General features: G+C 70.4%; 51 protein-coding genes and 6 pseudogenes (1 of these 57 only partly in view). 20 read left to right on the top strand and 37 right to left on the bottom strand.

Annotation, left to right across the window (positions count from 1 at the left end):
* The 3 genes in view from ACZ7GJ_RS33415 to ACZ7GJ_RS33405 are tightly spaced (at most 53 nt apart) and all read left to right on the top strand, a layout consistent with a single transcriptional unit that may run on beyond the window.
* Window positions 1-1,336, top strand: the 3' portion of a protein-coding gene (locus ACZ7GJ_RS33415) for an LCP family protein (RefSeq protein WP_470757043.1). The gene continues 2 nt to the left of window position 1, outside the view; only the last 1,336 of its 1,338 coding nucleotides appear in the window; its start codon straddles the left edge of the window (only 1 of its three bases is visible, at window position 1); it ends in the stop codon at window positions 1,334-1,336.
* Between the two features lie 13 nt (window positions 1,337-1,349).
* A complete protein-coding gene (locus ACZ7GJ_RS33410) occupies window positions 1,350-1,697 on the top strand; it encodes a hypothetical protein (RefSeq protein WP_470757041.1) in 348 nt (115 codons plus the stop codon).
* Window positions 1,698-1,750: 53 nt separating this feature from the next.
* Entirely contained in the window at window positions 1,751-2,149 is a 399-nt protein-coding gene (locus tag ACZ7GJ_RS33405; protein ID WP_470757039.1) for an IS5 family transposase, read from the top strand.
* Between the two features lie 145 nt (window positions 2,150-2,294).
* On the opposite strand, the pseudogene ACZ7GJ_RS33400 reads toward ACZ7GJ_RS33405, so the two are convergent.
* The 4 genes and pseudogenes from ACZ7GJ_RS33400 to ACZ7GJ_RS33385 form a co-directional block, all read right to left on the bottom strand.
* A pseudogene (locus ACZ7GJ_RS33400) lies at window positions 2,295-2,528 on the bottom strand (MBL fold metallo-hydrolase); the annotation flags it as partial.
* A gap of 93 nt (window positions 2,529-2,621) precedes the next feature.
* Window positions 2,622-4,145 carry a ricin-type beta-trefoil lectin domain protein gene (locus tag ACZ7GJ_RS33395; RefSeq protein WP_470757037.1) on the bottom strand — a complete coding sequence of 508 codons (1,524 nt, stop codon included), beginning with the start codon at window positions 4,143-4,145 and terminating at the stop codon, window positions 2,622-2,624.
* A gap of 1,072 nt (window positions 4,146-5,217) precedes the next feature.
* Window positions 5,218-5,994 carry a winged helix-turn-helix domain-containing protein gene (locus tag ACZ7GJ_RS33390; RefSeq protein WP_470757035.1) on the bottom strand — a complete coding sequence of 259 codons (777 nt, stop codon included), beginning with the start codon at window positions 5,992-5,994 and terminating at the stop codon, window positions 5,218-5,220.
* A gap of 69 nt (window positions 5,995-6,063) precedes the next feature.
* Window positions 6,064-6,480 (bottom strand): DUF3592 domain-containing protein, encoded by a 417-nt coding sequence (locus ACZ7GJ_RS33385; protein WP_470757033.1) that lies wholly within the window; start codon window positions 6,478-6,480, stop codon window positions 6,064-6,066.
* A 138-nt stretch (window positions 6,481-6,618) separates the two neighbouring features.
* Between ACZ7GJ_RS33385 and ACZ7GJ_RS33380 the strand changes: the two genes are divergently transcribed.
* Both ACZ7GJ_RS33380 and ACZ7GJ_RS33375 read left to right on the top strand, forming a co-directional pair.
* Window positions 6,619-7,122 (top strand): GNAT family N-acetyltransferase, encoded by a 504-nt coding sequence (locus ACZ7GJ_RS33380; protein WP_470757031.1) that lies wholly within the window; start codon window positions 6,619-6,621, stop codon window positions 7,120-7,122.
* Window positions 7,123-7,334: 212 nt separating this feature from the next.
* Window positions 7,335-7,451, top strand: a pseudogene (locus tag ACZ7GJ_RS33375) (hypothetical protein); the annotation flags it as partial.
* 329 nt (window positions 7,452-7,780) lie between these two features.
* Here the strand turns inward: ACZ7GJ_RS33375 and ACZ7GJ_RS33370 are convergent.
* The 4 genes from ACZ7GJ_RS33370 to ACZ7GJ_RS33355 form a co-directional block, all read right to left on the bottom strand.
* Complete coding sequence (locus tag ACZ7GJ_RS33370; protein WP_470757029.1) at window positions 7,781-9,010, bottom strand: S1 family peptidase; 1,230 nt, start codon at window positions 9,008-9,010, stop codon at window positions 7,781-7,783.
* Between the two features lie 47 nt (window positions 9,011-9,057).
* Window positions 9,058-9,489 (bottom strand): hypothetical protein, encoded by a 432-nt coding sequence (locus ACZ7GJ_RS33365; RefSeq protein WP_267091717.1) that lies wholly within the window; start codon window positions 9,487-9,489, stop codon window positions 9,058-9,060.
* 3 nt (window positions 9,490-9,492) lie between these two features.
* On the bottom strand, window positions 9,493-9,921 hold the full coding sequence (locus ACZ7GJ_RS33360; protein WP_470757027.1) for a hypothetical protein: 429 nt from the start codon (window positions 9,919-9,921) through the stop codon (window positions 9,493-9,495).
* Between the two features lie 531 nt (window positions 9,922-10,452).
* Window positions 10,453-11,427 carry an aldo/keto reductase gene (locus ACZ7GJ_RS33355; RefSeq protein ID WP_470757025.1) on the bottom strand — a complete coding sequence of 325 codons (975 nt, stop codon included), beginning with the start codon at window positions 11,425-11,427 and terminating at the stop codon, window positions 10,453-10,455.
* Window positions 11,428-11,517: 90 nt separating this feature from the next.
* Here ACZ7GJ_RS33355 and ACZ7GJ_RS33350 point away from each other — a divergent pair, with 90 nt between their 5' ends.
* Complete coding sequence (locus ACZ7GJ_RS33350) at window positions 11,518-12,444, top strand: TauD/TfdA family dioxygenase (protein WP_470757023.1); 927 nt, start codon at window positions 11,518-11,520, stop codon at window positions 12,442-12,444.
* 35 nt (window positions 12,445-12,479) lie between these two features.
* Here the strand turns inward: ACZ7GJ_RS33350 and ACZ7GJ_RS33345 are convergent, their stop codons facing one another.
* A complete protein-coding gene (locus tag ACZ7GJ_RS33345) occupies window positions 12,480-13,634 on the bottom strand; it encodes a CinY protein (RefSeq protein WP_470757021.1) in 1,155 nt (384 codons plus the stop codon).
* Window positions 13,635-14,127: 493 nt separating this feature from the next.
* On the opposite strand from ACZ7GJ_RS33345, the gene ACZ7GJ_RS33340 reads away from it, so the two are divergent.
* Window positions 14,128-15,699, top strand: a complete 1,572-nt coding sequence (locus ACZ7GJ_RS33340; protein WP_470757019.1) for an alpha/beta hydrolase — start codon at window positions 14,128-14,130, stop codon at window positions 15,697-15,699.
* A gap of 652 nt (window positions 15,700-16,351) precedes the next feature.
* Window positions 16,352-17,713 carry an erythromycin esterase family protein gene (locus ACZ7GJ_RS33335; RefSeq protein ID WP_470757017.1) on the top strand — a complete coding sequence of 454 codons (1,362 nt, stop codon included), beginning with the start codon at window positions 16,352-16,354 and terminating at the stop codon, window positions 17,711-17,713.
* A gap of 281 nt (window positions 17,714-17,994) precedes the next feature.
* Here ACZ7GJ_RS33335 and ACZ7GJ_RS33330 read toward each other — a convergent pair whose 3' ends face one another.
* Together ACZ7GJ_RS33330 and ACZ7GJ_RS33325 are read right to left on the bottom strand one after the other, a co-directional pair.
* Window positions 17,995-18,255, bottom strand: a complete 261-nt coding sequence (locus tag ACZ7GJ_RS33330; RefSeq protein WP_470757015.1) for a hypothetical protein — start codon at window positions 18,253-18,255, stop codon at window positions 17,995-17,997.
* The gene (locus ACZ7GJ_RS33325) at window positions 18,252-18,548 is read right to left on the bottom strand and encodes a DUF6247 family protein (RefSeq protein ID WP_470757013.1); all 297 of its coding nucleotides are present in this window, start codon (window positions 18,546-18,548) and stop codon (window positions 18,252-18,254) included. Before ACZ7GJ_RS33325 ends, ACZ7GJ_RS33330 begins: the two co-directional genes overlap by 4 nt.
* A 266-nt stretch (window positions 18,549-18,814) precedes the next feature.
* On the opposite strand from ACZ7GJ_RS33325, the gene ACZ7GJ_RS33320 reads away from it, so the two are divergent.
* A complete protein-coding gene (locus tag ACZ7GJ_RS33320) occupies window positions 18,815-19,615 on the top strand; it encodes an arylamine N-acetyltransferase family protein (protein WP_470757011.1) in 801 nt (266 codons plus the stop codon).
* Window positions 19,616-19,652: 37 nt separating this feature from the next.
* Here the strand turns inward: ACZ7GJ_RS33320 and ACZ7GJ_RS33315 are convergent, their stop codons facing one another.
* Both ACZ7GJ_RS33315 and ACZ7GJ_RS33310 read right to left on the bottom strand, forming a co-directional pair.
* Window positions 19,653-20,150: a hypothetical protein gene (locus tag ACZ7GJ_RS33315; RefSeq protein WP_470757009.1), complete on the bottom strand. Its 498-nt coding sequence runs from the start codon at window positions 20,148-20,150 to the stop codon at window positions 19,653-19,655.
* Window positions 20,151-20,330: 180 nt separating this feature from the next.
* Window positions 20,331-21,104 carry a YqjF family protein gene (locus ACZ7GJ_RS33310; protein ID WP_470757007.1) on the bottom strand — a complete coding sequence of 258 codons (774 nt, stop codon included), beginning with the start codon at window positions 21,102-21,104 and terminating at the stop codon, window positions 20,331-20,333.
* Window positions 21,105-21,583: 479 nt separating this feature from the next.
* Here ACZ7GJ_RS33310 and ACZ7GJ_RS33305 point away from each other — a divergent pair, with 479 nt between their 5' ends.
* Window positions 21,584-21,985, top strand: coding sequence for an SsgA family sporulation/cell division regulator (locus ACZ7GJ_RS33305; RefSeq protein WP_470757005.1), 402 nt, complete (start codon window positions 21,584-21,586; stop codon window positions 21,983-21,985).
* Between the two features lie 128 nt (window positions 21,986-22,113).
* Here the strand turns inward: ACZ7GJ_RS33305 and ACZ7GJ_RS33300 are convergent, their stop codons facing one another.
* The 7 genes from ACZ7GJ_RS33300 to ACZ7GJ_RS33270 form a co-directional block, all read right to left on the bottom strand.
* A complete protein-coding gene (locus tag ACZ7GJ_RS33300; protein ID WP_470757004.1) occupies window positions 22,114-23,106 on the bottom strand; it encodes a zinc-binding dehydrogenase in 993 nt (330 codons plus the stop codon).
* Window positions 23,107-23,142: 36 nt separating this feature from the next.
* Complete coding sequence (locus ACZ7GJ_RS33295; RefSeq protein ID WP_470757002.1) at window positions 23,143-23,493, bottom strand: MerR family transcriptional regulator; 351 nt, start codon at window positions 23,491-23,493, stop codon at window positions 23,143-23,145.
* Window positions 23,494-23,968: 475 nt separating this feature from the next.
* Window positions 23,969-25,972 carry a DUF8189 domain-containing protein gene (locus ACZ7GJ_RS33290; protein ID WP_470757000.1) on the bottom strand — a complete coding sequence of 668 codons (2,004 nt, stop codon included), beginning with the start codon at window positions 25,970-25,972 and terminating at the stop codon, window positions 23,969-23,971.
* Window positions 25,973-26,484: 512 nt separating this feature from the next.
* Window positions 26,485-26,958 carry a hypothetical protein gene (locus tag ACZ7GJ_RS33285; protein WP_470756998.1) on the bottom strand — a complete coding sequence of 158 codons (474 nt, stop codon included), beginning with the start codon at window positions 26,956-26,958 and terminating at the stop codon, window positions 26,485-26,487.
* Between the two features lie 135 nt (window positions 26,959-27,093).
* Complete coding sequence (locus tag ACZ7GJ_RS33280; RefSeq protein WP_470756996.1) at window positions 27,094-27,540, bottom strand: DUF2267 domain-containing protein; 447 nt, start codon at window positions 27,538-27,540, stop codon at window positions 27,094-27,096.
* Between the two features lie 69 nt (window positions 27,541-27,609).
* Window positions 27,610-28,005, bottom strand: coding sequence for a DUF2267 domain-containing protein (locus ACZ7GJ_RS33275; protein ID WP_470756994.1), 396 nt, complete (start codon window positions 28,003-28,005; stop codon window positions 27,610-27,612).
* Window positions 28,006-28,117: 112 nt separating this feature from the next.
* The gene (locus tag ACZ7GJ_RS33270) at window positions 28,118-28,552 is read right to left on the bottom strand and encodes an Hsp20/alpha crystallin family protein (protein ID WP_470756992.1); all 435 of its coding nucleotides are present in this window, start codon (window positions 28,550-28,552) and stop codon (window positions 28,118-28,120) included.
* Between the two features lie 124 nt (window positions 28,553-28,676).
* Here ACZ7GJ_RS33270 and ACZ7GJ_RS33265 point away from each other — a divergent pair, with 124 nt between their 5' ends.
* A complete protein-coding gene (locus tag ACZ7GJ_RS33265; protein ID WP_470756990.1) occupies window positions 28,677-29,345 on the top strand; it encodes an HSP18 transcriptional regulator in 669 nt (222 codons plus the stop codon).
* Between the two features lie 219 nt (window positions 29,346-29,564).
* Here ACZ7GJ_RS33265 and ACZ7GJ_RS33260 read toward each other — a convergent pair.
* Window positions 29,565-29,809: pseudogene (locus ACZ7GJ_RS33260) on the bottom strand (ornithine decarboxylase); the annotation flags it as partial.
* 447 nt (window positions 29,810-30,256) lie between these two features.
* Between ACZ7GJ_RS33260 and ACZ7GJ_RS33255 the strand changes: the two are divergent.
* Window positions 30,257-31,254, top strand: a pseudogene (locus tag ACZ7GJ_RS33255) (PHP domain-containing protein).
* A gap of 68 nt (window positions 31,255-31,322) precedes the next feature.
* On the opposite strand, the gene ACZ7GJ_RS33250 reads toward ACZ7GJ_RS33255, so the two are convergent.
* Window positions 31,323-31,649, bottom strand: a complete 327-nt coding sequence (locus ACZ7GJ_RS33250; protein ID WP_470748641.1) for a nuclear transport factor 2 family protein — start codon at window positions 31,647-31,649, stop codon at window positions 31,323-31,325.
* Between the two features lie 147 nt (window positions 31,650-31,796).
* Window positions 31,797-31,876: pseudogene (locus ACZ7GJ_RS33245) on the bottom strand (BCCT family transporter); the annotation flags it as partial.
* On the opposite strand from ACZ7GJ_RS33245, the pseudogene ACZ7GJ_RS33240 reads away from it, so the two are divergent.
* Window positions 31,857-31,982: pseudogene (locus ACZ7GJ_RS33240) on the top strand (hypothetical protein); the annotation flags it as partial. The pseudogenes ACZ7GJ_RS33245 and ACZ7GJ_RS33240 sit on opposite strands and share 20 nt — an antisense overlap.
* 517 nt (window positions 31,983-32,499) lie before the next feature.
* Window positions 32,500-34,500: a CASTOR/POLLUX-related putative ion channel gene (locus tag ACZ7GJ_RS33235; protein ID WP_470756988.1), complete on the top strand. Its 2,001-nt coding sequence runs from the start codon at window positions 32,500-32,502 to the stop codon at window positions 34,498-34,500.
* Between the two features lie 297 nt (window positions 34,501-34,797).
* Here the strand turns inward: ACZ7GJ_RS33235 and ACZ7GJ_RS33230 are convergent, their stop codons facing one another.
* Together ACZ7GJ_RS33230 and ACZ7GJ_RS33225 are read right to left on the bottom strand one after the other, a co-directional pair.
* Complete coding sequence (locus ACZ7GJ_RS33230) at window positions 34,798-35,319, bottom strand: hypothetical protein (protein WP_470756986.1); 522 nt, start codon at window positions 35,317-35,319, stop codon at window positions 34,798-34,800.
* Window positions 35,316-36,242, bottom strand: a complete 927-nt coding sequence (locus tag ACZ7GJ_RS33225) for a cytochrome P450 family protein (protein ID WP_470756984.1) — start codon at window positions 36,240-36,242, stop codon at window positions 35,316-35,318. The genes ACZ7GJ_RS33230 and ACZ7GJ_RS33225 overlap by 4 nt, the downstream gene beginning before the upstream one ends.
* 339 nt (window positions 36,243-36,581) lie before the next feature.
* On the opposite strand from ACZ7GJ_RS33225, the gene ACZ7GJ_RS33220 reads away from it, so the two are divergent.
* The 4 genes from ACZ7GJ_RS33220 (at window position 36,582) to ACZ7GJ_RS33205 (ending at window position 39,231) form a co-directional block, all read left to right on the top strand.
* A complete protein-coding gene (locus ACZ7GJ_RS33220; protein WP_470756982.1) occupies window positions 36,582-37,103 on the top strand; it encodes a MarR family winged helix-turn-helix transcriptional regulator in 522 nt (173 codons plus the stop codon).
* 119 nt (window positions 37,104-37,222) lie between these two features.
* Window positions 37,223-37,684 carry a hypothetical protein gene (locus ACZ7GJ_RS33215; protein WP_470756980.1) on the top strand — a complete coding sequence of 154 codons (462 nt, stop codon included), beginning with the start codon at window positions 37,223-37,225 and terminating at the stop codon, window positions 37,682-37,684.
* 52 nt (window positions 37,685-37,736) lie between these two features.
* Window positions 37,737-38,603: an NmrA family NAD(P)-binding protein gene (locus ACZ7GJ_RS33210; protein WP_470756978.1), complete on the top strand. Its 867-nt coding sequence runs from the start codon at window positions 37,737-37,739 to the stop codon at window positions 38,601-38,603.
* 160 nt (window positions 38,604-38,763) lie between these two features.
* Window positions 38,764-39,231: a hypothetical protein gene (locus ACZ7GJ_RS33205; RefSeq protein ID WP_470756976.1), complete on the top strand. Its 468-nt coding sequence runs from the start codon at window positions 38,764-38,766 to the stop codon at window positions 39,229-39,231.
* A gap of 77 nt (window positions 39,232-39,308) precedes the next feature.
* Here the strand turns inward: ACZ7GJ_RS33205 and ACZ7GJ_RS33200 are convergent, their stop codons facing one another.
* The 8 genes from ACZ7GJ_RS33200 to ACZ7GJ_RS33165 all read right to left on the bottom strand — a co-directional run bounded on the left by ACZ7GJ_RS33200 (window position 39,309) and on the right by ACZ7GJ_RS33165 (window position 48,366).
* Window positions 39,309-40,160, bottom strand: coding sequence for an ABC transporter ATP-binding protein (locus tag ACZ7GJ_RS33200; protein ID WP_470756974.1), 852 nt, complete (start codon window positions 40,158-40,160; stop codon window positions 39,309-39,311).
* A complete protein-coding gene (locus tag ACZ7GJ_RS33195; RefSeq protein ID WP_470757087.1) occupies window positions 40,160-41,188 on the bottom strand; it encodes a FecCD family ABC transporter permease in 1,029 nt (342 codons plus the stop codon). Before ACZ7GJ_RS33195 ends, ACZ7GJ_RS33200 begins: the two co-directional genes overlap by 1 nt.
* Window positions 41,189-41,269: 81 nt before the next feature.
* On the bottom strand, window positions 41,270-42,271 hold the full coding sequence (locus ACZ7GJ_RS33190) for an ABC transporter substrate-binding protein (RefSeq protein ID WP_470756972.1): 1,002 nt from the start codon (window positions 42,269-42,271) through the stop codon (window positions 41,270-41,272).
* A 111-nt stretch (window positions 42,272-42,382) separates the two neighbouring features.
* Complete coding sequence (locus ACZ7GJ_RS33185) at window positions 42,383-43,366, bottom strand: PLP-dependent cysteine synthase family protein (protein ID WP_470756970.1); 984 nt, start codon at window positions 43,364-43,366, stop codon at window positions 42,383-42,385.
* Window positions 43,363-44,454, bottom strand: coding sequence for a histidinol-phosphate transaminase (gene hisC, locus ACZ7GJ_RS33180; protein ID WP_470756968.1), 1,092 nt, complete (start codon window positions 44,452-44,454; stop codon window positions 43,363-43,365). Before hisC ends, ACZ7GJ_RS33185 begins: the two co-directional genes overlap by 4 nt.
* A gap of 47 nt (window positions 44,455-44,501) precedes the next feature.
* Window positions 44,502-45,944 (bottom strand): MATE family efflux transporter, encoded by a 1,443-nt coding sequence (locus tag ACZ7GJ_RS33175; protein ID WP_470756966.1) that lies wholly within the window; start codon window positions 45,942-45,944, stop codon window positions 44,502-44,504.
* Window positions 45,941-46,921: an ornithine cyclodeaminase gene (locus tag ACZ7GJ_RS33170; RefSeq protein WP_470756965.1), complete on the bottom strand. Its 981-nt coding sequence runs from the start codon at window positions 46,919-46,921 to the stop codon at window positions 45,941-45,943. Before ACZ7GJ_RS33170 ends, ACZ7GJ_RS33175 begins: the two co-directional genes overlap by 4 nt.
* Window positions 46,922-46,968: 47 nt before the next feature.
* Entirely contained in the window at window positions 46,969-48,366 is a 1,398-nt protein-coding gene (locus tag ACZ7GJ_RS33165; RefSeq protein WP_470756964.1) for an alanine racemase, read from the bottom strand.
* Between the two features lie 920 nt (window positions 48,367-49,286).
* Here ACZ7GJ_RS33165 and ACZ7GJ_RS33160 point away from each other — a divergent pair.
* The gene (locus ACZ7GJ_RS33160; RefSeq protein ID WP_470756962.1) at window positions 49,287-49,781 is read left to right on the top strand and encodes a DUF4232 domain-containing protein; all 495 of its coding nucleotides are present in this window, start codon (window positions 49,287-49,289) and stop codon (window positions 49,779-49,781) included.
* A gap of 59 nt (window positions 49,782-49,840) precedes the next feature.
* On the opposite strand, the gene ACZ7GJ_RS33155 is transcribed toward ACZ7GJ_RS33160, so the two are convergent.
* The 4 genes from ACZ7GJ_RS33155 to ACZ7GJ_RS33140 all read right to left on the bottom strand — a co-directional run bounded on the left by ACZ7GJ_RS33155 (window position 49,841) and on the right by ACZ7GJ_RS33140 (window position 54,055).
* Entirely contained in the window at window positions 49,841-50,161 is a 321-nt protein-coding gene (locus ACZ7GJ_RS33155; RefSeq protein ID WP_470756960.1) for an alpha/beta fold hydrolase, read from the bottom strand.
* 227 nt (window positions 50,162-50,388) lie between these two features.
* Window positions 50,389-50,682, bottom strand: coding sequence for a hypothetical protein (locus ACZ7GJ_RS33150; RefSeq protein WP_470756958.1), 294 nt, complete (start codon window positions 50,680-50,682; stop codon window positions 50,389-50,391).
* Window positions 50,683-50,881: 199 nt separating this feature from the next.
* Window positions 50,882-51,283, bottom strand: coding sequence for a hypothetical protein (locus ACZ7GJ_RS33145; RefSeq protein ID WP_470756956.1), 402 nt, complete (start codon window positions 51,281-51,283; stop codon window positions 50,882-50,884).
* A gap of 351 nt (window positions 51,284-51,634) precedes the next feature.
* A complete protein-coding gene (locus ACZ7GJ_RS33140) occupies window positions 51,635-54,055 on the bottom strand; it encodes an ATP-binding protein (protein ID WP_470756954.1) in 2,421 nt (806 codons plus the stop codon).
* A 313-nt stretch (window positions 54,056-54,368) separates the two neighbouring features.
* Here ACZ7GJ_RS33140 and ACZ7GJ_RS33135 point away from each other — a divergent pair, with 313 nt between their 5' ends.
* Entirely contained in the window at window positions 54,369-55,820 is a 1,452-nt protein-coding gene (locus tag ACZ7GJ_RS33135) for a phosphatidylinositol-specific phospholipase C domain-containing protein (protein WP_470756952.1), read from the top strand.
* Window positions 55,821-55,935: the final 115 nt, after the last annotated feature.

Genomic DNA, 55,935 nt, shown 5'->3' with positions numbered 1-55,935 from the left:
GCGTCGAATCACCGTTGCCCTCACTCTGCTGGCCACTCTCCTGCCGGGCTCGTACCTGGGCTCGCACGCCTTTTCGGCCGAGCCACCCGCAGGCGGTAGCCGCGGTACGAACATCCTGATGGTCGGCGTCGACAGCCGCTCTGGTATCTCCAAGGCGGAACAACGCCGGCTCCATGTGGGGGGCGAGGGCTGCAACTGCACCGACGTGATGATGCTCGTGCACCTGTCCGCCGACGAGCGGCGGGCGAGTGTCGTCTCCATTCCCCGCGACTCCTACGTCCAGTACGCGGACAACGCCGTTCCCGCCCGCAGCGGAAAGATCAACGCTGCCTACAAGCTCGGCGGGGCTCCCCTCACGGTGGCCACGGTCGAGAAGGTGACCGGCCTGCACATCGACCACTACCTGGAGACCGGCTTCGTCGGGTTCGAACAGACGGTCAACAACCTCGGCGGTGCGACCGTGTGCACCGACACCCCGCTCCAGGACGAGAATTCGGGGCTCTCCATCAAAGCCGGCCGCCACCACACCGACGGGAACCAGACACTGCGCTACGTGCGGGCCCGGCACGTCAACGTGCGCCCCGGCGACCTCGGACGTGTCCGCCGACAGCAGCGCGTGGTGACCGACCTGCTCGAACGCCTCACCGCCAACGGCGCGTTGAGCAGTCCGGTGAGCACGGCAAAGACCGTCCGCACGCTCCTAAAGACCGTGCGCACGGACGAGGGGACAGGACTGGCGGACCTGGTCCGCATCGGCTGGGCACTGGGGCGCCTGAAGGCGGAGCGCACCGAGTTCGCGACCGTCCCCATCCGGCTCTTCGACCACCGCGTGCCCGGGGTCGGCTCCACCCTCGTGTGGGACGAAGCCCGTTCCGCGGCGCTGTGGGACGCGTTGGGTGCGGACCGCCCGATCCTGGGCGACGCCCGCATCCAGCCCGTCCCGGAGACACCGGCCGTGGCGAATCCGGTCGGCATCGCCGTCCGCGTGGACGACGCCGCCGTCGCCGCAGCGTTGCGTGCCAACGGGTTCGCCGTCACCGACACTTCAAAGTCCGCGCCAGCGGCCCGCCCTGCGGGCCCCCCGGTCATCCGGTACGCGCCCGGCAAGGAAGACGGGGCCGCGACCCTTGCGGCCGCACTGCCCGGCTCCCGTCTGCAGCCCGTCCCCGGCCACGGCCCGGCCTTCGACGTCTCCATCGGCGATCGGCCTGTCACCGTCAAAACCGTCACCTACGACCGCAACGTCGCCGACGGCGCACCAGTCACCGCAGCCCACCTGCGCTGCGCACTCCCCCAGCCGCAACCGAAGACGGTCACCGCGCCCGCCGGCCGTTGAGATAGGGAGTGCCGTGCACCTTCACCCCGTCCTGACCGGCCTCGCGCTCGCCTCGTCGCTGTGGCTGCCTTCACCAGGCGGGCCTGCCGACGAGGCGGTGGGAACCTTTGCCTTCACCTACACCCTGCACGGTCACGGCGACTACACCGGCGCCATCGTCGATCCCCCGACCGGAACGTGCATCGACGTGCTCGCCGCCACCACAGAGCCCGAGATCCGGGACGCCGTGGAGAACGCACACAACCACACCGACACCACTGTCATGCTCTACCGCGATCCCAATTGCGCAGGCGCGCACGTCATGGTCAGCGCCCACACTGCGGACTATGCCTTCTACTTCAGATCGGCAAGGTTCGGCTAGGCCGTGTCCGATGGGTCGAGTAACGATCCCGCTGGGAAGTCGTTCAGTGGGACATGGGGCGGGGGGATCTTTCGGATGAGCAGTGGGCTCGGCTGGAGCCGCACTTGCCGGTGAACCGCGGGCGGGGTGGGCGCTGGCGATGCCACCGTCGTGTGATCAACGGGATTCTGTTCCGACAGCGGACCGGTCTCCCCTGGCGGGACCTGCCTCCCTGCTTCGGTAGCTGGAAGAGGGTCCACAACCGTCATCGACGGTGGTCGGCGGACGGCACGTGGGAGAGAATCCTGCGAGCCGTCCAGGCCGACGCCGATGCCGAGGGCCGGATCGACTGGACCATGGTCAGCGAGACACTTCACCTGACCCATCGGACAGGCCCGTACGGTCCGCCGGTCCTTTCCGGGACGGGCCCGCAGGGGGCGCGGCAGTGTGATCGGCCGGCCCTGGAGGGCTGACTGGTGGAGCGTGCCGATGGCGCCCCAGCGCAGTTGTTCGCTCAGCCGGTCGTGCGCGCCCCAGACGATCGGGGAGCGTACGACGCTCGCTCCCGCACCGGGGTGCCCGTAGGCGTCGACGCTGCTGACGAAGACGAACGGCCCGCGCCGCCAGGCGGATGTCCGCGTCCAGGGCGGCATAGTACGCCGTGGGCAGGTCCGCGCTGTGATCGGCGTGCAGGTGGGAGATCCAGATCGCGTCGAGCTCGTCCAGCCGCACGTGCCGCTGCAGCGGGCCGAGCGTCCCGCTCCCCGCTTCCACCCCGATCCGGGTGTCGCCGCTCGAGACCAGACAGCCCGAGCCTGGCCGGCTTTGACGGGCCTGACGTGGCCCGGACACGACTGAGCCCGCACTCCCGCCCCGAGGAGGGGGGCTGGAGTGCGGGGCAGTTCAGGCAGGGGCGCCGCTGGTGCCGGTTGGGCGGTCAGCTGCTCACAGCACGAGCTGGAACTTCATGTTGTCGGTGCCGTTGCAGTCCCAAAGGATGATCGGGGTGTTGTTGCCCCAGGTGGGTCCCGAGCCGGAGATGTTGAGGCAGCGGCCGCTGGCGGGGTTACGGAGCTGGTTGTCCGCAGTCCACTCGAACTTCATGTTGGCGGCGCCGGGCGCGCAGTCGAAGAGGATGATCGGTGTGCTGTTGGGCCAAGTGGGTCCTGAGCCCGAGACGTTGAGGCAGCGGCCGCTGGCGGGGTTGCGCAGCTGGCCGTCCTCGGTCCACCGGAACTGCATGTTGGCGGCGCCGGGTGCACAGTCGAAGAGGATGATCGGGGTGAGGTTGGGCCAAGTGGGTCCTGAGCCCGAGGCGTTCAGGCAGCGGCCGCTGGCGGGGTTGCGCAGCTGCCCCACCGGGTAAGGGATCTCGCTGTCCGACGCGAGGTGGAACTTCATGTTCGGGGTGCTGGGGGTGCAGTCGAACAGGACGATCGGGGTGCTGTTGGCCCAGGTGGGTCCGCCGCCCGAGACGTTGACGCAACGTCCGCTGCCGGCGTGGTGGAACATGCCGTCCTCACCCAGGAAGAAGTGCGACTTCTGGATGCTGGCGGTGCAGTCGAAGAGGACGACCGGGGTGTTGTTGGGCCAGATGGGCCCCTCGCCGGCGACGCTGAGGCACCGGCCGCTGGCGGGGTTGCGGAGCTTGCCATCCACCCACTGGAATCGCATGTTGGCGGCGCCCGGGGTGCAGTCCCACAGGATGATCGGGGTGTCGTTGGCCCAGGTGGGTCCGCCGCCCGAGACGTTGAGGCAGCGCTCGCTCGCGGGGTTGCGGATCTCGTACGAGCGGCTGGTCTGCGTGCCGATCCAGGAGCCGAGGTCGTCTGCGCGGGTGGAGACGGCCCCGGTGCGGGTCTCTGTCACAGGTGTGCCGAGGCAGCCGCCCTGCCAGGAGCGGGAGCTGACGCCGACGATCTGACCTGCGGCGTTGAGGAGCGGGCCGCCGGTGTCGCCCTTGCAGATCGCGTCCGTTCCCTTGCCGGTCACGGCCAGGGTGGTGGCGGTGGCGGAGCCGACGGTGAAGGTGCCGGTGTGGAGCTCTTCCGGCACCCACTCGCTCTTGGTGCGCCCGAATCCGACTGCGGTCAGGTCCGCTCCAGCGGCGGGCGCGGTGGTCGCGAGGGTGGCGGGCTCGATCTGGGCCGGGGCGGCCAGGCGCACGAGGGCGACGTCGCGGTCGGTACGCGGCACGATCTCGGGGATGGATACGGTCCGCCTGTTGGCGAGGGTGGCGGTGGCCTGGAGCGCGGGCTTGCCCGCAGAGACCGGCGTGCCGGGTGCGGTCGCGAAACAGCTGGCGGCGGTCAGCACCCAGGTCTGGTCGACCAGCGTCCCGGTACAAGCCCGGCTGTTCTCCTCGTCGCCTATGTGGAGCTGCACGGCGTACAAGTGCTGGCCGGAGGCTGCCGTGGGGCCGGCCACCGCGAGGGCGGGGGCGGCAGGGAGCAGGCTCACCGAGATCACGGCGGCCGCGGATAGTAGGCCAGCGATCCGCGCCGGGCGCGGACGGGGTATGGACATGCTTCTTTCCTTCGAGGGCAGGGCGCGGGCACACGGACATGCGGGCATGCAGGCAACTCGCGTGTGCTTGCGCGCGGGTCGGCTCATAAGCCGGGGAGTATGGAGTCGGTGGCGCGTGGGCGCGCTCCCGGCTACTTGGTGGTGCGGACCTCCATGAGCATGAACTCGCCGCCCTGCTCGTCGGCGCTGCCGCCGACGGGGTCCAGGAGCTCTTGTTCACGTCCCACGTCTTCTCCTCCGCGCCGACCTTCATGTCGACCTGGGCGGAGTAGTCGTTTCCCCTGACTGCGCAGACCGAGGGGTCTCCAGGGTCAGGTAGCCGGTGGTTCCGGTGACTCGGAAGCAGATCTTCTCCTTCTCGCGGGACCAGACCTCCAGCAGGTCGGTCGCGCTCGCGCAGTCGGCGAGGAGGATGTGGCCGTCACCGCGCTTGAGTCCTTCATCGCGATGGCGTCCGCGGCGGTTCCGGCCGCGGTCGCGCCGTTGGCGCCCGTGATCGCCAGCCAAGCCAGCGCTCCGGCGACGGTGGCCGCGGCCACCGTCGGACGGCGTCCTTGCGTGCCTTCATCCCTACCCCAAGTCTTCAGTTCCGGTTACTGCCCCGGACAGTTCCATATGGATGCGAAGGCTCATATCCGACCAACAAGAGATGCGCCAAGGACGGGTTCTCTCCTTTGACGCCCCCAACTTCCGACGGGATCTTAACCGCACACCCACGGCGGAAATCAAGTCAGAAAAAAGGAAGGCGATAGTCCGTCTGCCCACCTTCATACATTGACCTCCACGCGCGAACAGCCCGTTCACCAGGCGCCGCACGGCTCCCGTGCACAGCAAACGAATCGGCGGACAGCCAGGTCGAGTGATCTCAGTCACGCGAAGCTCAGGCCTCTGACCAGGGAATATACGCCACTCAGGCATCTTGTATCCGTTTTGGGTGGCGGACTGCCGACTCCGCAGGACCCTCCGGACCGGGGATCCATCAACGGACGTTGATTCTCTATCATCTAGCGACTAGTCAGAGTGGCCTGTTCCGCGTAGGGTCATGCCGCACGCCTCTCGGACCTCGCAATGCGATGCATGGTCCGGCGATTGAAACGCGACTCACACCTTGCCGCCCTGGACCCACCACATTCTTTTCCCGTGCGCCATGCACCGATAGCGAAGGACCGTTTGGGACACCATTTATTGGAGTATTGATCAGAAACTCAAAGGGTTCTCGTCCAGGATGTAGCGGACGTGCGGGACGCCGAAGTGGCCGCCGGGCGAAGTGCCCGACGAGCCGGGCGAGCAAGCGGCACATGACCTTCACGTCGAACGACTCGGTGAAGACCATCAAGTGCATCCGCCCGCGGGTGCAGATCGCGGACACCGCGTACACGGAGAACCGGTTCCCGGTCCGGCGGACGATGGGAGTCGTCCCCGTGGCGCCCCAGGTTCGGCCGGTGACCTGGTCCGAGCGGGCCCCGACCCGGTCAGCGCAGAGGACTTCGCCGTTCTCCGCCCTCGCCTTGGCCCGGATCGCCGGCCAGGCCTCCTCGCGCCAGAGGCGGACCGCCGCGTCCTGCTCGACCGCCTGCTTGTCCGGACGCTGGAAGGTCAGCCCCCAGCGCTTGAGGTACTTGCCCACCCCGGGCTCGGTGAGGCGGACCCCGTACAGCTTGAAGATCAGCCCACCTACTTGCCCCCGTGTCCACAGCTGACCGGAAAGCCCCAGGTTGGACGGGACGTGATCGAGGACAGCCTGCCGGACGGCGGCCTGCTCGGCCTCCAACAGAACCTGGTGCTCACCCACGCGACGGCCTCGCGGGCGGGACCCTGCACTGGTCGCACTGGCGCCGCAGACGACAGCACGAAGCCCGCATCAGTCACCACACCACGACGCGGCCACACAGCACCAGAAGGCAGTGCCCTCGGCCGGGAGTATCCAGCGTGACGGGTCCGCCCGGTCGTACCGGACCTCGACGCGGGCACCGACGGGAAGGGTCCTGTCCTTGGGCCGGGCGATGCTCGTCCTGGCCTCCATCGCGCGGCCGTCGCCCGTGCTCCACGTGATCACCGGGTAGTACACGGTGGTTCCGACGCTCCGGCCGGTGCTGCCGGTGTCCGAGGCCGGCGCGATCCGGGTCTCCTCAAGACGGGTCACCACGCCCCGCGCGGTACTGCCCTCCCTCAGCAGGAACCGGACGCGTCGGATCTTGAGGCAGGCGACGACGCCGATGACCGACCCCGAGGCTGTGAAGACCGATGCGAAGAGCAGGAGTATCTGGGAAGCGGACACGGGGTCGTGGAATCTGTCGATCGGACGGGAGTCCCGATCGGGTGATCGCGGGCCTTGGCCGGCACGAGAGGAGGGCCTGGCCGGATGCAGGGAAAATCCAGGGGGGCGGACGGCCGCGCGCTGCTACGGTCGGGCGCTATGAGCTGGCTTCCCGACGACTTCGTCCACCCCGTCCTGGTACCGCTGCCGGGCGGTGGTCATCACCTGCGGCCGATCCGGGAGGCGGACACCGCGCTCGACTATCCGGCTGTGATGGGTTCGCGCGAGCGGCTGTGGACCATCTTCGGCCCGGCCTGGGGCTGGCCCGCGGCCACCATGACCTACGAGGCCGACCAGGCCGACCTGTTGCGGCACGAGAAGGAGATCGCCGCACACCTGTCCTTCAACTACGCGCTGTTCGACGCGGCGGAGACGGCTCTGCTCGGCTGTGTCTACATCGATCCACCGGAGAGGGCCGGCGCGGACGGCGAGATTTCCTGGTGGGTGGTGGACGAGCTGGTGGGCAGCAAGGTCGAGCAGGCCTTCGACGCGCTGGTGCCGCAGTGGATCGCCGCCGACTGGCCGTTCGAGCAGCCGCGCTTCCTCGGCCGCGAGATCTCCTGGTCGGACTGGCTCGCCCTGCCGGAGCATCCCGACAGGTAACTGGTTGCTGCCTGTACCGATCTCGAAGGCTGTCGGTCGAACGGGAGTCTCGATCGGGTGGCTGCGGCGGCTTCCTCCTTCTGGTATGGGACCGAGCGAGTCGTCTACGGAATCGCCCAAGGACTCTGCACCCTGGACGACGGGGTGGCCTGGTTCACCAGCCTGTCACCACCTCGCCGACGAGAGGTGTCCACGAGGCCGGCCTGTACGCGATGCAGGTACACATCAGAGCCGCGGAGGGCCGGGCAGGCGTAGCACGGTCCGGGGTGAAACCCACCGCCAACCCTGCAGTCATGATCTGCATCGATCCACCCCGCCACGGGTTCTCAGGCCTCCCCGCTGACGAACACATCAAAGGCTTCCGCGTACTCGTCTCCGTGTTCGCGGAAGTACAACGTGTCGTGGCGGACTATCAGGAAGGCCGTGGACTCGGCCTGCCCGGAGCCACGGGAGAAGCTCCCGTCGCCGCGATCAACCTCGCCCGCATCGACGCCCACCTCACCCAGACACCCCGCACCCGCACCCGCACCCGCTACTTCGCAGCACTTCGCCCCGCCTCGCTGGAACACCAGCTCGGCGGGGCAAGATGACCAGGATCCCACTTAGCCAACAGTGTCTGCGGGTGTGCGCGAGGGGCCGTCCCGGTCGGGGGTGATCGTCACGTGCGCCAGTCGACGGGGGTCATGGCCCCGTCGAAGTCCTGGACGATCCTGGAGATCGGCTGGACCGTCGACATCTGCTCCCCGTTGACGATTGCCGAGCCGATCAGGGTACCGGCGGCCTTGGTTCCGTACAGGACGGCTCCCCCGCTGTCGCCGCCCTGCGTGGCGACGTTCCTGACGACGACGACGCCGGACGTGATCGTGCCGTCCCGGTTGCTGAAGCTCCACCCCGACGCGTAGTACGTGCCGCATTGCCAGCCGCCGGCCGCGCCGGAAATGCAGGTGTACAAACTGCCCACCATGTCCGTCGCCGGGTTCGCGACGTAGCCGCTGTAGATGTTGAACCACGACGCCTCGGACTTGGCCTGCCCTCCCGACGGGCTCCAGTCCCGAGGGTGGTCCACCTTGATCAGTGCGTAGTCCGAGGTGGGGTACTGCTTGACGGCCACCCTGCCGATGAGGCCGTTGCCGTTCCTGTCCGTGGTGCCGTCGTTCCGCCGGATCTCGTTGCCCATGTCGACGCAGTGGGCGGCCGTCGCCAGGTAGGTGTCGCCACCCTTCTGGAGCATGATCCCGGCCGAGCAGAGGCCCCTGCCCGGAATCGACAGACCGTCACCGCCGACGAGTCCGGTCTGGTGGTTGGCGGTCCCCTGATGCGTGGAGACCGCGACCTTTCCGCGCTCCTCCGCGGTCACACCGGCCTCGCGCAGCAGCGCCTCGCCGTCCGCGGAGGCCGGAAGCTCCAACCTGACGCGGTTCGCCTGGGTGTCCACCCCCCAGGAGCTGTCCTTCGGGATCAGTCCCTTGGCGCCCGCGGCATCCAGCCGCGCCTGGACCTCCTTCAGGACGGCGGTGGTGTACGCGGTGCGCTGCGGGACGACCCCGGCGGCCTTCGCTGCGCGCTCCCCCTCGTCGTCGACAACGTTCGCGTGGACCTCGCCGCGCATCACGTCGGCCCAGACGCCCGCGGCCTTCGCGCCCTGACTGCCCTCGAACGCCTTGGCCGTGGCCGCCAGCCCGTCCTGCGCGGCGAGCCGCTGCGCCACCTCGCCCTCCGGGAGGCCGACTTGGGCCGCCACCGCACGCGCGGCGGCCTGCGGGGTGAAGGGGGCCGGCAAGGCGAGGCTGCCGACGGCTGAACTCGGCGCCACACCGGGCGCCATGGCGAGCCCGGCGAGCAGGACCGCGGCCGCGCCCTTGGCGAGCGCCTTCCTGGGGACCTTCATGGTCATCTCCTTGGCTGGATGTCACGTGCGGGGGTGCGGGCCCCTGCTCAGGCGAGCAGGTTCATGTGCGAGGACAGCAGGCGGTACTGGCCGGACGCGTAGTCGTAGGAGACGTAGCCCGTCCAGTACGTGCCGATGAGCGAGTCGCTGAGGGCCCGGGTGAAGGTGTACGAGGTGCCGGACGAGGCCCACTGCCAGGCGCCCGAGACGTACCTGTTCACCCCGCACTCCTGCGGGTCGCAGGAGTACAGCCCGACCCAGTCGTACTTGCCGACCGGGTTGCCGCCGTAGTCCCAGCCGATCGTCACGACCTGGGTCTCCTTGACGTGGATGGCGGCGGCCCAGGTGCCCGGCGTGGACGAGGCGGCGGCCGCTGCGGCCGCCGCAGGGACCGCCGGCCCGGCCGCCGAGGCGGCCTGGACCGGCAGCACGCACAGCAGCGCGAGGGCCGTGGCCGCCGCCCTGGTGAGCACGGTCATGACTCAGTCGATCTTGTCGTGGGAGGAGGTGACGATCCGGTACTGGCCCGAGGAGTAGTCGTAGGAGACGTAGGCCGTCCAGTAGTCCCCGCTGACCGCCGGGATCCCGGTCACGTACGAGGTGCCGTTCCCGTAGGCCCACTGCCAGTCCACGTAGTTGTTGAGGCCGATGACGCCGGGGTCCTGCTTGTAGAGGCCGACCCAGTCGTACTTACCGACGTTGAAGGGCGGGTTCCAGTTGATCTGGACGTAGCCGCCGTTCTTGGTCGCCCAGCTCGTGGGCGAGTCCCCGGACTGGAGCGGGCTCTGTACCTGCTGGATGCCGGTCGGCACCGCCGCCGACGCGGTGGCCGAGCCCGCGAGGGGCAGCGCGACAGCCAGCGCCAGGGCCGCGACGGCCGCGGCGCGGGTGCGGAAGGGAATTGCGGACATGGGAGTCCTCCTGGATCGTCTGCCGGCGCCCCGAACCGGTGGGCGCCGGTGTCCTGACCGGACTCCGAGAACGGTCGTGGACGTTGGCAGACAAGCAGTCAACACGCATGTCAGCGCGGCGATTAGTGCCCCAACGACGTCGAAGTAGACGCCCGATGGACACCGATCCGGAAGACAGGCCCTACGGCTCCAGCCGGTGCCGCCACCTGCCCGGGAACCTGGAGAGGGCAGATCCGGGGATCATCCCGGACCGGCTCGGGAATCCCGGCCGGTAGCCACGCGGGGATGGCCGCTCGCCGCCCGGACTCGGCCTGGGGCATCCCCACCGGCCTCGCCCCGGGCAGGGCGACCCCGTCGATCTCCACGGCGAGCTGAGGGCGACGGACTCCACGGATTCCAAGTCAAGTTCGGCGTGTTGAGGTGAGACCGAGAAGCTGAGCCAGCGCAGATGGACGGCAGGAGCTCCCGAGGGCGGAATGGGCGTGGGCGCGGATCCGGCACGCGGCGGTGCTCCCGGGCGGACAGTCCCGTCTATCTCTCCATCCGGGAGAGGTCCGGTGCACGGGCGCCGGCCGCTTCCGGTATTGCGTCAGTGATGAGCCGCAGCTGCGTGGCGGAGAGCGTGATCTCGAGCGCTGCGACGTTCTCGTCGAGGTGGCTGCGGCGGCGCATGCCGGGCAGCGGGATTACGGTGTCCGGCTGGGCCGAGATCCATGCGAGAGCCAGCTGGGCGGGGGTGCAGCCGAGGTCGGTGGCGAGGTGCCGTAGGCGCTTGACCAGGCGAAGGTTGGCCGTCAGGTTCTCCTCGTGGAAACGGGGCTGGTCCCGGCGGATATCGTCGGCGGCCAGGCCGTCCAGGGAGGTCAGTGCACCGGTGAGCAGGCCGCGGCCGAGCGGTGCGTAGGCAACCAGTGCGACGCCGTGGTCCCGGGCCACTGGCTGGATTTCCCGCTCCAAGCCGCGCGTCCACAGTGAGTATTCGCTCTGCAGCGCGGCTACCGGGGCCGTCGCGCACGCCCGCTGGAGGGTGTCGGCGTTCACCTCCGACAGGCCGATGTGGCGTACCTTGCCCTCGCCCACCAGCTCGCTCATGGCGCCAACCGTGTCTTCGATGGGCACGGCGGGGTTGCGGCGGTGGAGGTAGTAGAGGTCCAGGTGGTCCACGCCCAGGCGGCGCAGTGACGCCTCGCAGGCCCGCTTGGCGTACGCGGGCGTGGAGTCGACCTGTCGCGCCCGGGAGTCGGTGGAGCGTACGACGCCGAACTTGGACGCCAGGAAGACCTCGTCGCGGCGCCCGGCAATGGCGCGTCCGATCAGCTCCTCGTTGGTGTGAGGGCCGTACATGTCGGCCGTGTCGAGGAAGGTCACACCCTGGTCGAGGGCGTGATGGATGGTGGCGACCGACTCCCGCTCATCGCAGGGGCCGTAGAAGTCGGACATGCCCATGCAGCCCAGGCCCATCGCCGACACCAGCGGGCCGCCCTGCCCCAGTCGTCTGCGCCACATCCAGGCCTCCTCTTGAGGTCGTCTTCTCCGCGATCGCTCCAGCTCCTACCCTGACCGGGACGCTGACGCGCATCCGGAAGGAAATCTTCGATGCTCCGGGACGCCACGACCGGCTGGATCCAGCAGACCTTTCCCTCACCCGCCGCCTTCCAAATCCCCTACCAGCCCGACCACGCCCTCCTGGCGCGCCGCTTACGTGAGCGGCTCCTGGACGGGCCCGGTTTCGCCGTCGTGACGGGCACGCCCGCCAGCAGCCTGAACACCGTGGAAGCACAGGAGTTCACCGTTTCGATGCTGCGTCCCCTGGGAGAGCCGCTGCCGCAGGGCCGGGGCCCGGACACCACGTTCGGCTGGCTGGTGCGGGACGAGGGTGTCTCGGCCCACACCGACGAGCGCCGCTTCCACGAGAACGCCTACACCTCCAAGTCCCGGGGCTATCTGCACTTGCACAACGACCGGGCCGTTCGGCCCTTCGGACAGGACCCCGACTGCGTCGCCCTGCTCACCCACCGCTCGGCCGCCCGCGGCGGCGCCTCCGTACTGGTGGACGGCTGGAGGGTGCACCACATCCTGGGCAAGGAGTCGCCGGCCGCCCTGGACCTGCTCACCACTCCCCTCTACGTAGACCGCCGTCATGTGACACCTCCTGGCGGCCGTCCCGTGGTGCGGGTCCCGGTGTTCGAGCTAGCAGGCGGCCGCGTCCAGCTGCGGTGCAATCCCAAGCGCATCGAGACCGCCGCCGACCTCATCGCCGCCCCCTTGCCGCCCGACCTGAGTGCCGCCCTCGATGCCCTGCAGCAGGTGCTAGCTCGACCGGAGTTGAGAGTCACGGTCCCCTTGGCGGAGGGTGAGTGCCTCGTCGTCGACGATCGCCGTGTGCTACACGGCCGTACCGCCTTCGAGGACCATCCCGCCCCCGACCAGCGCCGCTGCCTGGTAAGGGTCATGCTCCGCCTACACCTAGGGCGGACCGAGGGCCGGGGGACGAACCTCTCCCCCCGGCCCCGTCGCCCGTAGCGGAGAGCGCTCGGGCCGGGCAGCCGCCACAGGGCCTACCGGCAGTCGCGCACCGGGTCGTCCTGGGTCATCGCGCAGGCGATGCGCTGGCCGCGGACGGTGCCGTAGCGGGTGATGAGGGAGCTTCGGAAGCCCGCCCACTGGGAGCGGGTGTCGGCGATGGCCGCCTGGACGGCGGCGCTGAAGTTGTCGGAGACCAGCCCCCGGGATGTGGTCGGGGAGGAGGCCTCCCCGGTTTCGGGGTCGATGATGCCGTTGTCCTTGTTCAGGACGCCGTGGGTGACGCGATTGCCGCAGCCCCACGGGTTGAGGCTGAAGCAGCCGGTCGTGAGGTCGTTGGGAATGTCGGAGGCCGAAGGTGCCGCGGCGGCCAGTTGGAGGAAGGGTGCCGGTCCGGTACGGGCCAGGCCCGGCGGGTTTTTGATACCGATGGCGTACCTGCTGTCCGCCTTGTCCGCCCAGTTGCTGTGCGAGTAGAAGTCCTCGGTGCCGTGGAGCGCCCGGCCGAAGCCCTCGATGGCGTTGCACTTGCCGCGGCCCGCGACGCCCAGCACGAAGGTGCAGTCGGAGGAGAGGTCGGTCGCGGAGGCGCTGACGCCGCCCGCGGAGTCCACGAGCGCGTCCGCCTTCTCCACGCCCCGGTTGAACTCGCCCTTGAGGTGCCCGATGCACGCCAGCAGCACCGAGGTGGCCTGCGCGCGGGTCCGGGGGTAGCCGGCCGCGTTGAGGTAGTCGGCCCCGTCGCAGTGCGCGGCTTCGGTGAACACCTGGTCCACGTCCGGTGCGCCGATGGCCCCCATCGTTCCCTTCGCCCCCGCCAACTGGCGGATGGAGGCCGGCTGGAAGCAGTCCCCGGCCGCGCCCGGGGAAACGCCGGGCGGGCACGCGAGGGCCGCACGGGTGATGCGTTCGTGCTCGGAGTTCTGCCCGAAGCTGTCGATGGTGCCGAAGTACTGGATCGGCGGTATGTCGGGTCCGGGCTTCTTCACCTTGGAGGCCGTACCGGTGGGCGTGAGCGCCGGCCCGGTGACCGCCCCCGCGGTCGCCCCGCCCTTCGCCCCGCCCTTCGTCGTGTCCGGAAGCGGAGCGGCGTCGGCGGACGTCGCGAGCCCCAGGAGCAGGGCGGTGGCCGCGATCCCGGCCGAGAGCGTCGAGAGCACTGGCCTGCTCCGACGGTGTGTCACTGTCATGGTGATTTCCCCTTGTTGAGACCCGTGCGCCTCCCTCGGGCGTACGAGCCGTCAAAATATAGCTACCACTCGGTAGCCGCCGGGCACCGGTGCCGGGCTGATCGCCGAAGCCTACGAGCGGTCGGGGATGTGGCCGGTGGTGGCGGGAGCGGTCGGCGGTGCGGCCGTGCAATCGGGCGTCAACGCGCTGCTGGCACGGCACGGTGCGCAACACCCCAAGTCCTCGGGGGAAAAGCAGACTTCCGAGGACGAGGCCCCGGGGTCCGGGGTCCGGGAACGCCATCGCCTTGGGGCGCTGCTCGACGGGATCCCGGAGGCGTAAGGCAAGAGGCGATCCCGGCGACGGTCCGCCCGGCCAGGACGGCCTCGGGGCTGTCCTCCCCGGGGCGGAGACCGCACCGGGACGAGGGTCCCGGGTCAGCGGCGGGCGGGACCAGGGTCCTCGTGCCCGGGGGCGATGTGCCGTACGCGGGCCCGTTCGTAGCTTCGGGGCATGAAATCACCCCGAACGGCCATCAGCCCGCCCCTACGCAACGCCCTCGCCCTGGGCCTCGCCCTCTCCGCCTGCCTCACCGGGTCTCCCGCCCTTGCCGCGGCCGGCGAAGGGGGCACCGGGCTCGACCGGTACTACCGTCAGCGGCCCGACTGGGGCAGCTGCGCCAAGGGACCTGACGACACGGCAGGCCGCGACCTCGACCGGGCCGGCGTGCGCTGCGCCGACGTGACCGTTCCGCTGGACTACTCCGCCCCCCGGGGCCGCACGATCACCGTCGCCGTATCCCGGCTCAAGGCCACCGACACCCGCCACCGCATCGGCTCGATCCTGCTGAACAACGGCGGCCCGGGCGGAGGCGCGGTCGCGTCGCCGCCGGACATGCGCAAGGCGATGAAGGGCGTCGGAGAGCGCTACGACATCATCGGCTTCGACCCGCGCTTCGTCGGCCGCAGCACCCCGCTGGACTGCGGCTGGCCCGTCGGCATGAGCTGGCTGTCGTCGGGTGACGGCCGGGCTGGCTTCGACCGGCAGGTCACCCTCCAGAAGAGCTTGGCCGACAAGTGCCGCGCCACCAACGCCTCCGTGCTCCCGCACGTCAGCACCCGCAACACGGCCCGCGACATGGACGTCATCCGCGGCGTGCTCGGCGAGCGGAAGATCTCCTACCTGGGCTACTCGTACGGCAGCTACCTCGGCACGGTCTACACCCAGATGTTCCCCACCCGCTACGACCGGGTGGTCTTCGACGGGGCGATCAGCCCGGCCGACTACCGTGCCCGGCTGCTCCAGGGCACCGAGCGCGAGAACGAGCAGGCGCTCGCCGACTGGGCCGACTGGGCGGCGCGACGCCACGACACCTACGGGCTCGGCCGCACCCGCGCCGAGGTGCTCGCCACCATCGGCCGTGTCGTCACGACGTCGGCCCGCACCCCCTTGACCATCGGCACCGGCACCGACACCTTCCGGATCGACGACAGCCAAGTGCCGCTCCTGCTCTTCTCGGGCATCGCGGACGACACCGACCCGGCGCGGGCGTCCTTCGGGGAACAGCTGTCCGCGCTGGCCAAGGCCGCGGAGGGCGTGCCGAGCAGCCTGTCGCCGGAGTTCGCCGCGGCGCTCCGGTACGCGCTGCGCGGCGAGGGCGAGCCGACGGGCGCGCAGGCCGCGATCATCTGCGGGGACGTGGCCGCCCCGCGCGACCCGGAGCTCTACTGGCGCGACATCGAACGCAACCGCGCGAAGCACCCCCTCTTCGGCCCCCTGACCGACAACATCGGCCCGTGCGCCTTCTGGGACCGCCCGCGCGAGGAACCCACCCGGGTCCGGCGGGACACCCCTGCCCTGATCGTCGCGGCGACCGGCGATCCGCGCACCACGTACCGCAGCAGCGTCGCCCTGCGCGGCCTGCTCCCCAGCTCCAGGCTGCTCACCCTGGAGGGCGCCAACCGGCACGCCCTCTTCGGGCTCTACGGCAACACCTGCGTGGACGACCAGGTCAACGAGTACCTGGCCACCGGCACACTGCCGAAGCAGGACCGGACCTGCGCCAAGCAGGCCGGACCCCAGTGAGCAAGCCGCCGGCGGCCGCCCGGGGGATCGCCGGCAGCTGATGGTTCACGGTCCCGTACGCGGAGCCCCGAGGCTGGACCGGGCCGCAGGCCCCACGCGGGAGCAGCGGCCCGGGTGCGTGGCCGGCCGGCGGTCCGCGGTTGCGGCGGGACGTGCCCGGCCTGCGTTTGAGCGCCAAAGGTCGCGGCCAGCCCTTGAACCCGCCCTGCAGTCGAGACAGGACCAGGACCCAGGTCCCGGTCCGGCAGACGAACAATCCCATGGCCCCATGCGACCTCTCATCCCGCACTCGGACGATCTCCGTGAAAGCCGATGATTCGCTGTCAGGTCACTGGCCGAGATCGATCCGAACGGAAGTCCCCGTGATTCACGCCCGGTCCGGACTCTCCACGAGACATCCATGTGGATTCCTCCTTCCGAGTGCTGCTGGGAATCGGACGGGTGTCGGTGGGCCAGGCGCTGATGAACCGAGTCACCGGAAGCCCGCTCGGCGGATTTCGGTGACTCGGTGGTGCTCGGTCGGCCACGGGATTGGCGGGTCTCGTGCACCTCCCGGAAGGGACCTGCGGCTGCCTCAGCGGGCGGCAACGGGATCGCGAGCATTGACCTTTCTCACAGATGCACACGCAAGTTGATCGAAGGGCAAGAACACATGGCTATTCAGAGGAAGCCCATCAGCCGCCGGTGGCTGATGGCGACGGTGGCGATCGCGGCGGGGGCGGCCCTTACTCCGGTGGCGGTCCATGCGGCCACCGTCAATGAGGTCCCCACGGCCAGTGGGAAGCACAACCCGATACGCGCACTGGAGCAGGCGGCCCACCCGCTGCGGGCGACCGAGCCCGGCGGAAGCACGGCCGACCTGCGAGCCCTGTCCAGGATGATCGGCGACACCAAGGTGGTCGGCCTCGGCGAGGCCACCCACGGCTCCCACGAGTTCTTCACCATGAAGGAACGGGTCTTTCGCCACCTTGTCGAAGAGAAGGGCTTCACCACCTTCGCCCTGGAACTGAGCTGGTCCGCGGGACTCCAGATCGACGACTACCTCCAGACCGGCAAGGGCGATGCCCGCGAGATCGCCGCACAGACGCTGGTCAACTCCCCCTGGGAACGCGAGGAATTCGTGAGTCTCATCGAGTGGATGCGCGACTACAACCGCAACCACCCCGACCGCCCCGTGCACTTCATGGGCGACGACATCGGCGCCCCCTCGTTGAATGACGCGTTCTTCGCACGCGTGACCGGCTACGTGGAGAAGAACCACCCCGAGGCGCTCCCGCGGCTGAACGAGCTCTACGCCGGCCTGCGGCCCATCGACGACGCTTTCGCCTATCTGGCCAAGCCGCTCGCGGAGCGGCAGCAGCTCGCCGCCAAGGCGCAGCAGGGCCTGGAACTGGTCAGTAGCCTCAAGGGCTCCGGCACGGAAGCCTTCGCCTGGGCCGAGCAGAACGCTCGCTCGATCGCCCAGACCGCCAAGTTCCTCACCTTGAACCCCGCCGACCGGGAGTCCCTGAACAGCCTTCAGCGGTTCCGCGACGAGGTGATGGCGCAAAACGTTGCATGGTGGCAGAAGCACACCGGCGACAAGATCCTGGTGTCGGCGCAGAACAACCACGTCGGCTACGTCTCCGACAACCCCGAGCTGTACTCGAAGACACAGGGGTCATTCCTGCGGGACACCATGGGCAAGAACTACCTGCCCATCGGCTTCACCTTCGACCAGGGCTCGTTCCTGTCGAAGGACGCCGCCCTCGGCGGTGACTGGAAGAGGTTCACCGTGGGCGCCGCCGCGCCCGGCAGGAACGAGCACACCCTCGACCAGGTCCGCTACCAGGATTTCTACCTCGACGTCCGCAAGGCCCCCGCCGCCGCGCGCGCCTGGCTGAACGTCGCCCGGCCCACCCTCAACATCGGCACGCAGTTCCCCGAAAAGCCCCGCGACGTCGCGGTCGCCAAGTCCTTCGATGTCCTCATCCACCTCCATGAAATCCGGGAGGCCGACAAGCTGAAGCCGTGACGAACCCGCCGAGCCCCGCTCCGGTGTATGGCCTCGGAAGGTTGTGCTCGGGTGGTGCGGGTCTCGGCTGAGACTTCGTGAACGGGTGAGGGCCTTCCGGTTCGGTGAGGTCTGGGTGTCACCGACGGCAGAAGGCCCTCATGCCGTACTGACCGCCACCGAGGTAAAGGGCACGGACTCGGCTCGTATTCGCCCTCGAGAGGCATCGCATCCACCCCATCGTCGTGATCCGTACCGGCGCCTCGCCCCGACACCTGCCTACGGGGCGTAGTCACAGGTGGCTACCCAAGCCAGACGATGTCGAGGATGGACAGGTGCCGGGTGAGCGTGTTGACCACGTAGACGACGGAGAGCTGCCCGACGGACGCGGCGCGGACGTCTTCGCCCTCCGGGTCGCCGGTGTTCCACTGGGGCCATCCCCATGGGGAGCGCACCGCGATGTCCAGGATGTCGCGGGCCGTCTCCTTCGCATGCTCAGGGAGTTCGGTGAGCACCTTCGCGGCCTGTGGGGACAGACGTACCGTCCACGGTTCAAACGTCACCGGCGCACGCCGAGGACGTCTTCCAGGTCCACGAAACCGGCCTCGTCACGGCCGGAGTCCATGTACGCGTCAACGGCTGGCGCCGCGGCGACCCGGAGCTGCCAGGCCCGCACGACGTCGTGCAGCGGGGTGAGGCTGTAGCTGTGGCGGGAGTCCTCGAGCGCCTTGGCCCAGTCCCGCTCGAAGGCCGGCGCCCAGGTGTGGGCGCGGCGGTCGGCGCGCAACTGGGCAAGGAGTAGGGCGGCGGCGGCCGGAGCCGGCGGGGCGGGGACTTCCTCGGGCTGCGCGCTCACGGCTCCTCCATACAGGTCGTACGGTCACGGTACCCGCCGCCCGGGTGCGGCAAGCGGGAAACGGCGGGGCTCGGTCCACGACGCCGTCGTGAGCTTCGCGTCGGGCCGCAAAGCCGGGCCTGATCTTCTACGGCAGACACTCGCGCCGGATTCGGGAGACCGAGATCCGCGGCGCGGACGGCGCCGCATGTTTCCCGGCCTACTACCCGGACTGTTGGGTCCAGCCGGGTATCGCGCAGGTGGGGGCGTACTGCAAGACTGTCGGAATGGAAGATCTTTCCGCGTCGCGGGCCGACGCGTACCTGCAGCGGATCGGGGCGGAGCGGCCCGGGTCGGCGAGTGCGACGGCCCTGCGCGACCTGCACCTGCGGCACCTGCGGACCGTCCCCTTCGAGAGCTTGTCCATCCACCTGGGCCAGGAGATCGTGCTGGAGGCCGACGCGCTGCTCGACAAGCTGCTGTCCGGCGGCCGCGGCGGGTTCTGTTACGAGCTGAACGGTGCGTTCGCACTGCTGCTCAGGTCGCTGGGCTACCGGGTGGAGCTTCTGCAGGCCCGGGTGCACGCGGCCGGCGGCGGGCAGGGTGTCCCTTATGACCACCTGGCACTGCGCGTGGAGTGCGAGGACGGTCGGCCCTGGCTGGTGGACGTCGGTTTCGGCGACCACAGCCACTTCCCGTTGGCCCTCGACGAACGCGGCGAACAGGCCGACCCGGGCGGGAAGTTCCAGATCGTGCCGGCCGAAGGCCCGCACGGGGACCTCGACCTCCTGCAGAACGGCGTGCCGCAGTTCCGGCTGGAGACTCGTCCGCGGGTCCTGTCCGACTTCGTGACCGGCGCGTGGTGGCACAGCACCTCCCCCGCGTCGGGCTTCACCCGCAAGCCGGTGTGCTCGATGCTGACGGAGACCGGTCGGACCACCATCAGCGACCGTGTTCTGACGGTCAAGGCCGGCGGGCAACGGACCGAGCGGACCCTGGCGGACGACGCCGAGGTCCTGGCCGCCTACCGCGACCACTTCGGCATCGACCTGCCCCGCGTCCCGGTCCCCCTCCACCCCCGCCCGTAACCGGTCGGGCCGCAGAGACGTGCGGCCGCCATCGGCGTCAGCCCGTGGCGGCCCGGGGCATCAGACGGGTACCGCACCGACTGCAGTACCGGGCGTCGGCCTCGATGGCGTGCCGGTGGCACTGATCGCAGACGAGGTGGAGCGGGCACTGCGGTGTGCGCGGTTCGGTACGGGGCGGTCGGCCGATGGACATGCCGGCACGCCTGCGGTGCGCGGTGAGGATCACCAGCCCCTCGGGGCCGGCCCGCAGCGAGCGGGAAGAACCGCGCGGCAGCAGGGCGAGGGAGCCGGGCACGACCTCCGACTCGGCGTCGCCCAGGGTCAGCAGACCGGAGCCCCGCACAACGGCGACCAGCACGTCCACCTCGGGCTCCCGGTGGACGGCGACTTCGCCGCCGGGAAGGATGCGTACCAGGTTCGCGTCGAGCTGCCGACCCTCCTGCCGCAGCCGCCACAGGGCGCCGCTCTGCTCGTCCGTGGCCGCCTCGATCAGTCCCTCGACCGTGACACCCGCGGCTTCTTGCCCGACCACCACGTATCCCTCCCCCGCGCTCGGCCGCTCCGCCACCCCCATGATCGCCCATGACATCACCGCGGGCCCAGTCCACACATATGACCGGGAGTGACGCCCGCGCAGGAGCGGCCGGGCAAGTCTCCTGCCAGGCCGGCTCCTTCAGGCCTCTGCCGACCCCGGCTGCCCCAAGGACCGTGAAGATCAGGGGGTGGGGATGCCCGCGGGGCGGCGGGGCGGCGGCCCGAAGCGTACGGGGACCCCTGGCGAGTAGAGCACGCTCACGGGCGGCCCCGCCGGGGCGGGCAGGTCCGCGGCCGCCACCAGGCTCTCGTCGCAGTCGAGGAGTTCGGCACGGTGCAGGGGCCAGCGGGGGTGGGTGTTCGGGAGGTACAGCGACCGGCCGAAGAAGGCGGCGTGCAGTCCCCATCGGGCGGTCAGGAAGTGCTCCAGGGCGGTCGGTTCCCCGACCTGCTCGCAGACCCGTACGGCGATCCGGCTGTGCGCCCCGCGCGGACCGGGCCAGCGCCTGCTGCTGGTGTAGGTGACCGTGTCCCCGTCGTGGCGGATCGACATCCGCGACCACACGTACGGGAGGCGGAACGCGGCCCGCCCGACGGCGACCGGGATCAGCCGGGAGGCGTCGAGAGAACGGAAGACCACGCCGCGGCGGCCGTGTTCGTCGACCGAGTAGAGGCGGACGTTGGTCTCCGGGAAGGAGCCGAGGTAGGGGACGCCGGGGAGGCGGAACCAGCCGACCTCGTGCATGCGGAAGGCCACCAGGCCGACGTACGTGACCCCGTCCAGGGTGTCGGGCACCGTGCCGGCCGGCAGCAGTGGGGCGACGTCGGCCGGGTCGGCGGCCCAGTGCAGGAAGGCCAGGTCGAGCCAGGACTGGGTGAGCAGGGGCCGCTCCGCCGTGTGGGGCGGGTCGGCCGTTATCGGCTCCGGGGGAACGGCGGGCGGCGTCTGGCGCATCGCGCCAGTATCCCCGAAGGGCCAGGCGTCACGCGGGAGTCTCCCCTTTGCCGGTCGGCGCCAAGGTCCGGGCCGGTGCCGTACGCGCGTCCTTACGGAGAGTGCGGGAGGGGGAGGTCCGGTCGCCGTCCCGTCGGCGGCCCGGGGACCGCTGTATGACAGCGGGCGCCGGGGGCTTGGCCGGGCCGGGTCTGCGGGGAGGCATGGACGCGGCGTGGGCGTACCGTGCGACGGGACGATGAGCGACCGGTTCGGCGGCCCGTAGGCGGTATCCCGGGGCGGGATGCCGCGCCGCCTACGGTCACCGGCCGCGATGGTCGCCGGTCCGGTGGGACGTACCGCCGTCACTGGCGCGTGTGTCCCCGAACGCGACCCACAAACCCCCCTGGTTCCAACACACTTCGGCAGTGTGGCGAGGGCGGATCAGGGCACACGAATGCTGTTGTGAAGCCCACCGAGGAGGTCTGTCGATGCCCTGCGTGTCCGCTCTGGTACCAGTGCGCCTGGTCGTGGCGACGAGCCGCGTGCCTCTTCGCGCCCGCTTCTTGTACGACGACAACGACCCTTACGCGGTGACGGCGGAGTTCTTCGACGGCCCCAGGGAACAGGCCCGCTGGCACTTCGACCGCCAGATGCTGGCCGAAGGACTCCACCGTCCCGTGGGCGAGGGAGACGTCGTACTGCGCCCCTGCGAAGGAGCCGACGGGGACGAACTCCGCGTCGACCTGCGCGGCCCCGGCGGCGCGAAGCCGGCGCAAGCCGTCCTCTTCGTGAGCGGCGGCGCGCTCGCGCGTTTCCTGGAGCGGACCTACGCGGTCATCGCCGTCGGCGAGGAGTCCGTGGACCTCGACAGGCACCTCGCCGAACTGCTGGCCCGATGAACGAGGCGGTCGGCGCGTGGCGGCCGCGCAGTCGGGCAGCGGGCGAGCGCCCGAAACGGCTACGTCGCGCCCCCGGCGACACCGACGGCGGTCGGCCCGACCCGGACCCGGACGGGCCAACAGGTGCCTCAGCGCCAGGGGTCGAGCGCGTGCTTGCCCTGCGTCTGGCCCGCTTCGAGTCGGGCGAGGACGTCGGCGCCGTCGGCCAGCGGGTGGACGGTGGGGGTGCCGGGCGGATACACACCCGCCTTGATCAGCTGGTGCAACTCGGCCAGGAGCCCCTGGAACAGCGACGGCTCCGCTTCGGCCAGGGCAATGATGTGCAGACCGACTACGTGGACGCGGTGGGTGAACAGCAGGTCCCGGGTCGACAGCGTGGCGTGGCCGGAGGCCGCGCCGTAGACGACGATGCGGCCGGTGACAGGCTTGGTGACGGACAGGCTCAGTCCGAATGTAGTCCGCCCGACGGATTCCAGGACGAGGTCCACTCCCCCGGTCAGGCGCTGGATCTCTTCGGCGAGGTCGGGCCGGCGGCTGTCGAGGACGTGATCTGCACCGAGGGCCATGACGGTGTCGTGCTTGCCGGGGGAAGCCAGCGCGATGACGCGGGCCTCGTAGTGGCGGGCGAGCCGCACCGCCGCCTGACCCACACCACCGGCGGCGGCATGGACCAACACGCTCTTCCCCTTCTCGATCCCGCCCAGTGGCTTCAGCGCGGCGAGGGCGGTCGCCCAGTTCAGGACCAGGCCGAGCGCCTCGGCGTCCGTCCATCCGTGGGGCGCGGGCAACGCGCCGGCAGCGGGCATCGTCATGTACTGAGCGAACGCGGCCGGTCCGATCCCGATCACGCGGGTACCGAGCGGCAACGGGTCGGCGGTGCCCTCCCCGATGGCCACGATCTCCCCGGCGGCCTCGAACCCCGCCCCGTACGGTGCTCCGGGCCCGCCCTCGTAGATGCCCCGAGTCTGCATGACGTCGGCGAAGTTGACCCCCGCCGCGCCGACCGCGATCAGGTACTCCCCCGCCCCGGGAACGGGCCGGGCCACCTCGGTCAGGGACATGTCCCGGGGGCCTTCGTGGGACGTCTGTACCAGGGCTTTCATCGTCTCGTTGGTGTTCATGCGGGGAACCGTAAAAGGTTCACGCATACGGCAAGGTCAAGCGGAGTCCTCGGCGGCTTCGAGAAACGCGTCCAGGGCGTGGCGCCGGGCACTGAGCGCCGCCATCCGCTCGGTCAGCCGGTCCCGGTAGTCCTGTACGGCGGCAAGGAACTGGGGGCAGATGGGTCCGCCCTCCTCCACGAGATGGGGCACGACCTCCTTGACCAACTTCATGGGCAGACCCGCATCCAGGAACGAACGGATCAGGACGACCCGGTCGAGCGTGTCGGGGCCGTACACGCGGTAGCCGTTGGCGCACCGACCGGGGGTGATCAGCCCCTCGTCCTCGTAGTGGCGCAGGGACCGCTCACTGACACCGGACGCCTGGGCCGCCTCCTTGATCTTCATTGCGACAGTCTGCCCGAACCGTGAAACGGCCGGCAGTGCGCACCGTCCCCGGATTCCCGGGCGCACCTCCCGGCCCCTTGCCGGCAGACCCTTCCGGGCAGTCTCACCGCCGCATCGATCCGATGGCGGCCGGGGGCTGCGTCGCTGCGGCCGACGCCGCGGCATCGAGTTGCGCAAGCGCTTGGATCCCGCACTCTACGAGCCGCTGAAGCGGGCCCTGACCTCCTTGCACAGTGCGAGTGCCGTGGTCGCTGGACGTGGAACCGCTGGCGGAGTTGGACGCTTTCAACGTTGCCGTCCAAGCCGGGCAGCCCGTGGAACCGGAGCGGACGTTCTCGTTGCTGTCACGCGCGATGCCCAGCCTGATCAACATGGCCAGCGCGCGAGAAGTCATCGACCTTGCGTCCCGTCCGGGCGGATCGGCCGCTCCCCCGCCACCCCGCACCCTCAGTGCCGGACCGGGACCAGGTCGGCGCTAACCAACCGTGATCCACCCGGTGAACCGACCGCCGTCCTGGCGATTCTCGACGAGAGCGCCATTCGTCCTGAGTGCGACCAGGGCGACCTGGCCACGGCCGTCGATCAGGCTCGTCGGGTTGCCGACGATCGACTCGCGGAGGTCGGTCCAGCCGCCGAAGGCGTCACCGGGGTTGGTCTGGCGGGAAACGCTGACCCCACCGCCCTGGTTTCGGGCCGCGATCACCATGCGGCCGTCGATGCCGGTGGCCGCGGTCAGCTCACCGAGACCGCCGTTCCCGTTGCCGCGTCCGCCAACGGCCACAGGGGTCGGATTCCAGCCACCGCCGGCGACGTTCTGATAGAGGGTCATCGCGTTGCCCGTGCCCTCCTCGCGGTAGAGGAGTTCGATGCGGCCGTCCCGGTCGGTGCCGGCAGACAGACCACTGGCGGGGCGGACGGCCGGGAAGTTCGTGTCGAACACCAGCGGTTCGTTGGCCTTGGGCTGGTACCAGTGCAGGATGCGGGCGGCGCTCCCCGAGACCGGGGCGAACAGCTCGATCCGGCCGTCCGGGGTGGTGGTGACTGCTGTGACCGGACCCTGGACATGGTCGCCCTGGAGGTCAGCCCAGGCACTCCAGGCGCCGTTTATCGCGACCTGCCAGCGGGTGCTGACGCCGCCGCCGGCATTGCGGACGAAGACCTGAAGCCGGCCATCCCCGTTCGGTACGACGACAGGCGAGCTGACGCGCTTCGCGTATTCCGCGACGTTCGGGTTGCCAAGTGATCCCCAGGACCAGCCGGACTCGTTTTGGAACAGCGAGACCAACTCGCCGGTGTCGGACCTTTGGGCGAACACCTCGATCCGCCCGTCCTGGTTGCGGGCGGGCGAAAGGCCGGCGGCCAGTGCACCGCCAGGGTTGCCCCGGTCGACCGGGCCGCTCCATACAGGGGTGTTCCGCAGCGCGGAGTCCACCCTGGTCCACTCCCACAGGGTGCCGTTCAGCACCGCGAAGACGTGCAGATTCCCGTTCCCGTCGGCGATCGCGGCCTGCGTCGGGCGCGGTGCCCTGGAGTACTGCGCCGCCCACCACTGGTTGTAGGACGGCTCCAGGTGCGAACGGAGCCACGGGTCGTGCGGCAGGTAGCGGTCGACGAAGTTGGCGCGCTTCTCGGCAGCCTGCGCCGGCATGAGGTTGCTGGGCATCGAGTCGATGTTGTACTGCCGGTAGTGCTCCACCAGTGCGCGCGGGTTCACGTTCCGGTAGGCCTCCGCCGCCCGGTCCGCGAAGCGGCTCGCGTGGACGTGGTCGCCGTGGTCGCCATCGGGGAGCCGTGTCCACTCGACCGTGTCCGGGGCGGAGTCCTGCGCCCGGATCAGGGTTGCCCCGGCCTCCGTGAGCAGGTCCCGCAGGATGTCCACGACGTCCCCGGCGTCGACTCGGTAGGCGTCGGGGGTTTCGGGATCGCGCCCGCCCATGTCCAGCACGTCGGTGACCAGGGTCGGGTCCGCCGACAGCCTCCTGAGGGTATCGGGACCGGTGAAGCGGTCGTCGCCCGCCTCGGGGAGGTTGAGGAACGCCAGCCGCACGGTGGGGTTGGTGTCGAGGTAGTAGCGCTGCACGAACTTTCCGGGGCCGAGCAGCTCGTGGTCGACGTCCTCCGTCCAGCAGCCGCCGGGCCCGGCGGCCTCCGGGACGCAGCCGTCCCCACCGGCCCCGGCCATCGCGGCGTACGCAGCCCGGATCCCGTCCTGCCGCATCGCGGCGTACTCCTCCTGGGTCACGCCCGGCACCGCACCGGCCACATTCTCACCGGCCGTCAGATACACGGTCAGGGTGGGGTGTCCGGCCTTGATGCCGTTGGAGATATCCGGGTTCATGAACAGCAGGTCGTCGTCCTCGTGCGCGACGATCTGCACCGCGCTGGTCGACCGCTCGGCTGCCTGGGCCGACTGCGTCGGCCAGCCGATCAGGGAGGTGGCCAGTAGCCCCAAGACGGCGGTGGGCCGGAACAAATGCATGCGTGCTCCTGGTACTTGGCGAATCATTCGACGAATCGAAACCGGGACGAGGCTACCTGTGCCGGGCCAGGGGCATCACAGCAGGTCAGGTGTCACGGAAGGACCGGATCGAGGCTCGACGGACCGAAGGCGAGCGTCCGGTTCGCCCTCGCCTTCTGCCGCCTCGGGCGCGAGGTCGGCGCGCAGTCACACCCCTGCGGCGCCCTCACCCGCGCCGCCCTGGCGGACGGCGACACCGTGGCGGCGACTGCCCGGCGTCCCGAGCAGCTCAAGCGGCTGCTCACGGTCGAGTACGCACGCCCATCTGCGTGATCCAGCCGGCCGTGCCACTGCTGCGGGACGGCGGGCGCCCGAAGACATCGCGGATGTCGGGTGCTTCCAGCGCCCGCCTCGTACGCGAGGGTCACCAGGTGCACCCGGTCGCGGGCATCGAGTTTGGCGGGGCGCCGAAGCTTCAGTCGAGACGCGCTCCTCGCGGAGCTTCTCACCGGCACGATGAGGTGCCACTGACATCAGGAGAACTGTGAGGGCGCCGTGAGTCGGGCATAACGATGGGCGAGGTTGGCCCGTGCCTGCCCGCCGAGCTCCAAGTGGTGGCGGGAGAAGGTGATGCGCAGGATCGGGTCGCGTGTCTGGCCGCGCTGGGGGGCCAGCAGGTGCAGGACCCTGTGTCGGGCGAGGCCGTCCAAGGGGGCATCGAAGAGGGCGGAGGCGTCGGCGTCGAAGGTGGAGACCTGGGTGAACAGGTGCTCCTTGGAGCCGTAGTGCTTCATCACCAGCGCCGGGCTGACGCCTGCGTCGGCGGCGGTGGCGATGGCGGTGGCGGTGTCGGCGTAGGCGTGGCGCGCGAAGGCCCGCTGGCTTCGCGCCTCCGTTCTTCCCTCGGCATTGCGTGCTGCTGACGGCCCGTCAAAGCACCGCCGCTTCGGAAGCCAGGTACCACACTGCCAACCACTGCGGTACTGCTCACGGCGGCCTCTGATCACTGCGGGCCACCCGGTCCGGTTGCCAGTCCCGTCGCCGTCCTGCAGCTGCATCGACCGACCGGCGCACGGCCCGCGCCGGCGGTGGGGCCGGGCCGCTCCGCCGGTCCCACCGCACTCCACGCGCCTGTGGCTCGCTCAAGCAGCGGCGCGCTGAGGCCGGCACAGTTCCGCCTGCCCGAAGAGGAGGGCGTAGCCGTCGGGCAGGTTCTGGAGGATCCTGGCGAGGAGGTCGGCGCCCGCGAGGCGGGTGACGGCTGCGAGTACGGCGCCGGTGTCCCAGCGCGCGGTGGCGGGGGTGGCGCCGGTGCGGGCGGCGAGGTCTTTGACGAAGCCCCAGCCGGTGAGGGGTTCGGTATCGGGGATCTGGGCGGTCAGGGTGAGGGCGGCTTCGATGGGCAGGCACTGGGCGAGGTCGACGCGTTCGTCGCCGGTGAGCTGGCGGCCGAGGGCGGCCAGGACGTGGTGGACGGCTTCCGCGGCGCGTTCGCGGGTGGGGTAGGCGCCTTCGTAGCGGACGCGTTCCAGCATCTGGTCGAACGTCAGGCTGGAGCGGGACGGGTTCGCTCGAGGCTGGTCGAACATGGCGGCGTTGCCTTTCTGCGCGAAGGGTGCGGGCCGGCCGGGGCGGCTGGCGCAGGTGGCCGGCGGTCGTCAGGTGGTCTGGGTGTGGCCGAAGAGGGCGTCGTAGCCTGGCGGGAGCTGGAGTAGGACCTCGCGGGTGAGGACGTCGCCCGCTGCGGCGGCCGCGGTGGACAGGACGGCGCCGATGTCCCACAAGGCGGTCTTTTCGGTAGCGCCCTCGATCCAGGCCGCGGTCGCACGGACGAAGCGTTCCGGCGTCAGGGGCTCCGCGGCCTGCAAGGGGTTGAGGAGGATCAAGGCGTATGTCTCGGGGAGGCGGGCGGCGAGCTCGGCCCGGACGGTGCCGAGCAGGTGCGCGCCCAGCAGGGCCAGGACGACGCGGGCGACTCGGTCGGCCTCTTCACGGGTCGCGTATTCGCCGCGTTCCTGAACGTGGGCCAGGAAGGATTCCCTGTGCATCGACATCAGCGTCACCTCCGGGAAGGGGTGAAGAACGTCAAATGAGGGGGGGTGGCGGAGGGCGGGTGCCGGAGGGGGTCGGTCATGCCCGCCCTCCGCGGCCGGCTGGTGCGGGGGTTCAGCCGGAGATCTGCTTGCGGCCGGACTCGCCGCTGATGCTGATCTTGCGGGGCTTGGCACGCTCGGCAATCGGGATGCGCAGGGTCAGCACGCCCGCCTCGTAATCGGCTTCGATGCGCTCGGTGTCCAGGGTGTCGGCCAGCATGATCTGGCGGGAGAAGACACCCAGGGGCCGCTCGGAGAGCTCCATCTGCACGGTGTCGCCCTTGGCTGCCGGGCGGCGCTCCGCCTTCACGGTCAGCATGTTCCGTTCGACATCGATGTCGATCGCCTCTGTGCTCACGCCGGGCAGGTCGAAAGCGATCACGTACGCGTCGCCCTCGCGGTAGGCGTCCATCGGCATGACCGACGGCTTCGACCAGGTCCCCGACGAACCCGACAGCTGCTGGACGATCCGGTCCATCTCGCGGAACGGGTCGGTGCGCATCAACATCGCGAAACACCTCCAGTTGGTTCAGGCAGAAACTGCCAATGCGCTTCAACGTGCATCCGTTGTAACATGTCATCGAATCGATGACAAGCGGAATGTCACCGGAAGGGTGACGCGGGAGAGTCCTATGAGCGAACCGATGCAGTCGCCCCCACCGGTACCCTTCCTCGCCGCCGCGGCGGCGTTGGAAGCCATCAACGAGTCCGTCAAAGCCGCACAGCGTTCCTCCGGGGAGACATCGCCGGCTCCAGCCCCGGACTCGGCCCGTCACGGCCCTCACCCGGCGCTGGCCGCCCTGCTGATGCTGCGCGAGGTCCGTGAACAACTCGCCAGCTGGGAGAGCGGTCTGATCGAAACCGCCCGCAAACAGGGAGCAAGCTGGGCCGACCTCGCCGAACCCCTCGGCGTCGCCAGCCGCCAGGCCGCCGAACGCCGCTACCTGCGCCTGCGCCCCGGCGCCGCCGGCAGCACCGGCGAAGAGCGCGTTCAGGCCACCCGCGACACCCGCGCCGCCGACCGGACCGTGTCGGCATGGGCCCGCGACAACGCCGCCGACCTGCGCCGCCTCGCCGGCGAGGTCACCTCCCTCACCGGCCTGCCAGTCGCCGCCGAGGACGCCGTCGGCGACCTGAACCAGGCTCTCGCAGACAACGACCCCGCCCGCCTGGTGGACCCCCTGGCCAAGACCCGACGCCACCTGCGGGCCAAGGACACCGAACTCGCCGAACGCATCGACGCCCTCACCCGGCACCTCGCCCAGCTCCGCCAGGACACCCACGACCAGCGCAGCACGTGACCAGGCCTTGCCGGTCGGGGCGCTGTCCGACACACGTACTGACGCCTGCGCCGACCGGCGGGGACCACTCCCCGACCGGCCCGGGTCAACTTCACTAATCGGTAAGGACGTTGGCCGCTGGCGGAGTGGTGATGTCCTCGAAGGCCTCCCGGAGCTTGCTGCGCACGCATCCGGCTCCCGGACCTGCGGCCGTGGACGAGGCGGCGGCCAACGTAACGCGTGCTCCGCCCCGACGGCCTCGGCCATCAGGTCCTGCGCCTCCTTCACGATCCCGTGGGAGGACGTACGGTCGTCCAGCCCCTCGTGGCGAGGACGTCGGACCGGAACACCGCCTCACCGAGAACGGCCCGCACACGGGAGTCGACGCCCCGTCCCTGCTTGTGCCCCGGGGGCGTGAAGGGGGTCTGGCCGCTTTCGTGGTAGGCGGCCAGCGCATCGAGTACCGGTGCCTTCGATTGATCCATGCCTTCCGCCTGCCCCGGGTCGGCGTCCGGAAACGGGACGTGGCGCGTCGTCGCGTGGCGATGGCACGGCCGAAGCGCGCGCGAAGGGCCCAATGCGGCCGCCGGGCGGACGTTCTGTGGGCGCTCAGCCGTACTCTGCACGCGGATCCCGAGCTCGCCTACGCGGAACACCGTGCGGCCCGGCTGCTCGGCTGCGAACTGGAACGGGCGGGGTTCACCGTCAAGACGGGCGCCGCCGGGCTCGACACGGCGTTCGTGGCGCGTACGGGCAAGGGCCGCGGGCGGTGCGTGGCCTTGCTGATGGAGTACGACGCGCTGCCGGGCCTGGGGCACGCGTGCGGACACAACCTGATCGCCGCTGCCGGGCTCGGGGCCGCGCTGGCGCTGGGCAAGCGTCAGACAGACGAACGGCGAGATCGTCAACGCCACCGGCGGAACACCCCTGCCATGACCCCCGACGAAGCCCTGCGCCGGGTCGCCCTCCTCCTCGCATGGCGCGGGGCGTCCCCGTACCGGGTGCGGGCCTTCCACACGGCGGCCGACGCCGTCCGCGACCTGCCGCCCGGCCCGGTGGACGCCGCCCAGGCCGAACAACTGCGCGGGGTGGGCCCGGTCACCGCCGAGGTGATCGCCCAGGCGTCCACCGGCGCGGTACCGAACTACCTCGCCCGTCTACAGGCCGAAGCGGACCCGGGCGCCCAGGCCGGCTGGGACCTCGCGGCTGCGAGCACCGGGGACTGCCACCTGCACTCCGACTGGTCCGACGGCGGCAGCCCGATCGAGGACATGGCCGTCGCGGCCCGCGGCTTGGGCCACCAATGGGCCGTTCTCACCGACCACTCGCCGCGCCTGACGATCGCCCACGGACTGAGCCCCGAGCGGCTCGAACGCCAGCTGGAAGCCGTGGCCTGCGTGAATACGAAACTGGGACCGGAGTTTCGGCTACTCACCGGCATCGAGTGCGACATCCTCGACGACGGCTCGCTCGACCAGGACGCGGACCTTCTCAGCCGACTCGACATCGTCGTGGCCTCCGTGCACTCCAAGCTCCGCTCAACCCGAACCGATGACCGCCCGCCTCCTGGCCGCCGTACGCAACCCGCGCGTCGACGTCCTGGGACACTGCACGGGACGGATCATCACCGGCAGGGGCCGTACGCAGTCCCGCTTCGACGCCGAGGCCGCCTTCACCGCCTGCGCGGAGGCCGGCACCGCAGTAGAGATCAACTGCCGACCCGAACGCCGCGACCCCCCGGACGACCTCCTCGAGCGGGCCGCCGCCGGGGGCTGCCGCTTCGCCGTTGACACCGACGCCCGCCCCCGAACAACTGCACTGGCAGAGCACGGGCTACGCACGCGCGGCACGAATCGGCCTGGGACCGGACCGGCCGATCACGACCTGGCCCCTCGACCGCCTGCTGTCGGCCAGGAGCGGCAAGCGGTGAACCACCCGCCTCCTCCACGTGGGTGGGACACCCCGTACGACCGGACGCACCCGTTCAGCGTGCGACAGTCAGCCGAGGAAGTCGACGCGGTCGATCAGACCGCCGCGGACCCGGTAGGCGACCAGCACGCGGAGGGGTTCGTCCGTGATGCCGTGGGCGATCTCGTGGTCCACCACCCAGTCGCCCTCGGTGAGTCGGCCGACGATCTCGGCCCGGCAGCGGCCCGCGGCGAACTGGTCGGCGTACGCCTCCCGCACGGCGTCGCGCCCGAGCAGGCGGTCGCTGCCGCGGCGGTTGATGCAGACGTCGGGGGCGTACGTCGCCGCGAAGGCTTCGAGGTCATGGCTGTTGTAGGCGGCGAGCTGGCGTTCGACGATGGTCTCCGGGGTGATCACCAGTTGATCATGCAGAGTGTTCCCTCGCTCGTCCAGGAAAATCCGGGACTCCTGTTGATCGGGACATACCACCGCGCCCAGAGGTGCCCGTCAGGAGACGGGGGGCGGGGCGCTCGGGTCTTTGCGGTCGCGGTCGTCCTTCGTTCCGATGAACATGCCGACGAACGGCGTCCAGGAGATCCACCAGGCCCAGCAGAAGACCTCCAGGTGCTCAGCCAGTCGGCGAGAGCAGCGTTTCGGCGGCAGGCCGGATTACCTGTCTACTCGGTGGCCGCGCCCCGTCGCACCGACCCCGACACCGGCGCCACGTACGCCTCGGTCCTCACGCCGATCGGTCAGGCCAGCCGCATGCCGCCAGGTGCTCGGCTGTCCGCCCAATCCGTCCCTCCAGATCCGACGCGGCTGGGTCTCCGCAGACGCCACCGTGCGCGGCCGCTCCGTCCCGTCTCCGGTGGTCACCACGCATCTGGAGCCCGCCTCCCCCACCCTCCAGGAAGCGCAGGCCGACGAGTTGCTCGCCGGCCCGCTGAAGACCGAGCTGCCCACCGTGTTGTCGGCCACCTCAACTCGGCCGCCGGCGGAGTCGACGCAACACCGGGGACCGGCCGGGGGCTCGGGGTGGTCGGCCAGGATCTCGGACGGCGCCCGGACCGGGAGCTCATCCTGGCGGTCCGAGCCGTCGTGGCAATGGACATATCAAGTCGCACTCGGCATCGGGCAGTCCGCGGCGGCATATCACCCGACCGTGATCCGCAATGCGAGGTCACTGAGACGACAGGCCCTAGGGTGACGTCACGGGGCGGCGGGCAGCCGCTCTCATCAACGCGTCGACTCATGTACGGGAGCTTGCGTGGCGCAGCAGCGCACGGCGGCACTTCGGCTCCGGCAACGGCTCCGGTACCGCTTCGACAATCTGGTCTCGGGGGGAACGACCGCGCTCATCGGCTGGCTCGCCCTGGCCTGCCTCGCCGTCGTCGTCCCGGCGAGCATGGTCCTCGTCTGGTCGGACCGGGCAGCTCCGACCACGCTCTCCGGCCGGCTCACGGCCGTGTGGGTCAGTGTCGGCCAGACGCTGAAGATCGGGGGTGCGGTCGGCTCCCCCTTCCACGTGCTGGCCTCCGTTTCGCTCGCGCTGGTGGCGCTGCTGTTCGTGTCGACCCTGGTCAGTCTGATCACCACGGGCATCAACCGCCGCCTCATGGCTCTGCGCCTCGGTCACTCCACCGTGCTGGAGTCGCGGCACACCGTCGTACTGGGGTGGTCGGACCAGGTCTTTCCCGTGATCGGGGAGCTGGTGGCGGCCAACGCGAACCAGCGCCGCTCCGCCGTCGCCGTACTCGCCCCGCGGGACAAGGTGTGGATGGAGGACGAGATCTCCACCCGCGTCGGCGACAGTGGCCGGACACGGATCATCTGCCGCAACGGGAGCACCACCGACCCCTCCGAACTGGTCCGGGTGAGTCCGCGAACGGCCAAAGCAGTGTTGGTACTGCCTCCCACGGGTGATACCGGCGACGCCCACGTGGTGAAGACGCTGCTCGCCCTCGACGCGGCCTTACCCGAGGCCGACGAGGCGGAAGCGGCGGTGGTGGTCGCCGCCGTTCGCGACTCCCGGAATCACCTGACGGCCCGGCTGGCCGCCGGGTCCGCGGGACACGTCCTGTGCGCCGACGACATCGTCGCCCGGCTCCTCGTCCAGACGGCCCGGCAGCCCGGACTCTCTCTGGTCTACTCGGAGTTGCTGGACTTCGAGGGCGACGAGTTCTACCCGGTCGGCGCCGAGGGTCTCGCGGGGCGTACGTTCGGCGAGGTGCTCCTCTCGTTCGCCACGTCCTCGGCGGTCGGCCTGCTGCACCCCGACGGGCGCGTCACCCTCAACCCGGATCCGGGGGCGGTGATCGGCCCGGCCGACCGGATCATCGTCATCTCCCGGGACGACGACACGGCCGTCCGGGCGGACGTGTCCCACGTGGCCTCCCACGTCGAGGAGGACGCGATCGTGACGGCCGCGCCCCGGGCCGCCCAGGCCGAACGCCTCCTGCTGCTCGGCTGGAACCGCCGTGCCCCGCTCGTCATCGAACAGCTCGACCAGTACGTGAGCCAGGGAACCACCCTGGACGTCGTGGCGTTCGGCGAGTACGCCGCCGCGCACGGCGCCCCGGCCGTCACGGCCGCGCGCTCCTGCCTCGAAGTCACCTTCCACGACGGGGACATCACCGACCCGCTGACCCTGGCCAAGCTGGACGTGCCCTCGTACGACAGCGTGATCGTGATCGGTGAGACGGAGCCCGAGGTCTCGTACGCACCCCTCGGGTCCCACTCGTCCCCCATGTCCTGCTCGCCCCTCGTGTCCGTCGGTCCGGTGACCGATACGGACACCGAGGCGCGGGCGGACGACAGGACGCTGGTCACCCTGTTGCACCTACGGGCCATCGCGGACCGCACGGGGCGGGAACTCGCGCTCACCACCGAGATGTCCGACGACGGCAACCGGCTCCTCGCGCCGGCCCGGGAGGGCGCCGACTTCATCGTGAGCGGCCGGCTGATCAGCCTTCTGATGACCCAGATCTCGGAGAGCCCGTATCTCGCCTCGGTCTTCGAGGAGCTGTTCACGGCGCAGGGCCACGAGTTCCACCTCAAGCCGGCCTCGGACTACGTCCGGGCCGGTCGTGAGGTCTCCTTCGCCACCGCCGTCGAGTCGGCGCGGCGCCGCCGGGAGTGCGCGGTCGGGTACCGGTTGCGCGCGCGGAGCGCCACGGGCCCCGAATACGGGGTGCGAATCAACCCCGACAAGCGGCAGCGGGTCCGGTTCTGCGAGGAGGACTGGCTGATCGTGCTCGCCGAGAGCTGACGGTACGCCGGGAGGGCGCCTGTGCGGGCCCGCCAGGGGCGCGAGGGGGGCGGAGGTTCCAATCGGCATCGGAATTCCTACCACCCGGACGTGCGTCGCGCGCCCCGCCCGTGTTGACGAATTGGCTTTCGTGCGGGCGTCCCGTCGGGCGGGCGCTGAAGCGATGTCTGCCCCCGCCGACGCAGGCGGGGCAGACATGGAGGATTCAACTCGCCTTGGCCGTCACCTCGGCGCGTGTCCGGGTGCCGGAGAGACGGTCACGTACTCACTGGCAGGCGCCAGTGATGCGCAAGCGGCTCATCCCAGCCGCGACTTCGGGCGGCGGCGCTTGCCCGTTCCCACGACCAGAACCGCCCCCAGGCCGAGCGCGAGACCGCCGATGCCGAGCAGCCGGCCGGTGGTGTCGGCGCCGGTCTCGGCCAGGCGGCCACCGGCACCGGTGGCGACCTGGGTGGTGGCCTGCGCGGGGGCCGAGGCCTGAACGGTGCCACCGTCCCCACGATCGGCGGGACCGCCTTCGTTCCCTGCGCCGGGGTCGGCGCCTTCACTGCCCTGCCCAGGCTCCTCACCACCGTTGCCGGGGTCCTCGCCGCCGTGCCCGGGGGCTCCTCCGTTGCCGGGGTCCTCGCCGCCGCCTCCGTGCCGGGCAACGATCTCCGCCATGGCACTGACGCTCTCGAGCTTCACGTCCTCGTTCAGTGCGCTGGCTCCGCCGAGGGTGAAGAAGACGTCCATGAGCGGAACCTGTGCGCCGAACCTCGCCCGCAGGGGAATGGTGAGCTTGCCCGTCGGGAGCTTGGCACCCTCCTCGACACTCACGATCGGAATGCCCTCGAACGGAAAGAAGGACAGGTCACGCCATGCTCCTCCCACACGGGTGGGTCGTGGTTGTGCCCATACAGGTCGAGCAGGACGAGGCCGCCCTCGGGGAGCACCACCGTCCCGTCCCATTGCGGGTCGTGGGCGGCCAGGGCTGCGACGAACGGCGCGAAGGGGTAGAAGCGGCGCACCTCGTGGGCGAAGGCACGGGCGTACGCGCCGTCGTCCGTGCGCAGCCGCTCGCGGTGCACGGGCTCGCGGTGCACGGGCTCGCGGTGGAGCGCGTGCGCGGCGAAGACGGCGAACCAGGCGAGGGCGACCATGGGGCGGATGACGTTGAGCAGCTCCACGGCGGCGGTACGGGCGTCGAGCAGCCGGCCGTCGGAGTCCCGGTGCGCCGCAACGGTCTCCAGCACCGAGCGCGGCCGGTCGTGGACGCGTGTCACGGCGTAGACACCGCCTGTGGGGCCGGCCCCCTCCCGGACGGCCTGCACGATGCCGGCCAGCCGCTTCTCCTGCCGACTCCGGGCCCGGCGGGCCTTCCAGTGGCGTGGGCCCACGGTGGCGAAGCCGTCGACCATGGCCACGCAGTCCTCGGCCGTCGTACGGGTCGCGTAGGCCGACAGCCCCGTTCCTGCGCAGTCGCAGACGGCCGAGGCCAGGACCGCGGCGGTCTCATCGAAGAGCACGACCTCGCGGCCCCGCCAGCCCTCGACGGCGAGGAGCCACTGGGTCGACACCCGGTCCGTGAGGGCGGCGACGCCGCCCGCGGACATGAGGAGGGAGACGAACATGTTCTTGCGGACCCGGTGTCGGTCTCCGTCGAGGGTGTGCACCGCGCCACGTCCGAACAGCGTGTCGAGGACGGGCCCGGGGAGGGCGCCCTCACGCCGCACGTAACGCTCGTCGTAGAAGAATTCCACTGCCCGGGGCCGTGCAGCACCAGCGTGGGCTTGCCCATCAGGCGGGTCCGGACCGGACCACCGCTGTGCCGGCGGCGCAGGTCCGGCAGCCACGCGTAGCCACGGGCCAGCAGGGCCAAGGTGCTGTCGGTGAGGGGGTAGGACATGGCCGGCGCCCACCCCCTCGCCCGCCCCTCATTCCCCGCGTTGGGCGGGCCCCGCTCCCGGTCAGAGGCCCGCGGCGGGCTGTAGTCGGGGGCGCAGCCGTCTGGAGTCTGCGGCTGCGGCTGCGGCTGCGGCTGCGGCTGCGAGGCTCTCGGCGACTTGACCGACAGATAATTAGCCGCCATATTATTTCCCATGAGTGACGAGGATGCGAACCCCGGCGCTGCACCCACGCTCGAACAGGCGCGGAAGCAGATCGCGCGGTACGGACTTGAGGCCGACCCGCAGGCGGTGCTTGTCGCGGTGCGCCTGATGGCTGCCGGGGCGCGCCTGGACCGGGCGTCCGAAGTGCACTTTGCGCGTTCCGGACTGTCGACCGGGCGCTACCGCCTCCTGGTGGATCTCGAGGACAGCGACGGGGAGAAGTCGCCGTCGCGGCTTGCAAAGAGCCTTGGTGTCTCGCGCGCCACAGTGACCGGCCTGGTCGTTGGCCTGGAGCGAGAGGGTCTGGTGGCTCGCCGCGCCTCGACGGAGGACGGGCGGGGCGCAGTAGTCGTACTCACGGCGCGCGGCAGCCAGCGGTTGCGCGATATGGCCGCGGACCACTTCGCTCGGCTTGAGGCGCTGGTCGGCGGACTGGCCGCCGACGAACGCGGGCTGTTCCTCGACCTCCTGGAGCGGATCACACAGCGGATCGGCGCTTTGACTGCCGAATAGCTGCGGCATCACTTCCGCGCGGGGGCGGCCGCCTCGACCGCGCGGCACCCTTTCCTGCACCCAACTAGTTAGCCAGCTAATCAACTGGTTAGCCAGCTAATTTATTTTGGAGGAGTCACATGAGTCCCCCTCCCCAAACCGCCCAGCGCGGTTTCGCCACACGTCCGTTCGTCCTGTGGAAGGAAGTCGCGACCGCCTACCTGGCCCCTGCGCTCACTGCCGGGCTCGGCGGATTCCTCAGCGGCCAGCCCGAACTGACCTGGGCCGCCTTCACCTCCATCGGGGCCACATCGGCCTTGGTGGCATGCATCGTCGGCGCGTGGCTGCACCGCCGTGGCCGACCCCGGCGCTGGACGGCCTCGGCGCCGCGACCGGTACTCACCCTCGGACTTGCCCTTACAGCGGCCGGAATCGCCGGCCTGGCCGGATGGTTCGGATCCGACTGGCTGCCGTCGCACACACCGGTGCCCGATGCCGGATGGCTGGGGCGGCTGCGGATAGACCTGCCGCTGTCGGCCAGCCTGGCCGCCGCCATCGTCACCTGGCGGTGGCACGGCACGACATCCCGGCAACAGGCCTGACCCAGCCCTTCCCACCCGACTCTCCAGACCCCTCACCCACGAAAGGCACACTGTGATCACCATCATCGGCGCCACCGGCGCCACCGGCAGCGCCCTGCTCCGGCGGCTCATCGAACTCGAAGTCCCCTGCCGCGCCGTCAGCCGTACGCCCGACAATCTGCGCGCCGCCATCGGCACAAACGCGCCAGTCGAGATCGTCGGTGCGGACGCCGCAGACCCTCAGACGCTCCGCGACGCATTCGAGGGATCCACGCAACTGTTCCTCGCCATGGCCAACAGCCCGCGTCAAGCCGGGCTGGAGACCAACGTGATAGACGCTGCAGCCCACTGCGGGGTACGGCACGTGGTCAAACTCTCCGCCCCAGCAGCCGAGCCCGCCTCACCGGTGGCCATCTCGCGCAGCCACTGGCGGGTCGAGGAACACCTGGCGAAAACCGAAATGACGGCTACGCTGCTCCGGCCCTACGCATTCATGCAAAAGCTGCTCCTGAACGCCCCGGCGATCGCCGAGGGCGTACTCATCGGGGCCATGCGCGAGGCACCCTGTAACTACATCGACGTCCGGGACATCGCCGACGTCGCCGCCGAGACCCTCCTGCGCCCCAGCCTTGCCGGCGCCACCTACACCCTGACCGGCCCGCAGGCCTTCAGCCACCCCGAGCTCGCCCGTCTACTCGGCGAGCTGACCTGCCGCCCCGTTCGCTACATCGACCTGCCGCTGAGCGAGTTCCACAGCCACCTCCTGTCCACCGCACACATGCCGCCCTGGCTCGCCAGCCACGTGGTGGAGATCCAGCAACTGGCCATCGCACGCCCGGAATCCCCCAACGACACCATCGAGACCATCCTCGGCCGCCCCGCCAGGACACTGCACACCTTCCTCCGCGAACATCTCCACACGTTCACCAAGACCGCCTGACCGACCGCCGAACCGTCTGCCAAACAGGGTGGCGGATCCCGGGCCGGTCCAGTCGCCCCTGGCCGAGCTGCGGATGGCACACCTACACCGGTCCGAAGGGCTTTCCACACCGACCAAAGACCCGGATGGTTTGTCTGGGTTCGGACGTGGGGTCGAGCACATGTTCAGCACGGTGGGGTTCGAAGTGGTCCCGCACCCTGGTGGCTGGTTTCAGGTGCGGCCCTGCGTAGACGGCGTGGACCTGGTCGCCAAGCACTGCTCTGACGATGGGTACGGCATCGACGCCGAGATCCTCTTCCCTATGTCCGGACCGGGTCCACTGGTCGAGACACGGGCCGGACGGCAGGTCGACCTGGGTGAGCCCGAATGCAGCGGCGGGTGCTGCGGGTACCTCGCAGTCTTCATCAGATTCCAGGAGATCCGCATCGAGTGGGCGAACCGCCACCTTCCCCACGCGCCCGACGAGGCCCCACCCGCCGTGTGGTCCGATGTCGACCAATACGCCAGCGCCGTCGCCGCGGTCACCCCCGGATCCTGGCGCGCCATCCCTCGACCCGAACCACGCCCCAGGGCATGGCCGGCGAAAGCCGCGATCAGGGACGGACGGAGGGCCAGGAAGGAGCTGTGACGGGCGGACACCCGACGCTGTCCGCAATGACACGCCCGTCCCCACCGACGACGACTTCCCGGCATGGGAGACGTCCGTCAGGAGAGGTCGGGCGTCGGGCCGGCAGCCGACGGGCCCTGCCGGGGATCGAGCTGCGTCGCCTGCACGGCGGCTGCTCGCGCGGCGGTGGCGAGGTAGGTGATACGAAGGGTGCCGGTGGCAGGTTCGCGGTCGACGAGCACCTCGACGCCGTAGACCGACTTGATCAGATCCGGGGTCAGCACGCTCTGCGGGGCACCCGACGCGACCACCTGCCCGCGCTGGAGGAGGACGAGGTGGTCGCAGTACCGCGCGGCGAGGTTGAGGTCGTGCAGGGCGACGACGCTGGTGACGTCCAACGAGGCCAGCAGGTCCAGGAGTTCCAGCTGGTGACGGATGTCCAGGTGGTTGGTGGGCTCGTCGAGCAGGATTTCCCGGGGCTCCTGCGCGAGGGCGCGGGCGAGTTGGGTGCGCTGCTTCTCGCCCCCCGAGAGGGTGTGCCAGCTCCGGTCCTGCCGGCCGGTGAGGTCGGTCCGCTCCAGCGCCGCGTCGACGATCCGCCTGTCGTGCTCGCCGAGGGCGTCGAAGCGGCCGCGGAAGGGTGTGCGACCGAGCTCCGCGACCTGGCGGACAGTGACGTGGTGGTGGGCGGAGACGTCCTGCTCGACGACGGCGAGCCGTCGGGCCAGCACGCGGCGGCCGAGCTCCTGGAGGCCGGTGTCGTCGTAGCGGACGGTTCCGGAATCGGGGCGGCGCAGTCCCGCGAGCAGGCGCAGCAGCGTCGACTTGCCGGAGCCGTTGGGGCCGAGGAGACCGGTGACCCTTCCGTCGTGAGCCGCCATGTCAATGCCGTCGAGGAGCCGTTGGCCCTTGACCGACCAGGAGAGGCGGGTAGTGGTGATGCGGCCCATCAGGACTCCAGACGCTTCAGGACCAGCGCGAAGGCGGGCGCCCCGAGAAGTGCGGTGATGACGCCGGCGGGCAGCTCGTGGGGCGAGAAGGCCGTGCGTGCGAACACGTCCACCCAGATGAGGAAGACGGCGCCGGCGATCGCGGACAGGGGAAGGAGGGAGCGGTGCGTCGGACCGGCCAGGATGCGGACGGCATGCGGGATGAGCAGGCCGATGAAGCCGATCGCGCCGGAGGCCGCCACGGCGGCCGCCGTGATGACGGAGGTCAGCACCATGAGCCAGACGCGGGCCGCGGTGACGTTGATCCCCAGAGCGGCCGCGGAGTCCCACCCGAAGGTGAAGGCGTCGAGGGCGGGCGCGAAGAACTGCACGGCGACCACGCCGACCAGGATGATCACGACGGTGACCGTCACGCCTTCCCACCGGGCGCCGCCAAGGGTGCCGAGCAGCCAGTAGGTGAAGCCTCGGGTGGAGTTCGCGTCCCCGCTGACCATGAGGACGACCGATGTGACCGCGGCAAAGAATTGGGACACGAGTACGCCGGTGAGCACCACGCGGGAAGGGCTGGCGACGCGCCCCCCGCCGAGCAGGGCCAGCAGCAGGCCGAAGGAGACCAGGCCACCGACGAATGCTCCGGTCGACAAGGAGACGCTTCCGCCGATGCCCAGCAGGAGCACGGCGACCGCGCCGGTGGAGGCGCCGGAGGAGACCCCCAGCAGGTAGGGGTCGGCCAGCGCGTTTCTGGTGACCGCCTGAAGCACCGTGCCCGAGACGGCCAGGGCCATGCCGACGGCGGCGGCCAGCAGGACGCGCGGGAGTCGGGACTCCCAGATCAGTGCGTCATGGAGACCCGGCAGGGGCGGGGTGGGGGCGATGCCGCCCAGACCGATGTGCCGGAGGATCGTGGAGACCACGTCAAGAGGCCGGATGTCCGCGCTCCCGAACAGCGAAGCGGCGATGACCGACACCAGCAGCGCGGCCACAGCCAGGAACAGAAGCGCAACCGTGGGTACACTCCGCCGGCGCACCGGAGCCCCCGCACCGTTGCCGGTCGGGGCTTCGGTGCGCGCGGCGGACTTGTGTGAAGTCGTCGTCATGATGTGGACGGGTCACCCGAGCTTGTTCAGGCCGTCGGCCAGCGCGGGGACGGCTGACGCGCTGCCGTAGCCGGGATCCATGTGGCTGCCCGGGATGGTGATGAACCGGTCGCCCTTCACAGCGTCGAGCTTGCTAGTGAGGGGGTCCTTCTTGAGGAGAGCGATCTTCTCCTTGGCGGTGTCGTTGGGTTCGCCTCGGGTCAGGTCGGCCAGGATGATGACGTCGGGGTTGCGGGCCGCGACCTCGTCCCAGCTGACCTCGGCCCACTTGGTCTTGGCGTCGGCGAAGATGTTCTCGACTCCGACGAGCTTGGAGATGTGCTGGGGCAGACCTCCGGGACCGGCAGCCCACGGAGTGCCCTCGTAAGTGGAGTAGAACCACATCACCCTCAGCGGGTTGTCCCGCTTCTTGACGGCGCCCACCGCCTTGTCCACGACGGCCTGCTGCTCGGTCGCCAGCTTCTCCCCGGCTTCGGGCACGCCCATGATCTTGCCCAGCCGGCGGTACTCCTCGAACAGCATCGTGAAGTCCGCGTCCGCCACGCTCTCGTGGTACGCGCAGTCGAACTCGGTCAGGTACGTAGGCACGCCAAGATCGTGGAGCTGCTTGCGTTCGCCGGACTGCTCCTTGGTGAACATGCTCGCGAAGGAGCCGTAGACGAAGTCCGGCTGGGCTTCCAGCAACTTCTCGTGCTTGATCTCCGCCCCGGGCGCGGACAGGACCGGGATCTTCTCGTACTGATCGGCGATCGCGGGCGGCGTCTTCTCGATCTCGTAGCCCGTTCCGGCGATCCGGTCGCCCACCCCGAGGTGGATGAGGATCTCGGCGGCGGTCTGGTTGAGCGTCACGACCTTCTTCGGTGCGGCCCCGTAGGTCACGTCCGTGCCGCAGTTCTTGAGGGTGAACGGGTAGGTGGCCGCACTCGCCTCCGTTGCCGCCGCCTTGCCGTCGGCAACGGAGGAGGAGTCGCCGGCACATCCCGCGAGCGCGAACATCGCCAGGGCCGTACCCATTATGGAAATCGTTTTCGTTTTCATCGGCTGCAGAGTACCAAGTCGTTCGAAGGGGCAGAAGAGATGGTTGCGGGAACGGTCCCGACGTCGGCGTGGGGCACGTTCGCGGCGCTACCGCAGCATCGCGGCCAGCCGGCGGACGACCTGTTCGTCGAACAGACTGTTGGCGGCCATCCAGTCGTCGTTGAACACGGTGTCCAGGTACTTGTCACCGCCATCGCAGACCAGCACGACGATGGTGGTCCCCGGCTCCGCGCTCTGGGCCTGCTGCAGGGCCTTGTACACCACGCCGCCCGCCGAACCTCCGATCAGGAGGCCGAAGTTCCTCGCGAGGTAGCGGCAGGTCTCGAAGGCTTCCGCGTCGCTGACCTTGATCCCCTGGTCGAAGACCTCGTAATCGACGACACCGCCGATCTCCGAGCCCGCCGGCGTACCGGTGCCGGACTGGTGGTAGGGCGCGCCCTGGCCGCCGAAGACGACGGACCCGACCGGCTCGACGCCGATGATCTTCAGCTCGGGGATGCGTTCCCGCAGGAAGCGGCCGGTGCCGCAGAGGGAGCCACCGGTGCCGACGGCCCCGTACAGGTAGTCGATGTCGTCGCCCAGGTCGTCGTGGAGTTCACGGGCGAGTGGCCGGTAGCCGTTGGGGTTGCCCTGGTTGCGGTGTTGCGCGGTCCAGTAGGCGCCGTGTTCGGCAGCGAGGCGCTTGGCCGTGGTGTCGCGTTCGGCGGTGGCGAGGCCTTCCTCGTCCCCGGCGACGTTGAGGATGTCGGCGCCGTAGGCGAGCATGCCGCGGAGCTTGTCCGTACTGGAGTGGTTGTCGACGACGGCGGTGAACTTGTATCCGCGTTCGGCGGCGATGAGCGCCAGGCCGAGTCCGGTGTTCCCGGAGGTGGACTCGACCAGCCACCCACCGGGGGCCAGAAGCCCCGCCTCCTCCGCCTCGTCGACCATGTTCCTGGCCATCCGGATCTTGGCGGTTCCGGTGGGGTTGAACTGCTCCAGCTTCAGCAGGACGGTCGCCCCGCCTTCCGCGACGGGCAGCTTGAGCAGGGGCGTTCGCCCGATCAGGTCGGATATCTTGCTCGTGATCACGGCTTGTCCTTCGCACAGATCTCGGTCAGACACCGGACGAAGACGTCGTTGTCCCCGGGGGTCGACAGCGAGGCTCGGATGTAGGTCTCGTATCCCGGCTCGCGCCACGCCTTGACGATGATCCCGGCACGGTGCAGCTCCCGGGCGACATCGTCGGCGGGGCGGCCGGTGTCGATGAAGAGGAAGTTGGTCGAGGACGGGACCACGCGCAGCCCCGCTTCGCTCAACCGGTCGGTGACCCTTGCGATCTCCAGGACGGTGAGGCGGACCGTCTCCGCCAGGTGTGCGTGGTCCCCCAGCGCGGCGATCGCGGCTTCCTGGGCCGGATGGTTCACGTTGTACGGGGTACGGACCCGGTCCAGGGCCTGGATCAGGGCCGGATCGGAGGCGACGCCGTACCCGACGCGGACGCCGGCCAGGCCGTAGGCCTTGGAGAAGGTGCGCAGCACGATCCACGGCCGGTCCAGTTCGCGCAGGGCTTCCAGCCCGTCGGGATAGCCGGGGTGGGACCGGGCGTACTCGCCATAGGCCTCGTCGAGCACCAGCAGGGCCGACTCCGGTAGGGCGGCCACGATCTGCGCCAACTGGCCGGCGTCCAGCATCGAGCCGGTGGGGTTGCACGGGTTGGCGAGGAAGACGAGCTTGGGGCCCGCCGCGAGCGCGTCGCACCAGGCGTCCGGGTCGAACCCGAACCCGGCGGTGACCGGGACCTTGTGGACCCGGGCGCCCATGACGCGGGGGAAGGTCTCGTGCAGGCTGAAACCGGGCGCCTGGGTGACCACCAGATCACCAGGGTCGAGGACAGCCTGGCAGAGCAGCTCCAGGATGTTCTCCGAGCCGTTGCCGAGCACGACCCGGTCGGGCGGCACGTCCAGACTCGCTCCGACGGCCTCGGCGAGACGCCGCCCAGTGGGGTCGGGGTAGCGGGAGACGCCGTGGGCCAGGGCCCTGCGCACGGCTTCGGTGACCGCCGGGGAGACCTCGAACGGGTTCTCGTTGTTGGACAGTTTGATGACGCGGCCGGAGCCGCTGAGGGCGGCCACCTCCTCCGGGTCGGCGCCGGGATCGTAGCGAGGTAGACCCGCCACCTCCCTGCGTATCAGGGAAGTGGAAGGGGTCGGCGTGAGGACGGGGTTCATGACTGCTCCGGTTGCGTGACGGGTGCGCCGGACTTCTCCCGCAGGAGCCGGTCGACGCGGCGCAGGAAGGCGATCAGCAGGAGGGTGGCGGTGGCCGCGAGGCCGATGGTCTGGCCGGTCCAGACGCCCTCGACACCCCAATCGGCGGTGACCCCGAGCAGGTAGCCCGCGGGCAGACCGATCAGCCAGTAGCCGACGAGGGAGATCCGGAAGGGTCCGGCGGTGTCGCCGACGCCGCGCAGGATGCCGTTGCCGATGTTCTGGGTCGCGTCGAAGACCTGCATGAGGGCGGCGATCAGCAGACCGCTCACGGTCAGCGCGATGATGTCCGCGTTGTCGGCGTGCTCGGCCGAGAGGAACAGAGACACCATCGCCTCCGGTGCCACCAGGTACACGACGGCGACCAGCAGCGTCGCGATCACGCCCCAGGCGATGCCGAGCAACCCCATCCTGCGGGCTTCCTGGTAGTCGCCGCCGCCGTCGGCCTCGCTGATGAGGATCGACGCCGCGTGCGAGATGCCGGCGGAGATCATGAAGACGATGTAGACGATCTGGTTGAGCACCGTCTGCGCGGCCAGGGCCTCGACTCCCAGTGAGCCGACGACCAGGGTGAGCACGCTGAAGAAGCCGGCCTCCGAGGCGTAGGTTCCGGAGATCGGCAGGCCGAGGCGCCAGACCGACCGGACAGCGTCCCCGTTCCAGCGCCGTGCGTCGGGCGAGGTGAGGTACGGGCGCAGGCTGCTGTCGCGCAGGATCACCGCGCCGAATGCCACGAATGCCAGCAGAAACACCGTGACAGTGGCGATCGCAACACCGACGAAGCCAAACTCGGGCAGTCCGAACTTCCCGTAGATCAGAACGTAGTTCAGACCGATGGTCAGGCCGACCGAGGCCAGCGTGATGGCCAGCAGCGGACCGGGCCGCTTGAGGCCGGTGGTGAAGTGCCGCAGGTTCTGGAACCACAGACAGGGCAGCATGCCCGGAGCCAGGACCATCAGGAACTCGCCCGCCCTGTCGACCACCGTCCGATCCTGGCCCAGCAGGACGAGCAGCGGGCCGATCAGCAGCAGGGCCGCGCAGAACACCACACCGCACACGGTCGCCCAGAAGAAGCCCGCGAACAGAAGCGCGCCGACTCGTTTCCTGTCCTCGCGCACCTGGGCCTCGGCCACCAGGTTGCTGACCCCGGTCACCAGGCCCGTCCCAGTGGTGCGCAACTGGTTGAACAGCGCGATGGCCAGACCGGCGGCGGCGATCTCGACCGCGCCGAGCCTGCCCAGCATGACGATGTCGACCGTGGTCAGCGCGACATAGGCGAAGTTGGTCAGGATCAGCGGGAACGCGAGCTTGAGCAGCGCACGCGAGTTCTTGACCCCCCAGGCGGCCCCGGGCGCCCCCTCGGACCCCGTACTGGCTGTGTCGGTCGTCTCGGTACTCACCAGAAGTTGACCTTTTCCCCGCGCCCGGCCGCTCGCGCGAGGTCGGCTACGTACCGTCCCAGCGCGGCGTCGGTGACCGCCATACCGCTGTTGTAGGCGAACACCACGTCGTCCGGACGGCGCCGGGGGGGTGCCAGGCCGAGCAGGATGTCCGGCAGCTGAGCGTCGACCGACGGCAGGCTTCCGTCCTCGCCTCGCAGGTCGTCGCAGGTGGCGTGCATCTGGGCGGTGTCGGTGGCGATCCGGTAGTCCGCTCCGTGGCACACGTCGACGTGCACGCCGTACCCGAGCAGCACGGCGACCGAGCCCGGCTTCATCCAGTCGCGCCGGACCTCTTCCGTGGCGGACAGGCCGGCGGCGCCGATCACGACGTCCGCTTCACCAGCGGCCTCCCGAAGGTCCTTGACGATCTCGACCTCGCGGCCGTCGACACTGTCCTGGACTGCGCGCAGACCGTCGGGGTACGTGCCGAACACCTGCAACCGCTCCAGCTCCGGCATGGCCGCCACCAGCATCGGCAGGGCCGACTGCCCCTGGACACCGGTGCCGACGACGAGGGCGGTCCGTGCGTCGGGGCATGCGGAGCGGGCGAACAGAGCGGTGGTGGCCGAGGACCGCAGGGGCCCGAGCTTCACCACGTCCATGAGCGCGATGGGAGCACCGGTGGTGTCGTCGACGAGGAAGACGAACGAGTGGAACCGGTAACTGTCCCGGCTGCGGCGCGGATCGAACTCGTAGACGGCCTTGAAGCAGACGGTGCCGCTGCCGCCGTCCCTCGCCACCATCGAGTAGCTCAGCGAGCGGTGGCCGGGATCGTCGATGATCGTCTTGACCGGGTTGTTCGAGCCGCCTTCGCGCAGCGCGCGGTAGGCCTGCTCGACGACCGCGATCACCTGCCGGCGGTCGAGGTCCAATCCTTCCTGCTGTGCTTGCGGCAACAGCCACAACTGCCCGGGCGGGGCATAGCTCGGGGACATGCGGGTTCTCTCCTTGGTAGGGGCGTGCTCGAATCGGTTTTTGGGTCTCATCGGATTCCGTCCAGCCGCCAACGCGGCGTGGTCCCGTCGTCGCCCAGTCGGACGACGACCTTCGACGGCAGAGGGGCGTCGTGGAAGGGTGACTCGTTGGAGTCCATCTGGTACCCGGCGGTGTTGAGGTAGACGAGGTGGTCACCGCGCCGTACGGGCCGTGGGAAGCCGATCTTCCGCCAGGTCACCAGGTCGCTTTCCAGGCAGGTCGACCCCGCGACACAGGCCGGGAACATCTCGTCGGCGGCCGACCGGGCGGACATCAGCAGCGGGTCGGGGAGGTAGTCGCTGTTGAACCACTGCTCGGAGAGGCTGAAGCTGCTTCCGGTGACGGTGACGATCGCGTACCCGTCGGACTCCCTCCGGTCGTCCACCTGCTGTACGCGGAACAGCGTGAATCCCGCTTGATCCAGCAGGGCCCGGCCGGGCTCCACCACGAACCGGATACCGTGGCGCCCCGCCTTCGCGGCGAGGCTTTCGCCGCTCTCGACCGGGTGCTCCATGATCGCGCGGACCGCCTGGTCGGCGGGCTGGCCGCCGTACGGGTAGAAGTCCTCGAAGTCCTTGGACGCGTGATAGTGGGCCGGTTCGTTCTGTACGAGGAACTCGTTCCAGAGCCGTGGCTCGACGTAGCGGACCGGCAGTCCGCCGCCGATGTCGACCAGTTCGGCGGTCGTTGAGCCGCGCCGCCGAGCATCGAGGCAGTGCTCGATCATCTCGTTCGCCGCCGTCGCGCGTTCCGCGCTGGAGTAGCCGTTGAGGTGGAAGGAGAAGCCTCGGAGGCTGATGTGTTCCGCGAGATCCGCGCACAGACCGACTGCGGCCCCCCGCTCGGTAGCGGACATTCCGAAGCGGCTTCCCGACTGGCCGGCGGTCCGGGACCGCAGCAGCACCGCGACCTGTCGCCGTGCGAGGCGGGCGGTCGCGGCGAGCCGACGGAGTTCGCTGGTCGAGTCGACGGCGACCAGGCAGCCGTGCTGAACGGCGAGAGCGTGCAGCGTCTCGTCCTTCTCCGGTCCGGACACACCGATCCGGTGTCCAGGCACTCCGCCGGCCAGCGCCTTGATCAGTTCGGGGGTGCTGGCGACATCAACCCCGACACCAAGGGCGGCAGCCGAACTGACGAAGCAGTCGGCCTTGTTCGCCTTTTTGGCAAAGAGGATCTCGGCATCGGCACCTGTCTCGGCGAACGCCCGGCGAAGCCTGACGACGTTCTCCTCGAACACCTGGGGCAGCACGACGTGCAGGGGGGACCCCAGGCCGCCGAGGAGGTCGACCAGCAGGGCACGGTGATCCGCCAGGAGCGTGGAGACGATGGGATGCCTGAGTGCGGTGAGCGCGAAGGGCCGGAATACGGCCGCCGGACGCTCCAGCACGTGTCGTGAGATGAGCACCCCGTACTTCTATACGATTATGACACCCATTTTCAATAGGGGTCGTGAGGGGCCTCCGCGTTACGTGACGGAATGGGCGCTTTCGTCCCCAGCCGGGCTTCGGCGCCCGGTAGGGCTCGCATGCCGTCCGGAGCGCCTGGCGGACGGCAGGTACCGGCGTGCCGGACCGTCTCGCCGAGGCTTCGCGGCACGCGGGGATCCGAGACGCTGGCCGTCATGTCGCAGCGCATGCTGCCCGAGCCTCGGCAGCTCACCCGGCCCGTCGCCGTATCACCGTCCCTCCGGCGCCAGCTGGCCGACTGCTGGGTGGATGTGGCGAACGGCGGAGGCGCGGCATCGGCAGCCTCGATCCGGCGCTGTGCCGCTTGCTCGTCGCCGATTCCGAGGGAACGCTCGCCGGCTGGCTGGTTCTCCGGCGCGATCCGCATCCTCTGAGGTGCCGGGCGACTGGCTGGCCGATACGGCCGCGGGCGTCGTCGCCCACGGCTCCGGCCCCCGTACCGGCAGCGTGGTGTGCGAGCACTTCGTACGGTGGCCAAGGCGCTCGGGGGCTGGGTGGCGCCCACTCAGATCGCCGCCTGCCCAGCCGGCTTCGTCGCCGGCCCGCCGGCCCGCCGGCCCGCCGGGCACGCCCCCGGTTCCCGACGGAGCTCTCCTCCAGCGCTGCCACGCCCTCGCAACGGAACACCACCGCTGCGCAACGATGCTCCGCGCCCCGGCCCCCCAGCCCATCTGACACGCTCCGGACCCCGGGCGACGGCTTCGCGCCGCGCCCGGGGTCCGGGCTGTGTCGGGCTCGTGTCGGGCGCGGTGCCGTCGCCGAAAGGCCGCGGGGCCCCCGGGCCGGTAAAATGGTGCGTGAACGTCGTCGCGCCCGGGGAACGCGCAATTCACTTCCGCCGACAGCAGGAGTTGGCGCCATGAGCAACGTCGTGACGAGGGCCGTGGCAGTCGCCTCCGCCGCCCTCCTGGCAACCACCGGCGCCGTGGTCGGCGCCAACCAGGCGTCGGCCCTCCCGAGAACCCCGACCTGCCAGGTGGCCGACCTGGACCTCTCCGTCGGGGATCCGGACGGATCCGCCGATTCGCTGCACTACCCGATCGTGTTCACCAACACCTCGACCCGTACGTGTGCGTTGCGCGGATACCCGGGCGTCAGCGTGGTGGACGTACGGCACCGCCAGATCGGCGCCTCTGCGATCCGCACCGGCGAGCCCGTGCGCACGGTGGTCGTCTTCCCGGGTGACACCGTGACCGCCGTCTTCCGCACCAACAGCTCCGATGTCGCGCAGAGTTGCCGGCCGTGGTCGACGTACCTCAAGGTCTACCCGCCGAACAGCTTCCAGGCCGTGCAGATCCCCTACCGCGTGCAGCTGTGCGGAATGTTCGAGATAAGTCCGGTAGAAGCCGATTGACGGGGTCTACGGGGCACGTGGGAGAGGACTACGGCGCTACTGCCTACCGGGCCACCGGGCTACGAGGAACGCCGGATCCCGTTCACGAAGGCGGTCAAGCGCTCCGCGTAGGCCTCCGGATGGCTGATGTGGGGGATGTGGCCAGCTCCTTCGAAGGTGTGCGTGTCGGCCTGCTCGTCCAGGAAGGTGGGCGCGTTGGCGACGAAGGTGTCGCGGATCCGTTCCGGAAGCTGTTCCCAGCCCCCGGGGCCGAAGGCCACCTCCTCCACGAACTGACGTGCTCCCGCGAGCACCTCGTCCGCCCGCAGCCGTTCCAGGACCGACCTGATCTTCTGCTCTGTGGCCACCACCAGCGGCTGCAGCTCGGCGGAGTCGGCCACGATGCCCAGGAGCGGGGGTTCGTGGGCGACGATCCCGCGGAAGAGCTCGGGCCGCCGGGAGGCCGAGCGTGGTCGAGGCCCCGAACGAGTTGCCCGCCACGTAGGCCGGTGCGAACCCCAGGGTCCCCATGAGCGCGGCGAGGTCCTCTTCGTCCTCGAACCGGGATCCCTGCGCCGCCGGGCGCTCGCTCTGGCCGTGCCCCCTCCGGTCGACCAGGACCAGCGGATCACCGTCCCCGCCGGCCTCGTAGAAGAGTCCGACACCGTTCACTTCGACCCGCGACATGCCCGGTCTCCTCACCGAAGGCCCGGCGGACGAAGGGCAGGGGACGACAGCCGTTCCCGGCGCCGAGTGAGGGCACCAGCGGGATCAGCTCCACGTTCGGCTCCCGGGCGGCCAGCGCACGCAGCGCCTCGAGCTTCACGTCGGACTCCGTGCCGACGGCGGCCAGGAGGGCGAGCAACTGCTCGTCGCCCAGCCCGCCGAGGGACGGTCTCGGGGTGCGCTCCGGACCGGGCACCTCGATCCCGAACCGGTGCCACGGCTCGCGGGACCAGCAGCAGCCCTTCCGTGCCGCGGGAGCGACGGTGGTCAGAGAGTCGTCCAGGCTGGCCGCCCCCGTGCAGTCACCCCTGTGAGGCGGAGTGCGGCGGCACTGCGCAGGCCGTACAAGCCGAACCCGAGGCCCGGTGACACTGTCCGCCACGCCGGCTGTTCCGTCAGTACACGAGCTTGTAGGTCACGTCCTTGGGGACCGGATACGGTGCGGTGTCGGTGTAGAGGAGCCGGATCGTGGTGAAGCGCTGGACTTCGGGGTGCTCGGGCCAGGAGTCCGGATTACTCAAGGTGACTGTCACTGGGTACGCCCGGAAACGGCCGACCGCGCAATACGGACGGCAGTCGTTCACCATGTCGGTGCCGGTGGCCGTCGCTGTCCGCGGCCCCCAGCTGTCCCAGCGGAGTTCGACGAGCCGGTTGTTCCCGTCGCCGCAGGCCAGGAGGTATTCCTCGGGACGCACACGGGCCTGCGAGAAGCAGTCGACGACCACCACTGGATCCAGGGTCCGGGTCGATGCCGTTCCACCACTGTGCGCGGAGGCCGGAATCACGGCAGCCGTCATGGCAGCGACCGTGCACACCAGGATGATCATCCGCACCCCGCGCCGGAATGCGCGTACGGGGCGGCCAGTACCTGAAACGTTCACGGAGGGCCTTCCTCGCCACTCTGCCCACTGCCGGTATTGCGGCCTCTCCCCCAGCTTCCCCCATGCGTGCGAACCGCGCAGGTGCTGGGAATCGTGCCGGGCCGTAGCGATGCAGGGTACTCAGAGAGCGCTTCCCGTTCTCTGGAAGATCGTTTCCCGCCGTCCGAGGGGCAGGGCCTGAGGGCATCGTCGTCGGCCTGCCCCGGCGACCCGGTCGACGGCCCGGAGGGGGCCGGACGCGGGCAGGGCTCCGGGCCAGTCACGTCGCTATGCGGTCCTGTCGGCGGCGGCCAGGGCCCGGAGTTCGGCGGCGGCTTCGAGCTGGCGGGGGTGGTTCAGGCGGACCAAGGCCTCGTGTGCGGCGGTCAGGGTGGTGCGGGCTTCGTCGGGGCGGGCGAGGTGGCGCAGGACGATGCCGAGGTCGAGCCGGGCCGGTTCGCTCCAGGCGGGCATCCGGGCATTCTCGAAGTGGTCGAGCGCGAAGCTCAGCGGGGCAACCGCTTCCTCCCACCGTCCCAGCGCGGCCAGGTCGTTTCCGAGGTGCTGCCGGCTCGACGCGAGGTAGATACCGATCACCTGGTGCGGCTCGCCCGGGAGGCCGGCCAGGCTGCGGGCTTCGCTGTGCCGGTGGATGGCCAGAGCCTCGGCGGCGCGGCCGGCCTGGCGCAGGAGCTTGCCCAGCAGGTTGAGGGCACTGAGCTCGGCCAGGCGGCTCTCGACGCCGCTCTGGAGCGCGAGGTGTTCGGCGGCTGCCCGGAACCCGTCGATGGCCTCGTCGCTCCGGCCGAGCCGGTGCAGCGCACCGGCCGCGTAGCCCATGGCCCAGCCCACCTGGAGCTGGTCCCCGGTCTCACGGGCCACGTCCAGCGCGGCCCGGGCGGTGGTGAGCGCAGCGGCGTGGTCGCAGAGGCAGGCGTTGTACGCCCAAGCCAGGTAGTTCAGCTGGACGGCCTCCTCGCGCCTGCTGCCCAGGGCGCGGGCCGAGTCGGCACCGCGCTGGAACACCTCCGTCCACTGCTCCCAGTGCATGGTCCAGTCAGAGAACCAGTGCATCGCCTCGGCCGCGTCGACCACCTGCCGGTGGTCGCCGGCCGCCTGGGCGCGCCGCAGGGCGTGGAGCCACTGGGCGCGTTCGTGCTCCAGCCAGGCGCGGGCCTCGTCGGGACCGGCGGGCGCGGTGGCCGGGTCGGGGTCGCCTTCGGCGGCGGTGCCGGGCGCGGGCGGGTGGTCGGCGTCGAAGTGCAGGGCGGCGGCAGTGGCCCGGCGCAGGGCCCAACAGGCGGCGCGGTCCTCGGCGGCGGCGATCTCCTGGGGTCCGTCCTCCTCGGCCAGCTGCTCGGCGGCGAACAGGGCGAGCAGGTCGTGGAAGCTGTACCGGTCGGCGGTGGGATGGGGCTGGAACAGGCCGGCATCGGTCAGGTCCTGGGCGCAGCGGGCGGCCTGGCGCCGGGACAGGCCGGCCAGCAGAGCGGCGGTCTCGGGGCTGAAGTCGGGGCCGGCCGCTAGGGCGGAGCGGCGGAAGACGGTACGGGCCGGTGGGCTCAGCTGCCGGTAGGACAGCGCGAAGGCGGCCCGTACCTCCAGCGAGCCGGCCCGCAGCGCGTCCAGCCGGTCGCCCTCCTCGGCGAGCTGGCCGACGAGCTTGGCGATCCGGTCGCCGGGCCGGGCGGCGAGGCGTTGTCCGGCGATGCGGACGGCCAGTGGGAGGTGGCCGCAGAGCCCGGCGAGGTCACGGGCGGCCTGCGCCTCCCGGCCGACCCGCTCGGGGCCGATGATGCGGGTGAGCAGTTCCACCGCCTCTTCACGCCGCAGCAGGGCCAGCTCGACACGATGCACCGCTTCGAGACCGGCCAGGGCCTGGCGGCTGGTGACGAGCGTGAGCGAGGTGCCTTCGCCGGGCAGCAGGGGCCGTACCTGGTCCTCGTCGGCCGCGTTGTCGAGCACGAGGAGCACCCGCCGGTCGCGCAGGACGGAGCGGAGCAGGCCGCTGCGGTCCTCGGTGTCGGCAGGTACGGCGTCGGCGGCGATGCCGAGGGCACGCAGCAGGCGGGCGAGCGCGTCGGCCGGGAGGGTGGGCTGCGGGTCCATGCCGCGCAGGTCGACGTAGAACCGGCCGCCCGGGAAGTGCGGCGCGAGGGCGTGGGCGGCGTGCACGGCGAAGGCGGTCTTGCCCAGGCCCGGCTGGCCGTTGATCACGGCGACCGGCGGGTGGTCGGGGCCGGTCTGCTCGGCCAGTGCCGCCAGTCGCGCCAGGGCGGGGCCGCGGGCGGTGAAGTCGCGGAGGTCGCGGGGCAGCGCCAGGGTGTGGTGCGGGGCGGACTCCGGCGGGGGTGCGCTCGCCGCGGGACGGTTGCCGGGGGCTGCGGACTCGTGCGGCGCACCCTCCCCCGCCGACCGGCCGGCTGCCTGCGCGTAGGGCTGCTCCCGGGACCGGCGCGGGCGGGGCCGCCCCAGGCTGGCGGCCCGTTCCAGTTCCCCGGTACCGGCGGCGTCCAGGCCCAGTGCCTCGGCCAGCGCCCCCACTGTGCGCCGCTGCGGTCCCCGGGACCGGCCGCGCTCCATGTCCGACAGGGCCCGCACGCTCACCTTCGCGGCGTGCGCCAGTTCCTCCTGGCTGAGCCCGGCGGCCGTGCGCAACCGGAACAGGTGCTCGCCGAACCCGCCGGTGGCCGGTGTGTCCGTGCCCATGTCCGTGTGTCCCCCGTACTGCGCGGACCGGCAGGAATGCCGCATCCGTCCCGGCAGAAGTATGCCGGACCGCACTTCTGCCGGTGGAACCACCTGGTCCGGATCCACTTCGGCGCGATTGGCTGGGGGCGTCCGATCCGGGGACCCGACCAACCCCGGCCGACCGGTCCGTCGCGGCGCCGCAGCGTCCTCGCCTGCGGGTGCCGCGCCGGGCTCCGGGGACCTTCGTACATCGGCTCGCCGCCGTACCGCACCGTGGACGCCGGCGGCCGCTTTCCACCAGGGGACATTCACAATGAGATCCAGAGGTGCCGTGCCTCGTCCGGGAGCCTTCCGCCGCGCCCGCCTGCTGCGCCTGCTCGTCCTGCCGGTGCTCCCGCTCCTCGTCCTGGCCTCGATGCTGACAGCGCCCACGACGGCGGAGGCGGCGAGCAGCAAGTACGGGAATTCGCGCTACCACCAGTGGTCGTGGGTGACCACGCACAACGCCTACGCCAACAGCGACATCAACTTCCCCGTTCCGCCGAACCAGTCGCAGAGCATCAAGAACCAGCTCGAGGGCGGCGTGCGCGGGCTGATGCTCGACACCTACGACCCGAGCGGCACAGCGCCCGTCGAGATGTGCCACGGTGGCACGGGTTCTTGCTACGAGGAGTTCAAGTCCGGGATCCTGACCATCGTCAACTTCCTGCAGAAGAACCCTCAGGAAGTGGTGACGGTCTTCCTGGAGAACTACGCCAGCCAGCAGACGCTCAGCAAGACGATCACCGACATGCTGGATGCCAAGGGTGCCGGCAACATGCTCTTCGACCAGGACGACTGGGGCATCAACACCAACGACTGGCCCCGCCTGCGCGACATGGTCGCCGCCAACCAGCGCCTGGTGATCTTCCAGGACAGCTGGAGCGACCTGTCCGTCGGCTCCGGCACCCTGATGTACACCTGGACGCACACCGTGGAGAACCGGTACAGCTACGGCCAGGGGCAGCCGTACGGCTGCGATGCGCGTGGGGGTAGCCGGCCCCTGAACCAGAACCCCATGCCGGGGACGAGCAAGCTGACCCCGCTGTTCACCATGAACCAGTTCAGCTCGGACAGCATCAACCCGAGGCTGGCCGCCAATGCCAACAACGGGGCCAAGCTCAAGAGCCGGATCGAGGAGGCCTGCCGGCCCGCCGCGGGCCGCAACCCGAACTTCGTGGCGGTAGACCACTACCAGGTCTCCGACAACTCGGGCCACACCCCGGTGTCCGTGGTCGCCGAGCTCAACCGCGACAACTACGTCTTCGAGCCCGACCCAGCGGTGTGGATCGTCAGCGACTCCAAGCAGTACGTCAGCACGTACAACACCAACCGGTGCATGGTGCGCGGTGACGACTTCCCCGACGGCTCCGGCGGCCTGGTCACGCAGCGGGCCTGCGCGAACCCGGCGCCCAGCAGCCACCAGTGGACGGCCACCAAGCCGAACTACGACGGCAAGGGCTACTACTGGATCAAGGCCAACAACGGCTACTGCCTCACCATCCCGTGGAACCTCGGCACGCCGCCCGGTGACGGCACGCAGCTATTCTGGTGGCCGTGCGAGACCCGGTGGTCCTCCGCCACCCAGCTGTGGGAGGTCATGCCGACCAACATCGACAGCAACGGTGTTTCACACGGCTACTACTTCATCAACCAGTGGACCGGCAAGTGCCTGACCCTGGACCCCGCGACGACCGGCGGCAAGGCCGGCAAGGTCACCCAGGCCGCCTGCCCCAAGCGCTGACGCGCCAGGCTGACGGGCCCGGGGGGGGGGGGGGGGGGGGGGGGGGGGGGGGGGGGGGGGGGGGGGGGGGGGGGGGGGGGGGGGGGGGGGGGGGGGGGGGGGGGGGGGGGGGGGG

Source organism: Streptomyces sp. NPDC037242 (assembly GCF_055604165.1).
The sequence above is the reverse complement of the archived record's forward strand: the minus strand, read 5'-3'. Positions and strand labels throughout refer to the sequence as shown.

What these genes read in the sequence shown, in the direction of transcription:
- ACZ7GJ_RS33405 (WP_470757039.1), top strand. Translation starts at nt 1,751, where the DNA reads ATGGGGCGGGGGGATCTTTCGGATGAGCAGTGGGCTCGGCTGGAGCCG.
- ACZ7GJ_RS33380 (WP_470757031.1), top strand. Translation starts at nt 6,619, where the DNA reads ATGAGCTGGCTTCCCGACGACTTCGTCCACCCCGTCCTGGTACCGCTG.
- ACZ7GJ_RS33370 (WP_470757029.1), bottom strand. Translation starts at nt 9,010, where the DNA reads ATGAAGGTCCCCAGGAAGGCGCTCGCCAAGGGCGCGGCCGCGGTCCTG.
- ACZ7GJ_RS33365 (WP_267091717.1), bottom strand. Translation starts at nt 9,489, where the DNA reads ATGACCGTGCTCACCAGGGCGGCGGCCACGGCCCTCGCGCTGCTGTGC.
- ACZ7GJ_RS33360 (WP_470757027.1), bottom strand. Translation starts at nt 9,921, where the DNA reads ATGTCCGCAATTCCCTTCCGCACCCGCGCCGCGGCCGTCGCGGCCCTG.
- ACZ7GJ_RS33355 (WP_470757025.1), bottom strand. Translation starts at nt 11,427, where the DNA reads ATGTGGCGCAGACGACTGGGGCAGGGCGGCCCGCTGGTGTCGGCGATG.
- ACZ7GJ_RS33350 (WP_470757023.1), top strand. Translation starts at nt 11,518, where the DNA reads ATGCTCCGGGACGCCACGACCGGCTGGATCCAGCAGACCTTTCCCTCA.
- ACZ7GJ_RS33345 (WP_470757021.1), bottom strand. Translation starts at nt 13,634, where the DNA reads ATGACAGTGACACACCGTCGGAGCAGGCCAGTGCTCTCGACGCTCTCG.
- ACZ7GJ_RS33340 (WP_470757019.1), top strand. Translation starts at nt 14,128, where the DNA reads ATGAAATCACCCCGAACGGCCATCAGCCCGCCCCTACGCAACGCCCTC.
- ACZ7GJ_RS33335 (WP_470757017.1), top strand. Translation starts at nt 16,352, where the DNA reads ATGGCTATTCAGAGGAAGCCCATCAGCCGCCGGTGGCTGATGGCGACG.
- ACZ7GJ_RS33320 (WP_470757011.1), top strand. Translation starts at nt 18,815, where the DNA reads ATGGAAGATCTTTCCGCGTCGCGGGCCGACGCGTACCTGCAGCGGATC.
- ACZ7GJ_RS33310 (WP_470757007.1), bottom strand. Translation starts at nt 21,104, where the DNA reads ATGCGCCAGACGCCGCCCGCCGTTCCCCCGGAGCCGATAACGGCCGAC.
- ACZ7GJ_RS33300 (WP_470757004.1), bottom strand. Translation starts at nt 23,106, where the DNA reads ATGAACACCAACGAGACGATGAAAGCCCTGGTACAGACGTCCCACGAA.
- ACZ7GJ_RS33295 (WP_470757002.1), bottom strand. Translation starts at nt 23,493, where the DNA reads ATGAAGATCAAGGAGGCGGCCCAGGCGTCCGGTGTCAGTGAGCGGTCC.
- ACZ7GJ_RS33290 (WP_470757000.1), bottom strand. Translation starts at nt 25,972, where the DNA reads ATGCATTTGTTCCGGCCCACCGCCGTCTTGGGGCTACTGGCCACCTCC.
- ACZ7GJ_RS33280 (WP_470756996.1), bottom strand. Translation starts at nt 27,540, where the DNA reads ATGTTCGACCAGCCTCGAGCGAACCCGTCCCGCTCCAGCCTGACGTTC.
- ACZ7GJ_RS33275 (WP_470756994.1), bottom strand. Translation starts at nt 28,005, where the DNA reads ATGTCGATGCACAGGGAATCCTTCCTGGCCCACGTTCAGGAACGCGGC.
- ACZ7GJ_RS33270 (WP_470756992.1), bottom strand. Translation starts at nt 28,552, where the DNA reads ATGTTGATGCGCACCGACCCGTTCCGCGAGATGGACCGGATCGTCCAG.
- ACZ7GJ_RS33265 (WP_470756990.1), top strand. Translation starts at nt 28,677, where the DNA reads ATGAGCGAACCGATGCAGTCGCCCCCACCGGTACCCTTCCTCGCCGCC.
- ACZ7GJ_RS33220 (WP_470756982.1), top strand. Translation starts at nt 36,582, where the DNA reads ATGAGTGACGAGGATGCGAACCCCGGCGCTGCACCCACGCTCGAACAG.
- ACZ7GJ_RS33215 (WP_470756980.1), top strand. Translation starts at nt 37,223, where the DNA reads ATGAGTCCCCCTCCCCAAACCGCCCAGCGCGGTTTCGCCACACGTCCG.
- ACZ7GJ_RS33205 (WP_470756976.1), top strand. Translation starts at nt 38,764, where the DNA reads ATGTTCAGCACGGTGGGGTTCGAAGTGGTCCCGCACCCTGGTGGCTGG.
- ACZ7GJ_RS33200 (WP_470756974.1), bottom strand. Translation starts at nt 40,160, where the DNA reads ATGGGCCGCATCACCACTACCCGCCTCTCCTGGTCGGTCAAGGGCCAA.
- ACZ7GJ_RS33190 (WP_470756972.1), bottom strand. Translation starts at nt 42,271, where the DNA reads ATGGGTACGGCCCTGGCGATGTTCGCGCTCGCGGGATGTGCCGGCGAC.
- ACZ7GJ_RS33170 (WP_470756965.1), bottom strand. Translation starts at nt 46,921, where the DNA reads ATGTCCCCGAGCTATGCCCCGCCCGGGCAGTTGTGGCTGTTGCCGCAA.
- ACZ7GJ_RS33160 (WP_470756962.1), top strand. Translation starts at nt 49,287, where the DNA reads ATGAGCAACGTCGTGACGAGGGCCGTGGCAGTCGCCTCCGCCGCCCTC.
- ACZ7GJ_RS33145 (WP_470756956.1), bottom strand. Translation starts at nt 51,283, where the DNA reads ATGACGGCTGCCGTGATTCCGGCCTCCGCGCACAGTGGTGGAACGGCA.
- ACZ7GJ_RS33140 (WP_470756954.1), bottom strand. Translation starts at nt 54,055, where the DNA reads ATGGGCACGGACACACCGGCCACCGGCGGGTTCGGCGAGCACCTGTTC.